The sequence below is a fragment of the Micromonospora sp. NBC_01392 genome, assembly GCF_045040125.1.
Taxonomy (GTDB): Bacteria; Actinomycetota; Actinomycetes; order Mycobacteriales; family Micromonosporaceae; genus Micromonospora.
Window position 1 is genome coordinate 5,812,397 of sequence record NZ_CP109549.1, and the last position, 54,482, is coordinate 5,866,878.

Sequence of the window (54,482 nt, forward strand, 5' to 3'; positions counted from 1 at the left end):
TAGCTTCAGCGCATTTGGCGAAAACTTCTGTCCGTATGAACAAAAGAGTCTTCCGAATCATGAAAACGCCGCCGCCCCGCCCGGTTCGACCGGGCGGGGCGGCGGCGTTCGAGATCAGCGCGGTGCGGGCGCGTTGCGCTTCTTGCGCAGCTTGCGGTCGTCGCGCAGCTCGACGTAGGGCTCCTTGTCCTCGGGGAGGCCGGCGGCGATGGCGCGGCTGCGCTCCAGCTCGGCGTCGAACTCGGCGCCGAGCAGGATGGCCACGTTGCTCAGCCAGAGCCAGACCAGGAAGATGATCACGCCGGCCACCGCGCCGTACGTCTTGTTGTACGAGCCGAAGTTGCTCACGTAGAGCGCGAACAGGCCGGACACCACCAACCAGAGCACCACGGCCAGCACGCCACCGGGGCTGACCCAGCGGAAGCCGCCGTGCCGGGCGTTCGGCGACGCCCAGTAGAGGATCGCGAACATCAGGCTGACCAGGAGCAGCAGCACCGGCCACTTGGCGATGTTCCACACCGTGACCGCGGTCGAGCCGAGCCCGATCGCGTTGCCGGCCTGCTCGGCCAACCCGCCGGTGAACACCACGATCACGGCGCTGATCAGCAGCAGAACGCCGATCACCGCGGTCACGCCGAGCCGGATCGGCAGCGTCTTCCAGATCGGCCGCCCCTCCGGCACGTCGTAGATGCTGTTCGAGGCGCGCATGAACGCGGCGATGTAACCGGAGGCCGACCAGAACGCGGCGATCAGACCGATCACCGCCGCGATGCTCGCCAGCCCGCCGGAGTCACCGGCCTGCGTGATCGCGCTCTCGATGATCTTCCGGATGTTCTCCTCGGGCACCGCCTGGTTGACCGTGTCCTGCACACCCTGGGTGGCCCGGTCGCCGAGCAGGCCGAGCAGCGAGATCAGCACCAGCACGCCCGGGAAGATGGAGAGCACGCCGTAGTAGGTGAGCGCGGCGGCCCAGTCGGTAAGGCTGTCGTCCTGGAACTCCCGGACGGTCCGCTTGAGCGTCGCCACCCAGCCCGGACCCGGCAGCTCGGTCGGGCTGTCCGGACCGTCGTCCGGGCCCACCGGCCCGGTACGCTCGCGCCCCTCGCGGGCGGGAGACTCGTCGCTGGCCATCGCACCTCCCTCGTCGTCGTGTCGTCACTGCACGACTTGCCCCGAGGTCGGGTCGGGTAACCAGCCACCTCCCGGATAACCTGCCGGTACGCCGGAACGGGCGGGGCGCATGAGCGGGGCGGCCGGGCGGGGGTCATCCCCGTCACACCGCCCCGGCTTCGGTCAGCGGGCGGGGAGCCGGTCGACGAACGCGCGCCAGGCGTCGGGCGCGAAGGCCAGCACCGGGCCGGCCGGGTCCTTGGAGTCACGCACCGCGACCCCGCCGGGCCGGGCGTCCGCCACCTCCACGCAGTTGGCACCCTGGCCGTTGCTGCGGCTGCTCTTGCGCCACCGGGCGTTGCTCAGGTCCATGCCCCCGCCACCTCCGTCAGGAATTCGAGGGACTGCTGGTGCGACAGTGCCTCACCGCGGACCGACTCCCACACCTCGACCATCCGCCGCACGTGGTCGGCGCGGTCGATCACCTGCGCGTGGAGCTGCCCGTCCTGGTAGACCACGTCCTCGCCGTGCGGCGGGGTGGCGATCACGAACGGGCCACTCAGGCCAGGGTAGGCCCCGACCGTGAGCGGCACAACGTGGATCCGCACCCGGGGCAGCCCCGAGCCGACCTTCACCAGGTGGCGCACCTGCTCGCGCATCACCTCCGGCCCGCCGACCCGCCGGCGCACCACATGCTCGTCGACGACGAAGGTGAGCAGCGGCGGCCGTTCGCGGGTCAGCAGCGCCTGGCGGTCCAGCCGCATCGTCACCTGCTGCTCCACCTCGTCCGGCGCGAACAGCCCGTCGCCGGAGAGCAGCGCGCGGGCGTAGCCCTCGGTCTGGAGCAGGCCCGGCACGCAGATCGGCTCGAACGAACGCAGTGCGGTGGAGTCCGCCTCGATGCCGGGCCAGTCGCGGAACCACGGCACCACGGCCTCCCGGCCGATCCGCCGCTGGATGCGCTCGAAGCGCCCGTCGGTGCCGAGCACCGTGTCGCAGCGGCGGGCGAAGTCCAGGCTCGGGCGGCGCTCACAGGTCTCCACCTTGGCCACCAGCGCGCCGGAATAGCTAAGCGCCTCGGCCAACGACGTCTGGGACATGCCGTTGGCCGCGCGGGCGAGCCGTAACTCCTCCGCGAAGTGCTCCAGCATGGACGACAGTTCCACGGACAGCCTCCGTACATCCTCGACACACCCGGGAGCCGGCCGGCGGACGCGCTGGTCGTCGCCGTGCCGAACGCCCCACCGTAGTCGCGCCGTCACCAGACTGTCACGCAGCGGAACCGCTCACGGGATCGGACGGCGGGCGGAACCAGGCCGGGGGCGTCGGCGCACGACGAGGTCCGTCGACGCCCCCTCCCACTGCGACGGAGGTACGCCCATGCCCCGGTACCGTCCGCACGTCGCGGCCCGCCCGTCCTGGCGCTGCCGGATCTGCGGCGCGGCCTGGCCGTGCTCCCCCGCCCGGCTGGCGCTGCTCGGTGAGTACCGCGAGGACCGGATCGCGCTGCTGGTGTATCTCGGCACGCTGCTGTGCGAGGCCACCGCCGACCTGGCCGCCGACCGGGACAACGCCACCCCGCAGGGCCTGGCGCAGCGTTTCGTCGGCTGGGCTCGGGCCCGCTGACAACGACACGGGACGGCACAGTCTGATTATCAGATACACTGACGCCATGCGTACCATCTCGGCCACCGAAGCCTCGCGGAGATTCTCCGACCTCCTCGATGCGATCGAGCGCGGCGAGAGCGTCATCGTCACGCGCGGAAACCGCCCGATCGCGGAGATCCATCCAGCCCACCGTCGCACCGGTCGAGACCTTCGAGCCGCGCTGACGGACGTCCCGTCGCCCGATGATCACTTCGAGCGGGACATCGCCGACGCCCTCGGCTACGTGACGAGCGAACGGACGGATCCATGGGCCGACGCCTGATCCTCGACACCAACGTCCTCATCGCCTACGAACGCGGCACACTCGACCGCGACTCCCTCGACCAGGACGAACTCGCGATCGCCGCCGTCACCGTCGCCGAATACCGGGTCGGCATCGAACTGGCCGACACCGTCACACGCGCGGCCGACCGGGCACGAGCCCTGGCGGCGATCGTCAGCGCGGTTGACGTCCTCGACTACACCGAGGCGACAGCCGCTCACCACGCCCGACTCATCGCGCACGTACGCCGCTCCGGGACACCACGCGGCGCCCACGATCTGATCATCGCCGCTCATGCGGCCGAAAGCGGACGGACCGTGCTGAGCCGAGACGCAAAAGCCCGCTTCGGCGACCTGCCCAACGTCTCGGCCGCGGAGGTCTGAGCGGCCAGCACTGACAGCGCCCGTCGTCGCCGGGACCACGCGTACGACGGTTACGGCGTCCAGTCGCTCCGCAGCAGGCCGTAGAGCACCAGGTCCGCGAAGCCGTCGCCGTCGTACGCCCGCTCCCGCTGGGTGCCCTCGTGGACGAAGCCGCACGCCTCGGCGGTCCGCCGCATGGCGGTGTTGCCGGCCAGCGTCTCCAGCTCCAGACGACGGAGGTTCCGGCTGCGGAAGCCGTACCGGCAGAGCAGCCGGACCACCTCGGTCCCGTAGCCCTGGCCACGGGCCTCGGGGACCAGCGAGATGCCGAGGTGGGCGAACCGCTCGAACGCGCTGATACCCCACAGCGTGCACCCACCGAGGAACGTGCCGTCGGCCACGGTCTCAGCCAGGAACGACACCCAGGTGCGGCTGTCTGGCGGCTCGGTGACCTGCTTCTCCAGCCGGGCCCGTTCCTGCCCGACGTGGCGCGGCAGGAACGGCTGGTCGTCGGTGAGCAGATGCAGCTCGGGGTCACCGTGCAGCCGGAACATGCTCGGCGCGTCGTCGGGCGTGGGCGGGCGCAACCGGACCCGTTCGGTGGCGAACATCCCGCGACGCTAACAGCCGATGAGCAACCCGCACGACCGGATAACCGGGGCACCGCGAGGTCGTCCGGCGCGCCTAGGGTGGCGGTGTGTCTGGTGCGGAAAGATACCGCGAGGTGGGGGAGGCCGGCTGGGCCTGGGTAATGAGCCAGGTCCGGAACGACGACGGACCGTGGCTGCCCGAGGTGGTCGGCGACGATCAACCTCGGCCGGCCGAGGACCGCGACTCGCTCTACGCGGGCATCGCCGGGCTGGCTCCCGTGCTCGCGGAGATCGGCCGGCACCGCGAGCACGACGGCGCCGAGACGGCACTGGCGGCGGGCATCGTCGACCGGCTGAGCCGCACGTTGCCCGCGGACCGTTTCGACGCGTCCCTGTACGACGGCCTCGCCGGTCGGGTGACCGCGCTGCGGTTGCTGGCTCCCGGGCGGGAGCGCGTGGCGATGCGGCGGCTGGCCGAGGCGCGCACGCCCGCCGGCTGGGACCCGCCGCCGAGCGTGGCGGCGGAGTCGCACGGCCCGACGACGGACGTCGTCTCCGGCAGCGCCGGAGTGGTCCTGACCGCTGCCTGGGCCGGGGGTGAGGCCGCCGCCGCGGTCATGACGACCGGGGGTGAGGCGATCCTGCGGGTGGCCGAGCCGACCGAGGCAGGCGTGGACTGGCGGATGTGGCCGGGGTATCGGTCAAGCTCTCCGAACTTCTCCCACGGCACCGCCGGGGTGGCCGCGGCGCTGGCCGTGGCCGGCCACGCGCTGGACCGGCCCGACTTCGTCGACGCCGCCCGGCGGGGCGCCGAGCACCTCGTGCGCATCGCCTCGCTCGACGACGGCGGGTTCGTCGTGGAGCACACCATCCCCCGCTCGCAACGCGAGGTGGAGCCCGTGACGTACAACTGGTGCCACGGCCCGTCCGGCACCTCCCAGTTGTTCGCCGCGCTGGCCCGCGCCGGGGTCGAGCGGGTCGGCGGGTTCGAGGTCGGCGAGCTGCGCCGCCGCTGCCTGCACTCGGTCCTCACGTCCGGCGTGCCGGACCGGCTCCGCCCCGGTTTCTGGGACAACGACGGGCGCTGCTGCGGCACGGCGGGCGTCGGGGACATCCTGATCGACGCCGCCCAGGACACCACGGAAGCGCCCTACGCGGCACTACTGCTGCGGGGCGCCGGCATGATGGCCGACGCCCTGGTCGAGCGCGCGATCCGCGACGACGCGGGGGCGCGCTGGCAGTTCGTGGAGCACCGGCAGGATCCGCCGCTGCTGCCGCCGCGTACGGCCTGGATGCAGGGGGCGGCGGGGATCGCCGCCTTCCTGCTGCGGTTCGCCCGCGTCCTGGAGGACGGCCCGACCGCTGCGGTCGTCGACCGCCCCGACCAGTGGTGGACCGTGCCCGAGCGGCTGTGCGTCAGCCGGGCCCGGCGGTGAACCCGGGCGGCCCGGTCAGGACGCCGCCAGCAGTCGGATCTCGCAGCGGACGCCACTGGCCTTGGCGAGCCGACCGTCACCGGTCACGAGTGGGCAGGCCATCAACTCCGCCGCCGCGACGTAGGCCGCGTCGTACGCCGTGACGTTGCCCCGCAACTGCCACATCCGGTCGAGCAGCATCGCGACACCGACCTCGTCGATGACCAGCGACGGCAGAGTGTCGATCGCCTCCTGAGCCCGAGCCTGGGCGAGCTTCCTCCCGAGGACCTTGCCTCTGATCACGGAGATGGCCTCGACCAGAAGATGGCTCGGCGCGGCCCAGTGCGGATCCCCGGTCAGTTCCGCCCGCGCCGCGGCGCCGACCGGTCCGTCATCGACCAGGGCATCGGCCAGAACCGACGCGTCCACGACGATCACGCGGCGCGCCCCCCAGGCCCGCGCTGCTCCCGCTGGTCGTTCAACTCTGCGGCACTCTCTCCCGGCAGGGAACGAGTGCCGTCCGACCGGCCGGCGAAGCGATCAAGGACCGCCGTGTTGCCCAATCGTCGAGCCTGCGTCTCCACCAACTCCAACAGGTACGCCTGGAGTGACTGCCCGCGCGCCCTGGCCTGGGCCGCCAGGGCGTCCCGCACGTATTCCGGCACGTCCCGGATCTGGAGGGCAACCATGCATTCATTATGCATGCAGCATCGCTCGCTCGCGGGAAAACACGCGGACCCGCGCCGGTCGCGGTCAGACGTCGGCGGGCGTGGTGGCGGCGCGGGCCTCGGCCACCAGGCGGCCGGTCTCGGCGACCACCGCCTCGTCGTCGGCCGGCGTTCCCGGGTCGTAGCGGACCGTCCAGGTCAGACCGTCCACGCCGGGCACCCGCCGGGCCGCGATCCGGCCCGCGCCGCCGGGCACCGGGTGGTGCGCGGTGTACGCCACCGAACCGGTGACCCGCGTCCGCACCTGGTGCGGCAGCTCCCCGGGATCGAGCAGCAGGTACGTCTCGGCCGGGGCGTCGGCGACCACCAGGTAGCCGTCCCGCTCGGTGACCGGCTCGGCCGGCGTGACGGTGAGTTCCCGGCCGGACCAGACCGCCTTGAGGACGTCGTGCCAGCCGAGGCGCTCCCCCCGGCCGGGCAGCCAGAGCCCCCGGTTGCTGGCGACCAGCACGCCGTCGCCCTCGCCGTTGCCGGCGGCGGCCCAGGCGAGCACCCGCTCGTCGGCGGCGAGCGGCGGCCGGTCGGCCGGCGGCAGCTTCGAGCGGCGGCGGAAGAGTCCCATCACAGTCCTCCGGCGGCCTGCTCGCGCAGGGCCCGCGCGTGTTGTTCGAGTGAGAGCAGCTCCCCGAACAGGGCGAAGTATTCGTCCTTGTTGCTCACCGGGTTGACCCGCTGGATCTTCGACTTGAGGTCGCGGATCCGGCCGGTGACCGAACTCCACTGCAACCGGGCCATCGTCACCGAGACGTACCTCGGGTCGGGCTCGCCGTCGATGCGCAACGGCTCCACCGCCAGCTCCCCCACCAGGGCCTGGGCGGCCAGGTCGGCGCAGGCGTCGCGGACCCGCTCGATCCAGACCGCACCGCCGGTGGCGCCGGCCGCACCGCCGGCCTCGGCGACGGCGACGCGCACCGCGGCGTGCACCGGATGTTGGTAGTCGGCGGCCTCGACCGCGTCGAACATCGGGCCGGCCAGCACCGGCTCCTGCAACGCCAGCTTCAGCGCCTCCCGCTCCACCATGGAACGGGGACTGTCCACGGCGGGCGTGGCGGGGCCGGGGCGCGTCGGCGCGGGCCGACCGTTGGCCGGCTGCCCGTTGCCGGCGGTCAGCACGGCGCGCTGCACCGGCTCGATCTCCATGCCGAGATCGCCTGCGAGCTTGCGGACGTACTCCGGGCGTTTCTCCCGGTCCTTGATTTTCGCGACCAGCGGCGCGGCGCGGCGCATCGCCTCGACCCGGCCGTCGACGGTGTCGAGGTCGAACCGGTTGATGACGTGCCGGAGCGCGAAGTCGACGAGCGGCTCGCGGCGGGCCACCAGGTCGCGGACGGCCAGGTCGCCCTTGGCCAGCCGCAGGTCGCACGGGTCCATGTTGTCCGGGCTGACCGCGATGAACGTCCGCCCGACGAAGCGTTGGTCGTCCTCGAACGCGCGCAACGCGGCCTTCTGGCCGGCGGCGTCACCGTCGAACGTGAAGATGATCTCCCCGGCCCGCTCGTCGCTGTCGAAGAGCACCCGGCGCAGCACCGAGATGTGGTCGCCGCCGAACGCCGTGCCGCACGTCGCCACCGCGGTCGGGACGTCGGCGAGGTGGCAGGCCATCACGTCGGTGTAGCCCTCGACCACCACCACCTTGCCCTGCTTGGCGATCTCTCGTTTGGCCTGGTCGATGCCGTAGAGGACGTGCGACTTCTTGTAGATCGGCGTCTCGGGGGTGTTGAGGTATTTCGGGCCGTCGTCGTCGTCGAACAGCTTGCGGGCGCCGAAGCCGATCACGTCGCCGGTGATGTCCCGGATGGGCCACATCAGGCGACGGCGGAACCTGTCGATCAGCGAGCCCGACCGGGCCGGGCGGGACAGGCCGCCGGTGACCAGCTCGTCGTGGCTGAAGCCCTGCTGGCGCAGGTGCCTGGTGAGCAGGTCCCACCCGTCGGGGGCGAAGCCGCAGCCGTAGCGCTCGGCGGCGGCCCGGTCGAAGCCCCGCCGGGCCAGGAACTCGCGGGCCGGGCGGGCGCCGGCGGTGGTGAGCTGGGCCCGGTAGAACTCGACGGCGGCGGCGTGCGCGGCCACCAGGCGCTGCCGCTGCCCCTGCTGCGGCCGGGCGCGCGGGGTGGACCGGTCGTCCTCGACGTAGCGAAGCTGGATGCCGGCACGGGCGGCGAGGCTCTCGACCGACTCGATGAAGCCGAGATGCTCGGCGTCCATCAGGAACTTGATCGCGTCACCGCCGACCCCGCAGCCGAAGCAGTAGAACACGTTGCGGGCGGGCGACACGTTGAACGAGGGGCTCTTCTCGTCGTGGAACGGACAGAGCCCCTTGAGGTTGCCACCCCCGGCCGACTTGAGCGTCACCACCTCGGAGATGACGTCCGCGATGGAGGTGCGCTCGCGGACCAGCGCGATGTCCTCGTCCCGGATCCGCCCCGCCATGACCGCCACCTCCTCGGCGTACATCCTGCCCTGCCGGACCGACGATCCGGCGGCCGGGGGGACGGACGTGTGGCGGACGCCGCCCGCCCCGCCGGCCTCACGCCGAGCGGCCGGCCCCGGCCGCGGCGTCGCCGATCCGCGGGAACGGTTCGATGGAGAAGACCACCTCGACCGGCACCTCGAAGTACGCGGCGATGCGCAGCGCCAGGTGCAGGCTGGGCCGGAACTCACCGCGTTCCAGGTAGCCGACGGTCTGGTAGTGCACCCCGAGCGCGTCGGCGAGCTGCCGGCGGGAGACGCCCCGTTCGGCCCGCAGCACCGCGATCCGGTTGTGCACGGTCTCGCTCATCGCCGCCCTCTCATCCGACCCGCTGCATGGCCCGCTCCCGCCGGGCCGCGACCCGCGAGCCGGACTCCCGGCGGGCCATCCGGCGCAGCACCACCGGGGCCAGCACCAGCCCGAGCACCGCCCAGGCGCCGAGCACGCCCAGCGTCTCCAGGTGCCGCCAGGAGCCGCCCAGCTCGACCGCCGCCAGGTCGGCCGGGAGCAGCGCCGAGCGCATGCCCAAGCCTAGCCAGTAGAGCGGGAAGACCTGGGCGACGCCCTGGAGCCAGCCGGGCAGGCCGTTGATCGGGTAGAAGATGCCGGAGAGCGCGATCAGGCCGAAGATCGGCAGGACCACCAGGCCCATGTTGCGCGGGTTCTCGATCACCGAGCCGATCACCGCGCCCAGCGGCAGCGTCGCCACCAGCCCGAGCGGCACCACCCAGGCCAGGGTGAGCCAGGCGCCGGGGTCGCCGAGCCGCAGCCCGTCCAGGAAGAACAGGCCGGGCACGAGCTGGATGACCACGCCGATCAGCGAGATCGCCGAGATCAGCACCAGCTTGCCGACCAGGTAGCCGAGCATGCCGTTGGGGATCGCCTTGGCCCGCAGCAGCGTGCCGTCCTCCCGGTCGACGATGAGCTGCTGGGCCAGCCCGAGCAGGCCGCCGAAGAGCAGGCCCATGCCGAGCGCGCTGGGCAGCGTCCGGGCGCCGAGCGAGAAGTCGGTGCCGGGCACGGTCGAGCCGCGCATGAAGAACATGGCGACCAGCAGCACCGCCGTCGGGAAGAAGTAGTTCCACAGGTCCTGGCCGTTGGTGAACGTGGCGCGCAGCTCGATCAGGCCGCGCCGCAGCCCGGCCCGGAGCGCGGTGGTGGTCGGGGTCATCGCGTCGCCTCCTGCTGCCACACCCGCTCGGCCCGGCCGGTGCGGATGCCGGTCTCCTCCTCGTGCACCAACGCCAGGTACGCGTCCTCCAGGCTGGCCCGGCGCACCTCCAGCTCCCGCACCCGGTCGCCGTGCTCGCGGAGCAGGTCGCGCAGGAACGCGGTGGCGTCGGCGGTGGCGTGCACGTACCGCTCGCCGTCGCGGGTCCAGCGGACCTCGGCGTCGGAGGCGACGCGGCGGGCCAACTGGTCCGGTGACCCCTCGGCGACGATCCGACCGCCGGCCAGGATGAGGATGCGGTCGGCCAGCTTCTCCGCCTCGGCCAGGTCGTGCGTGGTCAGCACGATGGTGGTCTCGTCGAGGTCGGTGAGGCGGTGCACCAGCTCGTGGAACTCGCGCCGGGCCGCCGGGTCGAAGCCGACCGTCGGCTCGTCCAGGAACAGCAGCTCCGGCCGGCCGACGATGCCGACCGCCACGTCGAGGCGGCGGCGCTGCCCGCCGGAGAGCCGGGCCACCCGGCTGTCGGCGTGCGCGGTCAGCCCCACGGTGGCCAGCAGGTCGTCGACCGGCCAGGGACGCGGCGTCCGGTCGGTCGCGTACGGCGCGTAGAAGTCGCCGAGGTGGGTGAGCAGCTCCCGGACCCGCCACTTGCCGTGGTCGCGCCAGGACTGGAGCACCACGCCGAGCCGGGCGCGCCAGCGCTCGTCGCCGCGGGCCGGGTCGACGCCGAGCACCCGGACCGTGCCGGCGGAGGGCAGCCGGAAGCCCTCCAGGATCTCGATGGTGGTGGTCTTGCCGGCGCCGTTGGGCCCGAGCAGCGCGACCACCTCGCCGCGCCGGGCGGTGAGGTCGACGCCGTGCAGCACGTCCACGGTGCCGTACCGCATGCGTAGGTCGCGGACGTCGAGGACCAGATCCTCGTCGGGAGGCCGGGGGGCCGCGACCGCCCCCGGGAGTTCGACCGCAGTCATGCCTCGGAATGTAGCACTCCTACTACATTCCGAGGGAGACACACTCACTCGCGCGGGCGGTGGAGCCACCGCGTCACCGGCGGCGGGTCCTCCTCCTCGTACGAGCGGGCCGCGCGCACCGCGGCGGCCAGGCCGGACCGGCGGGGCCGGGTCCCCGCGCGCAGCACCGGATCGGCGGCCATCTCCCGGACCAGGGCCACCGCCAGGCCCAGCATCACCACCACGAACGGCAGCGCGACCAGGATGGTGGCCTGCTGCAACGCGTCCAGGCCGCCGACCAGCAGCAGCGCCGCCGCGACCGCGCCGATGAGCACGCCCCACAGCACCACCACGCCCCGGTGTGGCCGCAGCGCGCCCCGCGAACTCAACGAACCGAGCACCAGCGACGCCGAGTCGGCGCTGGTCACGAAGTAGAGCGCGATCAGCACCATGGCGAGCACGCTGGTCACCGTGGCCAGCGGCAGCGCGTCCAACAGGCCGAACAGCGCCTGCTCCGAACCGGCGCCCACGTCGGCCACCAGGTCCCGGGTGCCGGTGGCCTGGGTCCGCAGCGCGGTCCCGCCCATCACCGCGAACCAGACCGCGCTGGCGCCGCTGGGCACCAGCAGCACCCCGATCAGGAACTGCCGGACCGTACGCCCGCGCGAGATGCGCGCGATGAACGTGCCCACGAACGGCGCCCAGGAGATCCACCACGCCCAGTAGAAGATCGTCCAGGAGCCCAGCCAGGCCGGATCGGAGAACGCGCCGGTGCGCGTCGACATCCGGACCAGGCCGCTCAGGTAGTCGCCGACCGCGGCCGGCAGCACCTCCAGCGTGTAGACCGTCGGACCGACCACGAACACGAACAGCATCAGCACGACGGCGATCAGCACGTTGGTGGTGGACAGCCACTTGACGCCCCGGTGCAGGCCGGAGAAGGCCGACAGCACGAACGCCAGGGTGAGCGCGCCGATGATCACCAGCTCGACCGTCCGGCTGTCCCGCACGCCGCTGACCAGGTCCAGACCGGCCGCCACCTGGAGCGCGCCGAGCCCGAGGCTGGTGGCCGAGCCGAACACCGTGGCGAACACGGCCAGCAGGTCGATCGCGCGCCCGGCCGGGCCGTACGCCCGGTCGCCGAGCAGCGGCACGAACGCCGACGAGATCCGGTTGCCCCGCCCCCTGCGGAACGTCGAGTACGCCAGCGCCAGCGCCGCGATCGCGTAGATGCCCCACGGGTGCAGCGTCCAGTGGAACAGCGTGTACTGCATGGCCGTGGCGGCGGCGGCGCCGGTCTGCGGCTCGACGCCGGAGGCGGGCGGCGGCGCCGCGTAGTGCTGGATCGGCTCGGCGACGGCGAAGAAGACCAGACCGATGCCCATGCCGGCGCTGAACATCATGGCGATCCAGGCGAGCCCGTTGAACTCCGGCTCGTCGTCGTCGGCGCCCAGCCGGATCCGGCCGAACCGGGAGGCGGCGACCACCACCGCCAGCACCAGGAACGCGTCGGCGGCGACCACGAAGAACCAGCCGAACGTGTCGATCGTCCAGTTCAGCCCCGCCGCGCCGAACGACGCCAGGGAGCCGCGGGCGAACACCCCCCAGAGCACCACGGCCAGCACGCCGGCCACGCCGAGCCCGAGCACCACCCGGTCGGCCGGCTGCGTCGCGGGCCGCTCCCTCACCTGTTCCGCCATGCCCCCATCCTGGGCAGCGCGGACGCCGGGGCGGGACGAAACGCCCCACCCCGAGGGTTAGGCGGGGGTGGGGGTGGGTTCCTCGGCTTCGGCTTCGGCGTTCCAGGTGCGCTTGGTGGCACGCCAACCCTCGTCGTCCAGGCCCAGGCGCCAGTAGCCGGAGATGGACAGGTCGGCCCGGGGCACGCCGCGCTCGACCCGGAGCAGGCGCCGCAGCTCCTTCACCGCGCCGGCCTCGCCGTGCACGAACACGTGCACCCGGCCGGGCGGGAACTCCAACGCCCGGACCGCCTCGACCAGTGCCGCGCCGACCGGACGCCCGGCCCGGTGCAGCCACCGCAGTTCCACCGCGCCGTCGCTGGCCAGCGGCAGCTCGTCGGCCGGCCCCTCGACCTCGACGAAGACCCGGGCCGGCGCGCCGGCCGGCAGCCGTTCCAGCGCGGCGGCGATCGCCGGCAGCGCGCTCTCGTCGCCGGCCAGCAGGTGCCAGTCGGCGGTCGGGTCCGGCGCGTACGCGCCGCCCGGCCCGGTGAACAGCACCCGGTCGCCGGGGCGCAGCGCCGCCGCCCACGGGCCGGCCAGCCCCTCCTCGCCGTGGTGGACCACGTCGACGGTCAGCTCGCCGGCCGCCGCGTCCCAGGCCCGCACCGTGTAGGCCCGCAGCCGGGGCCACTGCGCCGCCGGGAACTCACGTTTGATGGTGGCCAGGTCGGTGGGGTGCGGGTAGGCCACCCCGGCCGGCGGGAAGACGAACTTCACGTAGTGGTCGGTGTACGCGCCCACCGGCAGGCCGGTCAGCTCGTCGCCACCGAGCACGAGCCGGATCAGGTGCGGGGTGGGCCGCGTGGTCCGGACGACCGTGGCGGCGGTGAGCGTCTTCGGGCGATCCGTCATGCAACTGAGGCTACCCTCACTTCCCGGCCGGGCCGGGCGGGCGGTCAGCTCGCCGACACCAGCCGGGCGTGCCAGGCCAGCGCGGCCGGATCGGTGAGCGAGGCGACCTGGTCGATCACCACGCGCAGCCGCGCGGCGTCGTCCGGGGCGTCCCGCCAGAGCGGCGCGAAGACCTCGTCGAGCGCGTCCGGCGCCCGGTCGAGCAACGCGGCGACCAGCTCGGCGAGGAGTTCCCGCTGCCGGTCGTAGCGGCCACTGGCACCCGGCCGGCGCATCACGTACCGCAACGCGATGCCCTTGAGCAGCGCGCACTGCGCCCGGATCCGGCGCGGCACCACCAGGTCGGCCGCGTAGCGGCGGTGCGGGCCGGGGCCGTGACGCGCCTCGGTGGCGGCCACCACGCTCGACACGAACCGGCCGGTGAGCACGCTCGTGGTGGCCTTCAACGCGGCGAGCGCCCGGTGGCTGCCGTCGTACGCGGCGAGCGGGGCGAGCACTGGATCGGCGAGCAGTTCGGCCAGCACCCCGCCCAGGTCCTCCGGGGCCTCGCCGGAGTAGGCCGCCGCCACGTCGGCGCAGAGCGCCCGCCGCTCGTCCTCCTCGGCCAGCAGCGGGCGCAGGTCGACGTAGCCGCCGTGGATGCCGTCCTCGACGTCGTGCACCGAGTACGCCACGTCGTCGGCCCAGTCCATCACCTGCGCCTCCAGGCAGCGCCGGTCGCCGGGCGGGGCGCCGGCGCGCAGCCAGTCGAAGACCGGACGGTCATCGGCGTACACGCCGAACTTGCGCTGGCCGGGGCGGCGCGGCCACGGGTACTTGCCGACCGCGTCGAGCGCGGCCCGGGTCAGGTTCAGCCCGGCGGACCACCCGTCCGGGGTGAGCACCTTCGCCTCCAGCCGGGTGAGCACCCGCAGCGTCTGCGCGTTGCCCTCGAAGCCGCCGCAGGCGGCGGCCAGCGCGTCAAGCGCGTCCTCACCGTTGTGGCCGAACGGCGGGTGACCCAGGTCGTGGGCCAGCCCGGCGGTGTCCACCACGTCCGGGTCGCAGCCGAGCCGGGCGCCCATCTCGCGGGCGATCTGCGCCACCTCCAGCGAATGGGTCAGCCGGGTACGCAGGAAGTCGTCGGTGCCGGCGGCGTGCACCTGGGTCTTCGCGGCGAGCCGGCGGAACGCCGCGCAGTGCAGCACCCGGGCCCGGTCCCGCTCGAACGGCGACCGACCGTACCCGGTGTCCTTCGGCGCCTCGGCGACCAGCCGCGCCGCGTCGTCGGTCAACGTGGGGGAAGGACGCAGAACTCGTTGCCCTCCGGATCGGCGAGCACCGTCCACCCCGCCTCGCCCTGCCCGACGTCGACGTGCCGCGCGCCCATGTCGACGAGCCGTTCCACCTCGGCCTCCAGGTCGGTCGGGCGCAGGTCGACGTGCAGCCGGTTCTTGCCCTGCTTCGGGCCGGAGACCGGGACGAAGACGAGGCCGGGGAGCGTGTCGGGCGTGCGGCGGATCTCCACCTCGTCCGGCTTGTCGGTGATCACCTGGTAGCCGAGCGCCTCGGCCCACCAGCGGGCGAGCCGGGACGGATCCCGGGCGTCGACGGTCAGGTTCTCCCAGACGGCGGTCATACGGCCACCCCTCCTGATCGACACGTGGCGGAAGCTCAGGTTACGCCCGGGTGGCCGGAAAGGCGCGCCGGGCGGGGCCGCCGGTGGTCATCGGCGGCCCCGCCCGGGACGTGCTCAGCGGGAGTCGGAACCGGTGGTGCTGACGGCCGCGCGGCCGGCCTCCAACCGGGCCACCGGCACCCGGAACGGCGAGCAGGAGACGTAGTCCAGTCCCACCTCGTGGAAGAAGTGCACCGAGTCCGGGTCGCCGCCGTGTTCGCCGCAGACGCCGAGCTTCAGCCCGGGCCGGGCCGCCCGGCCCTCCTCGGCGGCGATCCGGACCAGCCGGCCGACGCCGTCTGCGTCGATCGACTCGAACGGGGAGATGCCGAAGATGCCCAGTTCCAGGTAGCGCCAGAAGAACGCGCCCTCCACGTCGTCGCGGGAGAAGCCCCAGGCCATCTGCGTCAGGTCGTTCGTGCCGAAGGAGAAGAACTCGGCCGCCTCGGCGATCTGCCCGGCGGTCAGCGCCGCCCGGGGCACCTCGATCATGGTGCCGATCAGCACCTCGACGCCGCTGTCGCCGACCACCTCGGCGATGATCTTCTCGGCCTCCGCGCGTACCGTCTCCAGCTCCTGGACGGCGCCGACCAGCGGCACCATGATCTCCGGGCAGGCCGTGCCGCCGTCGCGGGTGACCGCGACGGCGGCCTCCGCGATCGCGCGGACCTGCATCGCGAACAGGCCGGGGATGACCAGGCCGAGCCGGACGCCGCGCAGGCCCAGCATCGGGTTCTCCTCGTGCATCCGCCGGACGGCGGAGAGCAGCGCCTCCTCCTTGGCCACGTCCTCGCCGCGCTCCTGGGCGACCGCGACGTTGACCGCGAGCTGCTCCAGCGGGGGCAGGAACTCGTGCAGCGGCGGGTCGATCAGCCGCACCGTGACCGGCAGGCCGTCCATCTCCCGGAAGATCTCCACGAAGTCGGCCCGCTGGAGCGGCAGCAGCGCGGCGAGCGCGTCCTCCCGCTCCCGCTCGCCGGCGGCGAGGATGAGCCGCTCGACCAGCTCCCGACGGTCGCCGAGGAACATGTGCTCGGTGCGGCACAGGCCGATGCCCTCGGCGCCGAAGCGCCGGGCCCGGGCCGCGTCCGCGCCGGTGTCGGCGTTCGTCCGCACGCGCAGCCGCCGCGCCGCGTCGGCGTGCGTCATGATCCGGTGTACGGCGCGGACCAGCGGGTTGTCGATGTGCTCCGGGTCGAGGCTGCCCTCGAAGTACTGCACCACCTCGGACGGCATGACCGGCACCTCGCCGAGGTAGACCTTGCCGGTGGTGCCGTCGATCGAGACCACGTCGCCCTCGCCGACGGTGTGCCCGCCGACGGTGAACTTCTTCGCCGGGACGTTCACCTCCAGCTCGTCGGCGCCGGAGACACAGGTCTTGCCCATGCCCCGGGCCACCACCGCGGCGTGGCTGGTCTTGCCGCCGCGCGAGGTGAGGATGCCCTTGGCGGCGATCATGCCGTTGAGGTCGTCCGGGTTGGTCTCCCGGCGGACCAGGATCACCGACTCCCCCTCGGCGGCCAGCTCGACCGCGCGGGCCGAGGTGAAGACGACCTTGCCGGAGGCGGCGCCCGGGGACGCGCCGATGCCCTTGGCGACCGGCGGGACGTCGTGGTCGAGCTGGAAGCGCGGGAACATCAACTGGGCGAGCTGCGCGCCGTTGACCCGGTGCAGCGCCTCGTCCAGGTCGATCAGGCCCTCGTCGACGAGCTGCCCGGCGATGACGAACGCGGCGGCGGCGGTGCGCTTGCCGACCCGGGTCTGGAGCATCCAGAGCTTGCCGCGCTCGATGGTGAACTCGATGTCGCAGAGGTCCTTGTAGTGCTCCTCCAGCCGGGCCATGATGCCGAGCAGCTCGTCGTAGGAGGACTTGTCGAGCTGCTCCAGCTCCTGCAACGGCACCGTGTTGCGGATGCCGGCCACCACGTCCTCGCCCTGGGCGTTGGCCAGGTAGTCGCCGTAGATGCCCTGCGCGCCGCTGCCCGGGTCGCGGGTGAACGCGACGCCGGTGCCGGAGTCGGGGCCGAGGTTGCCGAACACCATGCTCACCACGTTGACCGCGGTGCCCAGGTCGGCCGGGATGCGCTCCTGGCGGCGGTAGAGGATGGCCCGCTCCGCGTTCCACGAGTCGAAGACCGCCCGGATGGCCAGGTCGAGCTGCTCGCGCGGCTCCTGCGGGAACTCCCGCCCGGTGTGCTTGGCGAAGATCTTCTTGTACGCGTCGACCAGTCCACGCAGGTCGTCGGCGTCCAGGTCGAGGTCGTTCCGCGTGCCCTTGGCGTGCTTGGCCTCGTCCAGCGCGTGCTCGAACTCCTCGCCCGGCACCTCGCAGACGGTCTTGCCGAACATCTGGATCAGCCGGCGGTAGGAGTCCCAGGCGAACCTGTCGTTGCCACCCGCCTGGGTGCTCAGGCCGATGACGCTGCGGTCGTTGAGGCCGACGTTGAGGACGGTCTCCATCATGCCGGGCATGGAGAACTTGGCGCCGGAGCGTACCGAGACCAGCAGCGGGTCGCCCGGGTCGCCGAGGCGGCGGCCCATCTCGCGTTCCAGGGACTCCAGGTGCGCCTCGATCTGGCCGGCCAGCCCGTCCGGCTCACGCCCGGTCGTCAGGTACGCCTGGCAGGCCTCGGTGGTGATGGTGAAGCCGGGTGGGACGGGCAGGCCGAGGTTGGTCATCTCGGCCAGGTTGGCACCCTTGCCACCGAGCAGGTCCTTGAGGTCCCTGTTGCCCTCGGCGAAATCGTAGACGTACTTGTGCTCGACCGTTTCCTGCGTTGCCACCAGAGCCTCCCACGCGCGCCATTGACACTTAACGAAGGTTCAGTTCGGACATACCCCGGGAGCCACCACCGGCAATCCCGGCTCGTCAGCGATCGGTGGGCGAAGGTTAAGCGAACTTCGCAGGACCTGGGACCGTTCGGTGACGATCGGCACAAGAGTCACCACTGCCCACGTCCGTACCGGTTTTTGGGAACGCTTCCACGCGCACGATCACGCAAATTCCGATTCCCCTCGTACCCTTGACGGCACCGGATATCGCCGAACCTGACCTTTGCCATATCCCGCACGAATACACCCCTCGGAGCCGTCGCCGTGTCGACCAACCCCGTAGCCCCCGAGACCGGTCCCCTGCCCGGCGTGTCGCCGGGAACCGCCGAGCTGGCCCGCGTCGCCGCCGAGCGGGCCACCGAGCGGCTCACCCCGCCCGCGCCGGTCCGCCTCGCCGACGTCGTGCCGGCCCCCGAGCGGGCGCACCCCGACCCGGCGGGCGACTTCACCCTGCCGCCGGACGCGGCGCTGCGGGTCAGCCCCGCCGGCCGGGACGTGGCCGAGCAGCTCGCCGGCTGGTTGCGCCCGCCCACCGGCTTCCCGCTCCCGGTGACCGACGTCGCCGATCCCGGGCCGGACGCCCCGCTGACGCTCACCGTCTCGGCGGCCACCGCCACCGCGCCCGCGGGCTCAGCGGCCCCGACCCCGCCGGCCGACCACCCGACCGCCGCCGGGACGGCCAGCGGCGACGCGGGCGGCGACGCGGCGCTCGGGGACGAGGGCTACCGCCTCGACGTCACCGCCATCGGCATCCGGATCACGGCCGACACGCCGGCCGGGCTGTTCCACGGCGCGCAGACGCTGCGGCAACTCCTGCCCCCGGCGATCGAGAGCGCCACAGCGGTCGCCGCACGCTGGGCGGTGCCCGGCGGCACGATCGTCGACCGGCCGCGTTTCCCCTACCGGGGTGCCATGCTCGACGTCGCCCGGCACTTCTTCGGCGTCGAGGACGTGCTGCGGATGGTCGACCACCTGGCCCGCTACAAGCTCAACCACCTGCACCTGCACCTCACCGACGACCAGGGCTGGCGGATCGCCGTCGACTCCTGGCCCCGACTCGCCGAGGTCGGCGGCGCCACCGGGGTCGGTGGCGGCCCGGGCGGCTGGTACACCCCTGACGACTACCGGCGGATCGTCGCGTACGCCGCCCGCCGGCACGTGACCGTGGTACCCGAGATCGACCTGCCGGGGCACACCAACGCGGCGCTTGTCGCGTACCCCGAACTGGCGCCGAGCAAGACCGCGCCGCCGCCGTACACCGGCACCGACGTCGGGTTCAGCTACGTCGACCCCGCCGACGAGCGGACGTACGCCTTCGTCGCCGACGTGTTCGGCGAGGTGGCCGCGCTGACCCCCGGGCCGTGGCTGCACCTCGGCGGCGACGAGGCGTTCAAGGTGCCGGCGGCGAGCTACCGCGCCTTCGTCGAGCGGGCCCAGGCCCTGGTCGCGGCCACCGGCAAGACAGTCGTCGGCTGGCACCAGCTCGCCCCGGCCGGGCACGTCGACGGGCGCGTCCTGCAGTGGTGGGGCACGAACGGCGACGACCCCGAGACGGCCGACGCGGTACGCCGGGGCGCCCGGCTGATCCTCTCCCCCGGCAACCACGCCTACCTGGACATGAAGTACGCCCCGGACACCCCGATCGGGCACGACTGGGCGGGTCTCGTCGACGTGCGGCGCGCGTACGACTGGGACCCCGGCAGCCACGTCCACGGCGTACCGGTCGAGGCCGTGCTGGGCGTGGAGGCCCCGCTGTGGACCGAGTCGGTCACCACCCGCGCCGAGATCGAGTTCATGATGTTCCCCCGCCTGCCCGCCGTCGCCGAGCTGGGGTGGTCGCCCCGCTCGACGCACGACTGGGCCGGGTTCCGGGCCCGGCTCGCCGGCCACGGCCCGCGCTGGGCCACCGCCGGCATCACCTTCCACCCCGCCCCCGAGATCCCCTGGCCGACGACGACGGTGGCACCGCAGCGCCGCTCGGCCGACCGGCCCGACCGCGCGCTGTTGGGGTGAGGTCAGGAGGAGCCTGCCGACGTCAGGTCAGGCACCTCATCCCGGCGATGCCGTTGGCCAGCTCACTGCCCGAACCGCTGAGCACCCGGACCGAGTTGACGTCGCCGGAGTAGGCCACCTCGCCCGCCCGGTCGCAGAGCCGGCGGGCCGGGTCGGCGTCCCCGTCGGCCAGTGTGGTGGCGACCACGACCGTGGTGCACTGCCCCTCCACCGTCACCGCTCGGACCTGATCCGACCGGAGATGCCGGCTGACCGCGTCGGCGACCGCGTCGCACGGGACCTCGGCGGCCGTCGGGCTCGGCGCGGTGGCGTCCGGCGGGATTGCCGTCCGGCTCGGCGCGGCGGCGCCGGGCGGGACGGACGGGTCGTCGGCGTCGGCACAGCCGACCAACGATGCGAACCCGAGCGCGACCACCGAGGTGACGAGCGCGGCGTGCCTGAGCGATGTCATGTGCGGACCGTCCTGACGTGGTGGGGGGATGCCGGATCGGGCGTCATGCCGGGGCCCGTCCGGTGAGCAGCAGGAGCCCGGCGGGCAGCCGGTAGCCGGTCCCGGGCGCACGGAACCGGGCGAGCAGTGCGGCCACCCCGGCCCGCGCCGCCGCCTGTCGCGACGGTCCGGCGGCCCGGTACGCGGCACCGGCCGGGCCGACCTCGATCAGCCAGTCGGCGACGGTGTCCGGGTCATCGGGCGCGGTCAGGGTGACGTCGTGGGCGTCGACGGTGACGTCGTCGAACCCGGCCTCGGCCAGGACCCGGCGGGCCCGCGCCGGGTCGGCGAGCGCGAACGGCCCCGGCTCGTCGCCGACCGGTAGCGGCGGCAGCGCCCCGACGTGCGGGGCGGCGCCGAGCACCGCCGCGGTCAGCCACGGCGTCGTGCGACCGTCCCGGAAGACGGTCGCCGCCAGCCGTCCGCCGGGACGCAGGGCCCGCCGCAGGGTGCGGCATGCGGTGACCGGGTCGGCGAGCAGCATCAGGGCCATCCGGGAGTGGATCGCGTCGAACGGCGCGCCCGGGACGACGTCCAGGGTGTCCAGGTCGGCCACCACGAACCGCAGGTGGGGATGGCGGTCGCCGGGGAAGCGCGCATCGGCGGCGGCCAGCATCTCGGCGGACAGGTCGAGGCCGACGGCCTCCCCGGCCGGCCCGACCGCCGCCGCCAGGTCGGCCGTGGTGCCGCCACAGCCGCAGCCGACGTCGAGGATCCGCTCGCCGGGTCGCGGGTGCAGCCAGTCCAGCGCCACCGCGCCGAGTGGTCGACCGAGTTGGTCCTGGCGGTCGGCGTGGTGCACCCAGCCCGGCGCCGCCCCCGTCCAGAACGTGACGTTGCGTGCCCGCAGGCCGACCAGGTCGGCCATCAGAACGGCATCTCGGTGCCGTCGACCGTCATGGACCGGAAGCCGGCGGCCTTGCTCGCGTCGAAGCCGTCGTCCTGGGCCGCCAGGCCGGCCGCGCGGACGAGTCGCTCGGACTGGAAGCGCCGGAACGCGGCCTCGTCCTGCCAGACGTTGATGATGCGCCAGCCGCCCTCGACCGGTCCGGCAACGTGGGCGAGCAGGCCCGGCGGACGGTCCGGGCCGAGGTGGCGCTCGACCAGCCGGTACTCGTGCTCACTGACGCCGGGCATCTCCTGGACGACACCGAATGGCATGATCATCAACTCTTTCCGATAGAGTAAGCCTCTATCCAATAGATGACTACACTCGCATGGTGGGTGTCAAGAGGAGGTACGAGTCGGCAAGACGCCAGGAGCAGGCCCGACAGACCCGGCGGGCGATCCTCGCCGCGGCCGGCAAGCTGTTCGTCGACCCCGGCTACGCGGCCACTCCGCTGACCACCGTCGCCGCCGAGGCCGGCGTGGCCGTCCAGACCGTGTACGCGATCTTCGGCAGCAAGCGTCAGCTGCTCTCCGCTCTCGTCGACGTGACAATCGCCGGTGACGAGGAACCGACCGCGCTGCCCGACCGCCCGTTCGTCGCGGAGATCCGGGCGCTGCCCGACGCCCGGGCGAAGCTGGGCCGCTACGCCCGGCACCTCAGCGCGACCCAGGCCCGGCAGGTCGACATGATGATCGCCCTCACCGGCGCCGCCAGCGCGGACCCCGACGCGGCCGCCATCTGGCGCAAGAACGTCGAGGAACGCCGGCGGGGCATGGCGATGTTCGCCGCCGAACTCGTCGCCACCGGCTCCGTACGCCCCGACCATGACGTCGACAGCGTCGCCGACGTGCTGTGGCTGGCGATGGACTTCCGCAACTACGACTGGCTGGTACGACAACGCGGCTGGCCGGTCGAGCGGTACGAACGCTGGTACGTCGACACCGTCGCCGCCGTGCTGATCTGAGCCGCCCCGGCGCCGTCAGCTCCGGGCGCGTTCCCGGAGCACGGCGGCGGTCCGCTCGTCGGCCGGGTAGAACGACGCGATGGACAGCTCAGCCACCGTGACGTCCAGCGGCGTGCCGGGTCGTCGGCACCATCCTGCCCTACGTCGATCCGCTGACCGACATCCGCGGCCACGAGCAGATCGCGGCGGCCATCGCCAGCGTCCAGCAGTCCTTCCCGGGCCACGCCCTGCGCCCGCACGGCCCGTCGACGGCCACCACGCCGTGGTCCGGTTCGGCTGGGAACTGGTGCCCGTCACCGGCGGCAATCGCGATCGACCTCGACGCGCGTTCGGTGCTCGGTTTCCCGGACAAGGTCCCCGCCACCACTCCCCCAGACCCCTCAACCCGTTGATCATGAAGTTGGCGGCGACAAAGCGGACCACAATCGCCGTCAACTTCATGATCAACGGGTCGGGCCGGGTGGGATTGGGGAGGTTTGGGGGTTTATTGGGGGGGTGTTCGGTTACGGGGTGGGCGTCGGGATTCGTCGGCCGGTTGAAGATGGCGCGGTGCGCGGACGCGAGGTATGTCCGCCGGGTCCGGGTCGGTCGGCCAGGCCGGTGGGCCCGACCGGAATCCCTCCCCGCCCCCGGACGTTGAACATGGCTCACCCCCGGGGAGCCCGCCGCGGAGCGCCGGCCCCGGAATGCCGGGCCCCGCCCGGTGGTTACACCCCCGAGCCGCCCGAGCAGGTCGCCCACCGCCGACCGCCGGACGGCACAGACCCCCCGCGGCACCCCGCGCCGCACACCCCCGAACCGCAGAGGAGTCGCATCATGCGTACCGATCTGATCCGCAAGACCGCTCTGACCGTCGCCGGGATCGCCGCCACCGCCGGTGGCATCGCCGGCCCCGCCATCGCCGCCCAGGCCACCCCCGCCGAGCGCGCCGCCCAGGTCGTCACCACCGACCGCAAGGGCCACGGCGAGCGGGAGCTGGGCGTGCGCTACGAGGCCCAGCCCAACTTCTACTTCTGCGGCCCGGCCGCGGCCCGCAACGCGCTCAGCGTGCAGGGCAAGAACATCGACGTGGCCGCCATGGCCAAGGAGATGGGCACCACCGAGGCCGGCACCAACTCCATCAACGACATCACCCCGGTGCTGAACAAGGAGACCGGCAAGGACGTCTACAGGTCCACCGAGATCCCGGTCGACAAGGCCGGTGACAAGGTCGACAAGCTGCGCGCCGACGTCGTGCGCGCGGTGGACGACGGCCGGGCCGTGGTGGCCAACATCGCCGGGACCGCCACCGACACCGACGGCACCGTGCACTCCTTCGAGGGTGGCCACTACATCAGCGTGGTGGGCTACCGCGACGGCGGGAAGGTCGTGACGATCGCCGACTCGGCGAACCCGGACCAGGCCTCCTACCGGATGGACGTGGACGCCCTGGCGCACTGGATCGCCAGCCGCGGCTACAGCTCCTGACCGCAGGACATGACGAAGGGCCCGACCCCACCGGGGGTCGGGCCCTTCGGCGTACCGGGATCAGCCGCCGGAGTCGTCCAGCTCGGCGCCCTCCGGCGGGGTGTCGTCGTCGCGGCTGGCCAGCCAGCCGTCGGGCAGGAAGACCTTGCCCGGGGAGTTGGTCCGGCCGCGCGGTTGGCCGAGCGTCTCGACCGGGAAGGGCACCGCCGGGTCGAGCTTGCCGAGCAGGTCGTCGAGCTGGGCCAAGCTCTCGATCATGGCGAGCGAGCGGCGCAGCTCACCGCCGATCGGGAAGCCCTTCAGATACCAGGCCACGTGCTTGCGGAAGTCGGTGCAGCCGTCCCGTTCGCCCCGGGCCGGGTTGCGGGCCCCGGCGACGAACTGCTCCACCAGCAGCTCGGCGTGCCGCCGCATGGTCACCGCGACCTCGCCGAGCGTGGGCAGCCGCCGGTCGGTGCGCCCCTCGAACGCGGCCTCCAGGTCGGCGAAGAGCCACGGCCGGCCCAGACAGCCACGCCCCACCACCACGCCGTCCACGCCGGTGTGGGCCACCATCCGCAACGCGTCGTCGCCCTCCCAGATGTCGCCGTTGCCGAGCACCGGCACGTCCAGCGCCGCCTTGAGCGTGGCGATCGCGTCCCAGTCGGCGGTGCCCGAGTAGCGCTGCGCCGCCGTACGCCCGTGCAGTGCGACCGCCGCGACGCCCGCGTCCTGGGCGGCGAGCCCGGCCTCGACGTACGTCAGGTGGTCGTCGTCGATGCCCTTGCGCATCTTGACCGTGACCGGCACCCCGGCCGGTGACGCGGCGTCCACCGCGGCCTTGACCAGCCGGGCGAAGAGCCGGCGCCGCCACGGCAGGGCCGAGCCGCCGCCCCGGCGGGTGACCTTCGGGACCGGGCAGCCGAAGTTGAGGTCGATGTGGTCGGCGAGGTCCCGCTCGACCACGATCCGCACGGCGGCGGCGGTGATCTCCGGGTCGGTGCCGTAGAGCTGGAGGCTGCGCGGGTGCTCGTCGGCGCCGAAGGCGATCATGCGCAGCGTCTTCGGGTTCCGCTCGACCAGCGCGCGAGTGGTGATCATCTCGCAGACGTAGATGCCGCCGCCCTGCTCGCGGCAGAGGCGCCGGAAGCCGACGTTGGTGATCCCGGCCATCGGCGCGAGCACCACCGGCGGCCACACCGCATACGGCCCGATCTGCAGCTCACTCACCGCCCAAGTGTAAGGACGGGCCCCCTGTTAACGCCTTCTGCATAGGCGGGGCCCCCTCTTAACACGGCGCATATCACAGATCAGGCAGGGCGGCGGGTCCTCCACAAGCGGGGTGGTTGTCCACAGGGCAAGGGGCGGGGGCGGCGCGGACCGCCCCGGTGGATCAGCCTCCGGGCATGGTTGACTTCACTACCGAACTCGCGGAGACGGCGCACCGGCAGCAGCAGATCCTCACCCGCGCCCAGTTGCTCGCCGCCGGCTTCGACGACATGTTCCTCTACCGGCAGACCCGCCGAGGGCTGTGGCAACGTGTGCTGCCGGCCACGTACGCGCTGGTCACCGGCACCTTGACGGACGAGCAGCGGCGGATCTCCGCAGCCCTGTACGCGGGTCCGGAAGCCCAGCTCACCGGGCTGGCGGCGCTGTGCTGGTACGGCTTCCGGTACAGCCCGCGCACCGACGACGTACACCTGGTGGTGCCGCACCAGTCGCGGCGGAAGTCCTCCGGTCACGCGGTGATCGCCCGCGCGCTGGCGGTCGACGACAGGGCCCGGCACACGGCCCTCTACCCGGTCTGCTCGCCCGCCCGGGCCGTGGTCGACGCGGCCCGGGGCCTGCGCCACCTGCGGCCGGTACGCGCCGTCGTGGCCGAGGCCGTGCAGCGCGGGTTCACCGACCTCGCCGCCCTTGACGAGGAGATCCGGCGGGCCCGGCGGAGCCGGACGGCCCTGGTCAGGAAGGCGTTCTCCGAGGTCGTCGCCGGTGCCCGATCCGCGCCCGAGGCCGAGCTGCGGGAGTGCCTGGCCGGCAGCCGGCTGCTCCCGGACCTGCTCTGGAACCCGCGGCTGAGCGTCGGGGACGGGCGGCGGCTCCCCACGCCGGACGGCTACCTGGCGGACGCGGCGGTGGCGCTGGAGGTGGACTCGCAGGAGTTCCACTTCACCCCCGACGACTGGGCGCGCACGCTCGACCGGCACAACGAGCTGAGCCGGCTGGGGGTGCTCGTCCTGCACTTCACGCCGGCGCAGATCCGGCGGAGCCCGACGCTGGTGCGACGGACGGTCGAGGAGGCGTACGAGTCACGGCGGGGTCTGGCCGCCACCCTCGACGTACGCGTCTCCTGAATCAGGTGTGAGAAGGGGCCCCTTCTCGACCGGAAACGTTAAGAAGGGGCCCCTGCTTACACCGTCAGCAGCCGGGGAGGCGCTCGATCAGGTAGCGCTCGACCTGGTCCAGGGCTACTCGCTCCTGGGCCATGGTGTCCCGGTTCCGGACCGTCACCGCGTTGTCGTCGAGCGTGTCGAAGTCGACGGTGACGCAGAACGGCGTGCCGATCTCGTCCTGGCGGCGGTAGCGGCGGCCGATCGCCTGCGAGTCGTCGAACTCGACCACCCAGCGCTTACGCAGGTCGGCGGCGAGTTGCTTGGCCTTCGGCGAGAGCGCCTCGTTGCGGGACAGCGGCAGCACCGCCACCTTGACCGGGGCCAGCCGCGGGTCGAAGCGCATCACGGTGCGCTTGTCCACGCCGCCCTTGGTGTTCGGGGCCTCGTCCTCGTCGTACGCCTCCAGCAGGAACGCCAGCACCGCGCGGGTGAGACCGGCGGCCGGCTCGATCACGTACGGCATCCAGCGTTCCTGCTTCGTCTGGTCGAAGTACGACAGGTCGACGCCGGAGTGCTTGCTGTGCGTGGAGAGGTCGAAGTCGGTGCGGTTGGCGATGCCCTCCAGCTCGGCGAACTCGGTGCCGCCGAAGCGGAACTTGTACTCGATGTCGACGGTGCGCTTCGAGTAGTGGGAGAGCTTGTCCTTGGGGTGCTCGTAGAAGCGCAGGTTCTCCTCGGACAGGCCGAGGTCGAGGTACCAGTTCCAGCGCTCGGAGAGCCAGTATTCGTGCCACTGCTCGTCGGTGCCCGGCTCGACGAAGAACTCCATCTCCATCTGCTCGAACTCGCGGGTGCGGAAGATGAAGTTGCCCGGGGTGATCTCGTTGCGGAACGACTTGCCGGTCTGCGCGATGCCGAACGGCGGCTTCTTGCGGGCGACCGTCTCCACGTTCTTGTAGTTGACGAAGATGCCCTGGGCGGTCTCCGGGCGCAGGTAGTGCATGCCCTCGTCGCTCTCCACCGGGCCCAGGTAGGTCTTCATCAGGCCGTTGAACATCTTCGGCTCGGTGAAGGTGCCCTTGTTGCCGCAGTTGGGGCAGTTCAGCTCCGTCAGCGAGGTCAGCGGCTTGCCGTGCTTGGCCTCGTACGCCTCTTCCAGGTGGTCGGCCCGGAACCGCTTGTGGCAGGACTGGCACTCGGTGAGCGGGTCGACGAACTCGGCGATGTGGCCGCTGGCCTCCCAGACCTTGCGGGCCAGGATGACCGCCGAGTCGAGGCCGACCACGTCGTCGCGCTGCTGGACCATGGTCCGCCACCACTGCCGGCGGACGTTCTCCTTCAGCTCGACGCCGAGCGGACCGTAGTCCCACGCCGACCGGGTGCCCCCGTAGATCTCACTGGAGGGGAAGACGAAGCCCCGGCGCTTGGCGAGGCTGACGACGGCGTCGATACGGTCGGCTGGCATGTTTCCTCCTACGCCGGCTGGCGGTCGGCGCGGTCGAGATGGATGGATCCGGGCTGTTCGGGACCACGGTACGACCGCCGCTGCCCCGAGCCCAGCAGAATACCGGGGGCCGGTCAGCTCACCCCGCAGACCTCCATGCCGCCGGTCTGCCGGTCGGGCGCCAGCGTGACGGTCTGCGCCTCCCGCCGCCCACCGGCCAGCGTCACGTCCACCGGCACGGTCAGCGTGGCGGTGTCGACCTTGCCCACCCGGTAGCCGGAGATCTGCGGCTCGGTGGCGGCCCGCTGCTCGAACTCCGGCCGGGACTCGCGTCGCCGGGCGTCGTCGCAGAGCCGGTCGTACGCCTTGGACCACTCCCGGGCGACAAGCGCCTGGTAGTAGTCGTCGGTGACGGCCCGGCCCTGCTCGCCGACCGCCTGCACGTTGCTCACCGCCAGCCCGACCACGGCCGCGCCGCCCCCACCGCAGCAGAGCACCAGGGCCAGCGCGCCGACGCCGAGGCCGAGCCAGAGCCGGGCCCGCCCGCCCTCGGTGGGCGGGGCGGCGAACGGCGGCGCGACGCCGGGACCGGGCGGCGGCGCGGGCACACCCGGCTCCGCCGGGGCGGCCGGCGGCGTGCCGGGCGGCACGGGTGGCGGGGGCGGCGCGGCCGGTCCGGGAGCGGTCATACGCGCCAGGGTAGTGCCCCGGGACTCAGCGGTACGGGCCTGCGGCACGATCACTGGCGACGACGACGATCTCGCCCTGCGGGGCGGCGTTGGCGAGCGTCTCGTACGCCGACGGCTCGTCCACGGATCGGGCGAGCAGCGGCACGGCGGTGACCTTGACGTCGAACCCGCCCAGCGCCCGCCGGTACGCCCCGACCGACTCCCATTCGGTGAGCAGGCACCAGTGGGCCGGGTCGTCGAGCGCCCGGAGCAGTTCGCCGCGCAGGTAGCCGGGGCGGGCGGCGAGCGCGGCCAGCGCGGCGTGCGCCTCCCGGGTGAACTCGTCAGCCGTTTCGGCGTCCACCACGAACCGGTTGGTGACCAGCACGGCGTTCCTCCTCGTAGAGTTTGTGGCATGCAGCGTACGCAGAGTCCCGTGCTGTCCCGGTTGGCCCGGCTCAACCCGACGACGGTGTTCCTCGCCGCGCTGGTGCTGGTGCTGGTCGGCCTCTTCGCGCCCGGCCCGGCCGGCGGCGTCCTGCTGTTGGTGCTGGCGGCCGGGCTGGTCGGGTTGATGTCGGTCACCTGGCCGGTGCAGCGGCCGGCGACCCGGGTGCTGCGGCTGCTGATGCTCACCCTGTTGATCGCGGTGGCGCTGGCGAAGCTGACGGTCGACTGAGCCGCTCCGGGCCGGGCCGACCCGCGCTGACATGCAAGCATGCGTTTTTGACAATAATTTTCGTTATCGCGGACAGTTGCTCCATGACCGCCCGTGCCACCCCCCGCGTCCTGACCGCCGCCACCGCCGCCCTGCTCGCCCTGGGCGGGCTCAGCGCCTGCTCGGACGGCGGCGACGGCGGCGGCAAGGACCCGGGCCGGGTCGACGTGGTGGCCGCGTTCTACCCGCTCCAGTTCCTGACCGAGCGCGTCGGCGGCGACCGGGTCGTGGTCGGCAACCTGACCAAGCCCGGCGCGGAGCCGCACGACCTGGAGCTGAACCCCCGCCAGGTCGGCCAGGTGGTCGACGCCGAGCTGATCGTCTACCTGACCGGCTTCCAGCCGGCGGTGGACGAGGCGGTCGAGCAGAACGGCGGCGACCGCGCGTTCGACGTGGCCGGTGTCGCCCCGCTGCTCGACGCCGCTGCCGGTGGCCACGAGCACGACCACGAGGGCGAGGCCGGCCACGAGGAGGAGGGCGGCGGCAAGGACCCGCACCTCTGGCTCGACCCGACCCGGCTGGCCACCGTCGGCGACAAGCTCGCCGAGCGCCTCGGCGCGGTCGACCCGGACCACGCCGCCGACTACACCGCCCGGGCCGGCGCGCTGCGCGCCGAGCTGACGACGCTCGACACCGAGTACGCCGAGGGCCTGCGTTCCTGCCAGCGCCGCGAGATCGTGACCAGCCACACCGCCTTCGGTTACCTGGCCGAGCACTACAAGCTGGAGCAGATCGGGCTCACCGGCCTCACCCCGGAGGCCGAACCCTCCCCGCAGCGGCTCGCCGAGGTCGCGCGGGAGGCCCGGGCGCACCAGGCCGGTACGATCTTCTTCGAGACGCTGGTCAGCCCGAAGGTCGCCGAGACGATCGCCCGGGAGGTCGGGGCGAAGACCGCGGTCCTGGACCCGATCGAGGGCCCGCCCGCCGAGGGCGACTACCTGTCGGCCATGCGCGCCAACCTCCAGACCCTGCGAACCGCCCTGGACTGCTCATGACCTCATCACCCGTGATCGACATCGCGCACGCCACCGTCGGCTACGACGGCCGGCCGGTGCTGCGGGACGTCTCGCTGACGCTGACCGCCGGCGAGGTGGTCGCCGTACTCGGCGCCAACGGCTCCGGCAAGTCGACGCTGGTCCGCGCCGCGCTCGGCCTGGTGCCGCTCGGGGCCGGGTCGGTCACCCTGTTCGGCACGCCGCAGCGCCGCTTCCGGCAGTGGCACCGCATCGGGTACGTCCCGCAGCGGCTCGGCGCCGGCGGCGGGGTGCCCGCCACGGTGGCCGAGGTGGTGGCGTCCGGGCGGCTGGCCCGCCGGGGCGTGCTCCGGCCGGCGGGGCGGGCGGACCGGGAGGCGGTGACGGCGGCGCTGCGCGCGGTCGGGCTCGCCGACCGGGCCGGTGACCCGGTCGCCACGCTCTCCGGCGGGCAGCAGCAGCGCGCCCTGATCGCCCGCGCGCTGGCCGGCGGCCCGGAGCTGCTGGTGCTGGACGAGCCGACCGCCGGCGTGGACGCGGCCAGCCAGGAGGCGTTCGCCGGGGCGCTGCGCGGCTTCCGCGACGGCGGCGGCACGGTGCTGCTGGTCGCCCACGAGCTGGGGCCGCTGCGCCCGCTGATCAGCCGGGCCGTGGTGGTGCACCAGGGCGGGATCGCCCACGACGGCGCGGTGCCCGAGCCGGCCGGCCACCACGCCGACCCGGACCACGAGCACGTGCACCCGCACTGCGACGAGGAGCCCGCCGGGCTCTGGAGGAGCATCTGAGATGGACCTCTTCCAGTACGACTTCATGCTCCGTGCCCTGGTCGGCGCGCTGGTCATCGGCCTGGCCGCGCCGGCGCTCGGCATCTACCTGGTGCAGCGCCGGCTGGCGCTGATCGGCGACGGCATCGGGCACGTGGCGCTCACCGGCGTCGGCGCCGGGCTGCTGCTCAACCGCTCCCCGGTGCTGGTGGCGGTGCTCGCCGCCACGCTCGGCGCGGTCGTCATCGAGCTGGTCCGCGCGTACGGGCGCACCTCCGGCGACCTCGCGCTGGCGTTGCTGTTCTACGGCGGCATCGCCGGCGGCGTGATGCTCGTCGGCCTCTCCGACGCCAGCAGCGGGTCGCTCAACGCGTACCTCTTCGGGTCGCTGACCACCACGTCGCAGGGCGACCTGGTCACCATCGGCGTGCTCGGCGCGGTGCTGCTGGTGACCATGCTGGTGCTGCGCCCGGCGCTGTTCGCGGTCTGCCACGACGAGGAGTACGCGCGCGTCTCCGGCCTGCCGGTACGGGCGCTGAACCTGCTCGTCGCGGTGGGCACCGCGGTGACCGTGACCATCGCCATGCGGGCGGTCGGGGTGCTGCTGATCAGCGCGTTGATGGTGGTGCCGGTGGCCACCGCCCAGCAGGTGACCCGCGGTTTCCGGTCCACCATGACGGCGGCCATGGCGTTGGGCCTGTTCGCGGCCGGGGCCGGGGTGTGGGTGGCCGCCACGGCCGACACCGCGCCCGGCGCCTCGGTGGTGCTGGTGGCGATCGGCTCGTTCCTGGTGGTGGCGCTGCTGGCGGCCGGCGGGCGGGCGCTGCGGCGGCGCCGCGGCCGGGCGACGCCGACTCCCGCGCCGGTCGAGCCGGCCGAGCACGAGGTGCTGCTCGGATGAGAGCGCCCCAACCGGCAGTGGTTATCGTTACGGGGTGACCGGGACCAACGGGTACGACGCCTTCGAGGGCGCGGGCGAGCTGCTCCGCGCCCTCTCGGCCCCGATCCGGCTCGCCATCGTCAGCGAGCTGGCCGAGGGTGAGCGCTGCGTGCACGAGCTGGTCGAGACGCTCGGCGCCCCGCAGCCGCTGGTCTCCCAGCACCTGCGCGTGTTGCGCGGCGCCGGGGTGGTGCGCGGCTCGCGACGCGGCCGGGAGATCGCGTACGCGCTCGTCGACGAGCACGTCGCGCACATCGTGGCGGACGCGGTCAGCCACGCCGGGGAGGGACCGGCATGACCACCGGCACGCCGCGTACCACCCGGCAACGCAGCGCGGTGAGCGCGCTGCTGGACGAGGTCGAGGGCTTCCACAGCGCCCAGGACCTGCACGCCATGCTGCGCCGACGGGGCGACCGGATCGGGCTGACCACGGTCTACCGGACGTTGCAGGTGCTCGCCGACGCCGGCGAGATCGACGTGATGCGCCCGCCCGGTGGCGAGCATCTCTACCGACGGTGCAGCGACGACGGGCACCACCACCACCTGGTCTGCCGGGGCTGCGGTCGTACCGTCGAGGTGGCCGGGCCGGCGGTGGAGAAGTGGGCGGACCGCATCTCCGCCGAGCACGGCTTCACCGAGGTCAGCCACACCCTGGAGATCTTCGGGACCTGCCCGGCCTGCGCCGGCCGGTAAATCCGACCGGTGCCGCCGTGGCCGCGCCGTGGCAGGCTGTCCGGCGTGAAGATCTACGCCGACCGTTTTCCGACCGCCCTCCGCCAGCTCCTGACCGACCTGCTCGTGGTCGTCTGGGTGTACGCGGCGATCCGCTTCGCGCTCTGGCTGCACGACCTGGTCGAGAAGCTCGCCGTACCCGGGCAGAAGCTGGAGGGCGCCGGTGCCGGCCTCGCCGACAACCTGGCCGACGCCGGCGGCAAGGTGGGCCGGGTGCCGCTGGTCGGCGACGAGCTGACCGCGCCCTTCACCCGGGCCGCCGACGCCGCGCGCGCGATGGCCGAGGCCGGCCGGGACCAGCAGGAGCTGGTCGGCCAGTTGGCGCTCGCGTTGACCGTCGCGGTGCTGGTGTTCCCGCTCGGCCTGGTGCTGTTCGGCTGGCTGCCGCTGCGGGTGCGCTGGATGCGCCGGGCCGGCGCGGCGAAGGCCATGTCCGCCGCGCCCGCCGGCCGGGACCTGCTGGCGTTGCGCGCGCTCGCCGGTCAGCCGCTGTCGAAGCTCCAGCGGATCGCGCCGGACGTGGCCGAGGCGTGGCGGCGCGGCGACGACGCCACCGTCGACGCGCTCGCCGCGCTGGAGCTGCGCGGACTGGGGTTGCGCACCGGCCGGTAGGGTGTCCCGGTGCTGTACTTCCTGATCGTCGTGGCCGTGCTGCTGCTGGCCTACGCGGGCGTGCTGGTGAGTTTCGTCCGCAAGGGCCGCAAGATCCCGCCGGCGGCCTACCTGGTGCTGGCCGCGCTCAACGGCCTGATCCTTGCCGCGGTGATCGCCTGGGCCATCGCCCGCCGCTGAGCGGGTGTTAAAAGGGGCCCCCTCCTCTGCCGGAGGCGTTAACAGGGGGCCCCTCCTTTCACAGGCGGCGGCGGACGTCGTGGGCGGTGGAGGGGCCTGGGGTCCAGGGGGCCACCCAGGGGAGGTCAGTTGGTGGGGTGATCACGCCGGTCTCTACCGAGGCGTAGCGGCCGGCGACGATCCGCTTCGCGGCGGCCACGTCGACCGAGTCGGTGTTCGACCAGAGGCCGGTGAACAGCTCGTCGACGCGCAGCCGCGCCTGGCGGCAGAACAGGTCGGCCAGCTCGATGTTCTCCGGGTGTTCGAGCCGCTCGGCGTACGCCCGGACGCAGACCGCGGACATCGCGAACAGCTCCGCGCCGATGTCCACCACCCGGCCGAGGAACGCCTGCTTGCGCTCCATCTTCCCCTGCCACCGGGACATCGCGTAGAACGTCGACCGGGCCAGCTTGCGGGAGGTCCGCTCGACGTGCCGCAGGTGCCCGGCCAGCGGCCCGAACTCCTGGTACGCCCCGGGCGCCTGCCCCTTGCCGACCGCGAGCGTGGGCAGCCACTTCGCGTAGAAGGCACCGGCCCGCGCGCCGGCGGCGGCCTTGCGGCCCAGCCCGGCGTCCGGGTCGATGATGTCGCCGGCCACCGAGAGGTGCGCGTCGACCGCCTCGCGGGCGATCAGCAGGTGCATGATCTCGGTGGACCCCTCGAAGATCCGGTTGATCCGCAGGTCCCGCAGGAGCTGCTCGACCGCGGCCGGTCGTTCGCCCCGGGCTTCGAGCGAGTCGGCCGTCTCGTAGCCGCGCCCGCCCCGGATCTGGATCAGCTCGTCGGCGATCCGCCACGCCATCTCGCTGGCGTACAGCTTGACCAGCGCCGCCTCGATCCGGATGTCGTTGCGGTCGTCGTCGGCGAGCAGGCAGGACAGGTCCAGCATGGACTCCATGCCGTACGTGGTGGCGGCGATGAACGACAGCTTCTTCGCCACCGCCTCGTGCTCGCCGACCGGCCGGCCCCACTGGACCCGGTCGGCGGCCCACTCCCGGGCCACGTTCAGCGCCCACTTGCCGGCGCCCACGCACATCGCCGGCAGCGACAGCCGGCCGGTGTTCAGCGTGGTCAGCGCGATCTTCAGGCCCTTGCCCTCGCCGCCGATCACGTTCTCGGCCGGCACCACCACGTCGTGGAACCGGGTGAGGCTGTTCTCCAGGCCGCGCAGCCCGACGAAGGAGTTGCGCCGTTCCACCGTGATGCCCTCGCTGTCGCCCTCCACCACGAACGCGGTGATCCCGCCGCGCCGCCCCTCGGAGGCCGGCACCCGGGCCATCACCACCAGCAGGGTGGCGACCGTGCCGTTGGTGGCCCAGAGCTTCACCCCGTTGAGCCGGTAGCCGGTGCCGTCGGAGGTGGGCTCGGCGGTGGTGGCCAGCCGCGCCGGGTCGGAGCCGACGTCCGGCTCGGTGAGCAGGAACGCGGAGACCTCGCCGGCGGCCAGCCGGGGCAGGAAACGGTCCTTCTGCTCGGGCGTGCCGAACATCTTCAGCGGCTGCGGCACGCCGATCGACTGGTGCGCGGAGAGCAGCGCGCCGATCGCCGGGCTCACCGAACCGGCGAGCATCAACGCCCGGCAGTAGTGCAGGTTGCTGAGCCCGAGCCCGCCGTACTTCCGGTCGATCTTCATGCCGAACGCGCCGAGCCGGGCCATGCCGTGGAACACGTCGTCCGGGATCCGCGCGTCGCGCTCGATCGCCGCGCCGTCCACCTCGGCGCCCAGGTACGCCCCGAACGCGTCGAGGAACTCCGCCGCGCGGGCGATGTCGGCCGGGTCGGACCGGGGCCACGGGTTGATCAGGTCGAGCCGGAACCGGCCGAGGAAGAGTTCCTTGCCGAAACTGGGCCGGTCCCAGGCCGCCTCGCGGGCCGCCTCGGCGACCTGGCGGGCCTCCTTCTCGGAGACCTGGCCCGCCTCGGTGGGGAGCGGCCCCACCCCGTCGGCGTTGTTCTGTGTCGTGGTCACGGCTGCCTCCTGGATGGTCGGTCCGGCTGCGATCGACGCGCTCGACGAAAACGACGCTACCCCCGGGTGTTACCCAGGGGTAGCGTCGCGTGCACGTCCGATTTGGCGGACCGTCAGTCGCCGGCCAGCGTCTGCGGGTCGTCGTCATCGTCGTCGACGTCGTCCTCGCCCCAGTTGCGGCGGGCAAACGGCAGGATCACCCAGAACGTCAGGAACCAGAGCCCGGTGACGGCGCTGAGCACGAACGCGATCGGCCGGGGCAGCACGAAGTCGGTGATCAGCAGCACCGCGCTGACCATCGCGATCAGCATGAAGAACAGGCCGCCGGTGGCCATCCGGTGGGAGAAGCGGACCAGTTCCGGCTTGCGCCCCTGCCGGAACAGCGCCCGGTGGAACGCGACCGGCGAGATGATCATCGCGGTGGCCGCGGCGGCGGCCAGCAACGCCACGATGTAGACGTCACGCTGGAACTCGGTGGTCCGGGTGAACCCGTTGCTGAACGGCAGCGTCAGCAAGAAGGCGAAGAGGATCTGCACGCCGGTCTGCGCGACGCGCAGCTCCTGCAACAGGTCGGCGAAGTTGCGCTGCCAGCGCTGCTTCTCGGATTCCTTGGACACTCGTGAACCTCCGGGGAAGACGGCACGGCCGGCGGGTGAACACCCGCCGGCAGCAGCGCCTGTGCCCGATTCGGGCGCTCGCGAAACCGGCTCACGATCCCCGGCGGATCCGTCCCGCGTACCGGGCTTCCAGGTCGGCGTTGTGCTCGTCGCCGCCGGTGATGTTGGCGGACAGGTAGACCGGCGGCCGCTCCCCCGCCGCCACCAGCCGGGCCACCACCTCGACAGTGATCTGCTGGGCCAGCAGCGCGGCGGTGATCGACGAGACTGCGCCGACCGCGCCGCCGCCGGGCAACGGCAGCGTGGCGTCGCCGTACGGGGCGCCGTTGTCCAGCACCACGTCGGCGAAGTCGGCCAGCTTCCGCCCGGACGGGTGCCGCGAGGTCATCCGCGCCGAGTGCCGTGCGGAGGTGATCGCCACCAGCCCGTGCCCGCGCTGCTTCACGATCGACGCGAACTCGACCATCGCCCCGTTCACGCCCGAGTTGGAGGCGAGCACGAACACGTCCGGCGGCCGGACCGGGGCCAGCTCGTAGAGCCGGTGCGCCACCGCCGGCTCGCGTTCCAGCTTCGGGCCGAGCACGTCGGCCGACTCGCCGCCGTGCAGGACCAGGTCGCGCAGCGCGATGCGGTTGGTGGGCACCAGCCCGCCGGCGCGGCCGGCGATCTCCATGGCGAGCGCCTCGGAGTGCCCGGTGCCGAACGCGTGCACCACCCCGTCGGCACGGAGCGCCGCCACGATCAGATCGGCCGCCTCGGCCACGTTCGCCCGCTGCTCGGTGGCCACCCGCTGCATCGTCGACGTGACCGTCGCCAGGTACGCCTCGGCGCTCACCGTCATGCCTCCTCCGTCCCTCGGACCCGGGCCAGGACCGCCTCGGCCAGCGGACCCGGGGCCTCGTCCGGGATCCAGTGGCTGACGCCGGACAGGGTCACCAACCGGTAGTCGCCGGTGACGTGTCCCGCGCACGCCTCGGCGGCGGTCCGGCCGACCGCCACGTCCTTGTCGCTCCACACGTACGTGGTCGGCACCGCCACCGGGCCGACCGCCTTCATGTCCGACCCGCTCATCGCGCGGTACCAGTTCAGCGCCGCGGTGAGCGCCCCCGGCTCCCGCATCGGGTCGGCGTACCGGGCGACGGTGGCCGCGTCGCCGACGCCGCGCAGCAGCCGGCGCAGCGCGGCGCCGTGCAGCGCCAGCAGCACCTTCTCCGCCTTGCCCGGCATCCGGAACAGCGCCATGTAGGCGGACTTGGCCTTCTGCCGGGGATCGTTGGCGAGCGCGTGGCCCATCGCGGCCGGGTGCGGCACCGACACCGCGGTCAGCGTCCGCACCCGCTCCGGGTGCGCCGCCGCCAGGCCCCAGGCCACGATCGCGCCCCAGTCGTGGCCGACCAGGTGCGCGGCGGTCACCCCGAGCGCGTCCAGCACGGCCGTCGCGTCGGCCACCAGCTCCGGAATCCGGTACGCCTCGACCGCCGCCGGCCGCGCGCCGGGCGAGTAGCCGCGCTGGTCGAGCGCGTACGTGCGCAGCCCGGCGGCGTGCAGCGCGGGCGTCACCGCGTCCCACTCGCCGGCGTGCTGCGGAAAGCCGTGCAGCAGCAGGACGGGGTCGCCGCCCTCGGGGCCGCCGGTGCGTACCTCGAACGTCAGATTTCGCGCCTCGACCTGCATGATCGCCAGCCTACCGACAGTCGCCCTGCTGGGCCCGGCCCCGACGTCGGTGCTAGCGTCTGCGACGAGACAACTTCACATCCGACAGGGGAGCGCACAGCGCTGAGAGTGCGGGCCGGTGCCCGCAGACCCTCGAACCTGATCTGGGTAATGCCAGCGCAGGGAGTTCGGTCGACCTCCAGCCGCGTCGACGTCCGGCATTCCGGGCGCGGCGTGCGTCTTCTCCTGGTTCCTCACCACGAACTGGGAGCCACCATGAACCACACCGACAGCAACCGCTGGCGTACCGTCGACATCGTCGTCGCCTCGGTCATCGCCGTCGCCTTCGGCGTCGTCTTCTGGGCCTGGGGCCTGCTCTGGAGCGCCACCGACGCGGCGTTCGCGTTCTTTCCGCCGGCGCAGGCGGTGCTCTACGGCGTGTGGCTGATCCCGGCGGTGCTCGCCGGCCTGATCATCCGCAAGCCGGGCGCCGCGCTCTACTGCGAGACGGTGGCCGCGATCGTCTCCGCGCTGCTGGGCAGCCAGTGGGCGGGCATCGTGATCCTCCAGGGCCTGATGCAGGGCATCGGCGCGGAGTTGGCGTTCGCCGCGTTCCGCTACCGCTCGTTCAAGCTGCCGGTGGCGGTGCTGGCCGGCGCGCTGACCGGCCTGGGCGCGGCGATCTTCGACTTCGTCTACTGGAACAAGGCGTACGAGCTGACCTCCTACCGCATCCCGTACGCGCTCATCACGATCGTCAGCGCCACGATCGTCGCCGGCTTCGGCGCGTGGGTGCTCACCCGCGCGCTGGCCAACACCGGCGTCCTGGACCGCTTCCCCGCCGGCCGCGACCGAGCCCTGGTCTGAGGGGTCCCGCCGTTGATCAAGGAGTTCGCGTCGGCGGCGGGCGGTTTCCCTGACGCAAACTCCTTGATCAACGAGGCTGGGGAGGGGGTGGCGCGGTGAGCGGGGTGGTTCTGCGGGGGTTCGGGTGGCGGCACGGGGGACGGAGACGCTGGGCGGTGCGCGGGGTTGACCTGCGGGTCGAGAGCGGGGAGCGGGTGCTGCTGCTCGGGGCCTCCGGTGCCGGGAAGAGCACGCTGCTGGCGGCGCTGGCCGGGCTGCTGCCGGAGGACTCCGGCGAGCAGGAGGGCACCGTCGAGATCGACGGGCTGGACCCGCGCAAGGCGCGCGAACGCGTCGGCGTGGTGTTCCAGGACCCGGAGACCCAGCTCGTGATGGCCCGCTCCGGCGACGACGTCGCGTTCGGGCTGGAGAACCGCGGCGTGCCGGCCGAGGAGATCTGGCCCCGGGTCGACGAGGCGCTGCGCCGGGTCGGCTTCCCCTACCACCGGGACCGCCCGACCGCCGCGCTCAGCGGCGGCGAGCAACAGCGGCTGGCCCTCGCCGGGGCGCTCGCGCTGCGGCCGGGGCTGCTGCTGCTCGACGAGCCGACCGCCAACCTCGACCCGGCCGGCGCCGCGCTGATCCGCCGGGCGGTCGCGGACGCGCTCGACCCGGACACCACGCTGATCCTGGTGGAGCACCGGGTCGCCGAGGCGCTGCCGCTCGTCGACCGGGTGGTGGTGCTGGAACCGGGTGGCGGCGTGCGCGCCGACGGTCCGCCCGGCGCGGTCTTCGCCGCGCACGGCGAGGCGCTGGCCGCCGCCGGGGTCTGGGTGCCCGGGCACACCGTGCCGCCGCGACCCGCCACCGCGCCGGCCGGCGACGTGCTGCTCACCGCCGACCGGCTCGGCCTGCCGCCCCGGTTGGCCCCCACCGACCTCCGGGTACGCGCCGGCGAGGCGCTCGCCGTCCTCGGCCCGAACGGCGCCGGCAAGTCCACGCTGGCGCTGCTCCTCGGCGGCCTGCTGCGCCCCGGCACCGGCACGGTCACCGCGGCCACGGAACTGGCCGGGCGGGACGCGCGTACTCCCCCGCACCGCTGGCGGGCGCCGGCGCTGGCCCGCCGGATCGGCTCGGTCTTCCAGGACCCGGAGCACCAGTTCGTCACCGGTACGGTCCGCGACGAACTGGCGCTCGGCCCGCGCCGGACCGGACAGTCCGAGGCGGCGGTCACCGCCACCGTGGACGCGCTGCTGCACCGGCTGCGGCTGGACCGGCTGGCCGGCGCCAACCCGTACACCCTCTCCGGTGGCGAGGCGCGGCGGCTGAGCGTGGCGACCGCCCTGGCCACCGCGCCCCGCCTGCTGATCTGCGACGAGCCCACGTTCGGCCAGGACCGGCGCACCTGGCGGGAACTGGTCGACCTGCTCGCCGAGCTGCGCGACGCCGGACACGGCGTGGTCACGGTGACCCACGACGCGGACTTCGTCGCCGCGCTGGCCGACCGGACGCTCACGCTGGACCGCCCGGCCGGGTCCGACGAGCCGGGCCGTCCCGGTTCGGCGCGGCGTCCGTCACCGCCGGGCCCTCCCGGTTCGGCGCGGCACCCGTCACCGCCGGGCCGAGGGGCGGGTGCGCCGTGATCGACCTGGAGCCGGTGGCGACGCCGGGCGCCCCGCTGGCCCGGCGCAACCCGGTGGCGAAGCTGGCCGCCGCGATGGTGTTCACCATCGTGCTGGTGGCGACGCTGGACCCGGTCGCGCCGGCCATCGCCATCGCGGTCGAGCTGGCCGTGCTGCCGCTGTTCGGGGTCCGCTACCGGGTGCTGGCCCGCCGGGCGTGGCCGCTGCTGGCCGCCGCCGTCGGCATCCTGGTCACGCTGGTGCTCTTCGCCGCCGACCGGTCCGGCCCGGTGCTGGTCGAGGCCGGGCCGGTGCTGGTCACCCAGGGCGTCCTGGTCACCGCGCTCGGGCTGGTGCTACGCATGCTCGCGGTGGCGCTGCCCGGCATCATCGTGTTCGCCACCACGGACCCGACCGAACTGGCCGACGCGCTGATCCAGAACGCGAAGGCGCCGGCCCGGTTCGCCATCGGCGCGCTGGCCGCGTTCCGGCTGGTGCCGCTCCTCGAACAGGAGTGGCGGATGATCAGCATGGCCCGCCGGGCCCGGGGCGTGGACGCCGGCCGCAACCCGGTGGCCAAGCTGCGGCTCTTCGCGTCCACCGCGTTCACGCTGCTGGTCGGCGCGATCCGGCGCGGCACCCGGCTGGCCGTGGCGATGGACGCCCGGGGCTTCGACGCGGGCACCCCGCGTACGGTCGCCCGCCGACAGCGCTTCACCCGCGCGGACGCCCTGCTCGTGCTCGCCGCCGCCCTGCTGGCCGGTGCCGCCCTGACCACGAGCATCCTCCTGGGCACCTTCCGCCCCCTGATCGGCTGACCCCTCCCCCCTCCCCTCCCCCCTCCCCTCCCCCTCCCCGCCCCCGCCCCGTTGATCATGAAGTTGACGGTGACAGATGTCCGATTCGTCACCGCCAACTTCATGATCGACGCCGCTTGGCGCAGATCGTCGACGGGGAGGTGCCGGATCTGCGGCGGTCAGCTGCGCCGGAAGGCGTAGAAGCGGTTCTGGCCGGCTCGCTGGCTACGACCGGCCAGGCGGGGGTCGCGGCCGGTGGGTGGACCGGCCTTCGGCGGCGTCGGACGCGCCGGTGTCGAATCGGCCGACGTCGGAGTGGCCGACGGGGAATCGGCCGACGCCGGAAGGGACACCGCCGGAGCGGGCGACACCGAAGCGGGCGACACCGAAGCGGGTGACACCGAAGCGGGTGACACCGAAGCGGGTGACGGGGAATCAGGCGGCGTCACCGGCGTCGGCGGGGACACGGTGAGCGCGTCGAGATCCGTCGGCGTCAGCCCCAGCGGGGACGACGACGGCTTGCGGGACTTCTTCGGGTTGCGCTTCGCGGGCATCCGCGGGCCTCCTGTCTGTCGGGCGCGCCGACCACGGTCGCGCCGGGGGCGCGTCCTACGGGGACGCGCCGAGCGGGTGCGATCCGGTGCGATCCGACCGCGACAGACACCGCGCACGACGGCGGCGGGACGGGATGCGGACGCCCGGAGCAGGACGGGTCCGCGGCATCTGCGGCGGCGGACCGGCTCGGAGGAAGGGCGTCAGTTGCGCATGCCGACACGCTAACCCGACGCCACCGACATTCGCACCCGAATTACTGACACCATCGTCGGCATGCTTGTCGCGTTCTCCATCACCCCGCTCGGCGTGGGTGAGTCCGTGGGCGACCCGGTCGCCGACGCCGTCCGGGTGGTCCGCGAGTCCGGCCTGCCGAACCGGACCGATGCCATGTTCACCACCGTCGAGGGTGAGTGGGACGAGGTGATGGCGGTGGTGAAGCGGGCCGTCGACACCGTCGCGGCCCAGGCGCCCCGCGTCAGCCTGGTGCTCAAGGCCGATCTGCGCCCCGGCGTGACCGACGCGTTGACCGCGAAGGTGGCGCACATCGAGGCGCGTCTCGCCGAGGGATGAGACGCGCCGCCACCGCCTCCTCACCCGCCGTCGCGGTGTGATCCCCTCACGCCACGACCGCGATACGGTCGCAGGACGGTAACGAGGACGGCCGCGGTCAGCGGCGCGGACGAGAGGTGGCGGTACGCATGGCAGAGCAGGCGACGGCGCAGATCGGGGTCACCGGTCTGGCCGTGATGGGTCGCAACCTGGCCCGGAACCTGGCCCGCAACGGCTTCGCCGTGGCGGTGCACAACCGGTCGCCGGAACGCACCCGCAGCCTGGTCGCCGAGCACGGTGACGAGGGCACGTTCGTGCCGTCCGAGTCGCTCGCCGACTTCGTCGCCTCGCTGGAGCGGCCACGCGCGGTGATCGTGATGGTGAAGGCCGGCGCGCCGACCGACGCCGTGATCGACGAGCTGATCCCGCTGCTGGAGGAGGGGGACATCGTCGTCGACTGCGGCAACGCGCACTTCGCCGACACCCGCCGCCGCGAGGAGGCGCTGCGCACGCACGGGCTGCACTTCGTCGGCACCGGCGTCTCCGGCGGCGAGGAGGGCGCGCTGCGCGGCCCGAGCATCATGCCGGGCGGCTCGGCGGAGTCCTACCAGAAACTCGGGCCGATCTTCGAGAAGATCGCCGCGCAGGTCGAGGGCGCGCCCTGCTGCCGGCACGTCGGCCCGGACGGCGCCGGCCACTTCGTGAAGATGGTGCACAACGGCATCGAGTACGCCGACATGCAGCTCATCGCCGAGGCGTACGACCTGTTGCGGGCCGGCCTGTCGGCGAGCCCGGCGGAGATCGCGGACATCTTCCGGGAGTGGAACGGCGGCGAGCTGGAGTCGTTCCTGATCGAGATCACCGCGGACGTGCTCGGGCACACCGACGCGGCGACCGGCCACGCGTTCGTGGACGTGGTGCTCGACCAGGCCGAGCAGAAGGGCACCGGCCGCTGGACCGTGCAGAGCGCGCTGGACCTGGGCATCCCGATCACCGGCATCGCCGAGGCCACGTTCGCCCGCTCGCTGTCCGGCCACGCGGACCAGCGCGAGGCGGCCCGGCGCGTGTTCGCCGACGCCGGCGAGAAGTGGCAGGTGGAGGACCGGGACACGTTCGTCGAGGACGTGCGCCGCGCGCTGCTGGCCAGCAAGATCGTCGCGTACGCGCAGGGCTTCGACCACATCCGTGCCGGCAGCCGGGAGTACGACTGGAACATCGACCTGGGCGGCACGGCCACCATCTGGCGGGGCGGCTGCATCATCCGGGCCCGCTTCCTGGACCGCATCCGGGAGGCGTACGACGGCGAGCCGGAGCTGGCGACGCTGCTCGTCGCGCCGTGGTTCGCCGACCGGGTCAGCGCCGGTGTCCCGGCCTGGCGGCGGGTGGTGGCCGACGCGGCCCGGGCGGGCGTGCCGACCCCGGCCTTCGCGTCGTCGCTGGCCTACTTCGACGCGCTGCGGGCGCAGCGGCTGCCGGCCGCGCTGATCCAGGGGCTGCGGGACAACTTCGGCGCGCACACCTACCACCGGGTGGACCGGGACGGCGCGTTCCACACCCGCTGGGCCGGCGACCGCTCCGAAGTGGAGGGCTGAGCCCCACCACGCTCACCCGGCCGGCGGCCCGGGTCCACGGCGCGTCATCGGACGCGTCGGGCCGGGGCCGTCGCCGGGTCACCGGGCCCAGTCCGCCGCCGGCTCACCGGCGGCCAGCTCGCCGATCTCGCCGGACCGGACGGTGGGGGTGTGTCCGAGGTCGGCGCACCACCGCTCGGCGACGCCGGCGCACAACTCGGCGACCGCCTCCCGGCGGCTCGGCTCCACCAGGTCGGCGGCGGCCAGGGCGGCCGTCATCTCGTACCCGAGATCGCGCATCTTCCACCCCCGTGGCGGCGCGTCCCGGCGGCGCGCCCTGCGCCGATGGTAAAGCGGAACGCCCCACGGATGCGGGGCGTTCCGCCGATGGCCGGCCGACGCCGGCCGACAGGTCAGAAGAACCGACGCCGCTTGGCCTTCTGCGGCCGCAGCAGGTCCGCGCCCTTGGTCAGCAGGCGGCTCACCCCGGTCGGCCCGCGACGGGCCTCCAGCGTGTGGCTGAGCCGGCGGGCGCCGGCCGCCGCCAGCGGCACGGCGACCGCCATGACCGCCCACTGCCCGATCCGCTTCTGAATCATGTGGTTCACCTCCGCGTTTGCTGTTGTCCCTACCGGTACCCAGCGCGTCGCGTCGGTAAGCGTGAGCTCAGACTCCCGGGGCCACCGGGTTGGGTAGCGCGCCGCCGAAGCGGCGGTCCCGCTGGGCGTACAGCTCGCAGGCGTACCAGAGATGACGGCGGTCGAAGTCGGGCCAGAGCGTGTCCAGGTAGACCAGCTCCGCGTACGCGGTCTGCCAGAGCAGGAAGTTCGAGATGCGCTGCTCGCCGGAGGGACGCAGGAACATGTCCACCTCGGGCACCTCGGGGTGGTAGAGGTAACGCGCCACCGTCTTCTCGGTGACCTTGTCCGGATGCAGCTTGCCGGCGGCGACGTCCCGGGCGATCGCGGCGGCGGCGTCGGCGATCTCCGCCTGGCCGCCGTAGTTGACGCAGAACTGGAGCGTCAGCGTCGAGTTGTCCCGGGACATCTCCTCGGCGGTCTGCAACTCGGAGATGACGCTCTTCCAGAGCCGCCCGGCCCGACCCGACCACACCACCCGGACGCCCAGGTCGACGAGCTGGTCCCGGCGGCGGCGGATGACGTCGCGGTTGAAGCCCATCAGGAAGCGGACCTCGTCCGGCGAGCGACGCCAGTTCTCGGTGGAGAACGCGTACGCGGACAGGTAGGGGATGCCCATCTCGATCGCGCCCTCGACGGTGTCGAACAGGCTGTGCTCGCCCTGCTCGTGCCCCTTGGTGCGGGGCAACCCCCGCTCCTTGGCCCAGCGGCCGTTGCCGTCCATCACGATGGCGACGTGCCGGGGCACCGCGGCGGGCGGCAACGCCGGCGGCCGGGCACCGGACGGGTGCGGGGTCGGCGGCACCGGCTCACGGCGGTGCGCCCTCGTCGATCGGATCACTCGGTCATCTCCCTGTTCACACCAGCGACGGCGGGCCCGGCGCCGGTGCGCGGCGGGACCACACCCGGCCCCGCGCCGCCGGGCGGCGGGACCGCGCCGGGCGCCGGGGCACCCCGGTCGACCAGCGGCAGCGAGCGTAGCGCGCGCTCCAGATGCCACTGGAGGTGCGCCGCGACCAGCCCACTGCACTCCCGGCGTACGCCGTTCTCGGCGGCGTCGGCGTACGCCCAGTCGCCGGTGGTCAGCGCGGACATCAGCACGAACGTGGCCGGCGCGGGATGGGCGGCGCCGGGCGGCCGGCAGTCCGGGCAGACGGCGCCGCCGGCCGGCACCGAGAACGCGCGGTGCGGACCCGGCTCGCCGCAGACCGCGCAGGCGGCCAGCGCCGGCGCCCAGCCGGCGAACGCCATGCCGCGCAGCAGGTACGCGTCGAGCACCAGCGTGGTGGCGTGATCGCCGCGGGCCAGGGACTTCATCGCGCCGAGGGTGAGCTGGAACAGCCGCAGCGACGGCTCCCGCTCGACCGGGGTCAGCCGTTCGGCGGTCTCGGCGATCGCGCTGGCCGCCGTGTAGCGGGGGTAGTCGCCGAGGAACCGCTTGCCGTACAGCTCGATCGCCTCGACCTGGCTCACGGTGTGCAGCGAGCTGCCCTGGTTGCCCTTGGGGTCGCCGGCGAGTTGGAGGTCGACGTGGCCGAACGGCTCCAGCCGGGCGCCGAACCTGCTGGTGGTGCGCCGGACGCCCCGGGCCACCGCGCGCAACCGGCCGTGTCGGCGGGTGAACAGCGTGATGATCCGGTCGGACTCGCCCAGCTTCTGCACGCGCAGCACCACCGCGTCGTCGCGGTAGAGCTGTCGGCGGTACCCGGCCATCGGTCCATTCTCCCTCGGGGTGCGATCTCAGGGTCGGCTCGGGGTGGACCGGCGGGCGATCCCGGATGTGGCGGTCACCCGGCCGGCCCTAGTGTGCTGGCCATGGCTTCGCTCCGAACGGCGTTCCGGCCGCGCGGCACCGCTTCCCGGCCGTACGGCACCGCGTCCCGCCCGCGCGCGGTGGTGGCGGCGACCGCGGCCGCCGCGCTCATCGTGCTCGCCGGGTGTGACACCCTCTCGTTCCGCCGGCTCGACTACGACCAGACCGAACGCGCGAAGATCACCCGGATCACCGTGGACGGCGACGGCGACGGCTCCGGGGACGTGGTGGTGCGCGCCACCGGCCCGGTCGACCAGGTGCAGATCAAGCGCGTGGTCCGCTACCAGGGCGGCGAGCCGGACAGCCGGTACGAGATCAGGGGCGACGAGCTGGTGCTGCCCACCGACTGCGGGCAGCGGTGCAGCATCTCCTGGGAGGTGACCGCGCCGCCCGGCGTGGCGGTCCGGGGCGGCACCGGCTCGGGCAACGTCGACCTCAACGAGGTCGGGGCGGTGGAGTTCACGCTCAGCTCCGGGGACCTGACCGTCAGCGGAGCCAGCGGCGAGGTCCGCGCCTCCACCGCGTCGGGCAACATCCGGCTGACCGAGGTGGCCGGTCCGGTCCGGCTACGGACCGGCTCCGGCGACATCGAGGCCCGCCGGCTCGCCTCCGCGGTCGACGCGGAGGCGGCCCCGGGCAACCTGACCGTCGAGCTGGACCAGCCGGCCCCGGTCCGACTGCACACCACCAGCGGGGACATCGACCTCGCCGTGCCGGCCGGCCGGTACCGGGTGCGGGCCGACGCGAAGTCCGGCGACACCGACGTGCGGGTGTCGAACGACCCCGGTGCGTCCCTGCTGCTCGACGTGACGGCCACCAGCGGCAACGTCACCGTCAGCAGCCGCTGAGCCGGCCGCCGCTGAGTCGGCCGGCGCTCAGTCGGCGGCGCGGACGCTGGACGATCCGGCGGCGCGGCCCGCGGACGACCCGGCGGCCCGGTCCCGGGGCGCGTCGGCGTCGGCGGGCGGCCCGTCGGATCGGCCGGTCGTCGGCCCGGGGGCACGGCGGGGCGCCGGCACCCGGGCCCCGGCGCCGACCAGCCGGCCGGCCGCGCCGGCCGGGGCCGGGCTGGCCGGGGCGTCCGCCGCCCCCGCCGGCACGGTCCGCCGTGGCCGGCCGGGCACCAGTTCCGGGGTACGCCGGGCAGCCACGTCCTCGACCCAGCCGACCAGCAACGTCACCACGCCGACGAGCACGAAGACCAACCCCACCCGCAGCCACAGGCCGACCGGGTCCCGCGGCGACCAGCCGACCACACCGACCAGCGGGGTGAGCGCCACCACGAACGGCATGTGCCAGAGGTAGACGGTGAGCGCCCGCCGGTTCACCACGGTCACCGCCCGGCCGAACACCGGGAACCTGTCGACCCACGCCGCGCCCGTGGGCGCCCGGCCGATCGCCACCAGGATGAACGCGGTCGCCCAGAGCGCGTTGCCCAGCGGGATGTCGTTGATGTCGTAGCCGCGCGGCCCGGGATGGGTGACGATCCACGCCAGGCCGGCCGCGCCGAGCACGCCGGCGACCGGCAGCAGCACCCGGTTGCGCATCCGCCGCAGCAGGCCGTCGTGGTGGGCGAAGCCGAGCAGCCACGCGCCGAAGTAGAGGCCAAACTCGCGCAGCACCGTCGGCGGGTTCAGCAGGATGCCGAACTCGATGGCGGCGAGCAGCGCGTACGGGGCGACCAGCGTGGGCAGCGGCGCGTGGCGGAACAGCCACAGCGCCACCGGCGAGGCGAGCACGAACCAGAGGTAGTCCCGCAGGTACCAGATCGGGCTGAGCGCCAGCCCACCCCAGTAGTTGGCCGGCGGGTCAGTGATCGGGAAGAGCCAGAGCAGCACCTTCGGCTCGAACGTCAGCCCGGTGAGCAGCATCGCCGGCACGAAGACCGCGGCGAGCACCCAGAGCGAGGGCAGCAGCCGACGCAGCCGACGCCCCACGGCGGACACGCCGCTGCGGCCCAGGGACGCGGCCATCAACGACCCGGCCAGGGCGAACATCACCGCCATCGCCGGGAACACCAGCGTGAGCGTGGCGTAGCCGGTGACGTGGTAGGTGACGACGCGCAGGATGGCCAGGAAGCGGAGCAGGTCGAGGTAGCGGTTTCGCATCAGCTCGCAGCGGGGTCCGGGGACAGGGACAGAAGTCCCTACCCTGCTCCCGCCGCCTGTGAAACGTGTAAGAACGCCCACAGAACGTGAGATGCCCCATAAGACTGACTGATCCGGCCCTCAGAAGCCGAGCTTGCGCAACTGCTTCGGGTCGCGCTGCCAGTCCTTCGCCACCCGCACGTGCAGGTCCAGGTAGACCCGGGTGCCCAGCAGCTCCTCGATCTGCCGGCGCGCGGTGGTGCCGACGTGCTTGAGCCGGCTGCCCCGGTGACCGATCACGATCGCCTTCTGGCTGGACCGCTCCACGTAGAGATCCGCGTAGATCTTCGTGAGGTTGCCCTCCGGGATCATCTCCTCCACCACCACGGCGATGGAGTGCGGCAGCTCGTCCCGGACCCCCTCCAGCGCCGCCTCCCGGACCAGCTCGGCGACGAGCACCTGCTCCGGGTCCTCGGTCAGCATGTCGTCCGGGTAGAGCTGGGGCGACTCCGGCAGGTAGCCGGTCATCACGTCGACGAGCGTGTCGACCTGGTGGCCGGAGACCGCGCTCACCGGCACCACGGCCGCGAACTCGCCCAGCTCGCTCACCGCGAGCAGTTGCTCGGCCAGGCGCTTCTTGTCCACCAGGTCGGTCTTGGTGACCACGGCCAGCACGGTCGCCTTGAGGCTGGCCAGCTCGCCGGTGATGAAGCGGTCGCCCCGGCCGACCGGCTCGTTCGCCGGCACGCAGAGCCCGATCACGTCGACCTCGCTCCAGGTCTCCCGGACCAGGTCGTTGAGGCGCTCGCCGAGCAGCGTGCGGGGACGGTGCAGGCCGGGCGTGTCGACCAGCACGAGCTGCGACTCCGGCCGGTGCAGCACCGCCCGGATGATGTGCCGCGTGGTCTGCGGCTTGCTCGACGTGATGGCGATCTTGGTGCCGACGATCGCGTTGGTAAGCGTCGACTTGCCGGCGTTCGGCCGGCCGACGAAACAGGCGAAACCGGCCCGGTACGGGTGGTCCACGGGGGCCGTCACTCGACCACCGTGCCGAGCACCGAGCCGTCCGGCGCGGCCACGTGGATCGGCGCGTCGGCGGAGAGGTCACGCACCGCGGCGTGCCCGGCGCCGTCCAGCGTCGACGCCTCGGTCACCACCACCGCGGCCTCCAGCCGGCTCGCGCCCGCGGCCACCGCCGAGGCGACCGCCAACTGGAGCGCGGTCAGGGTCAGCGACGGCAGCGCCACGCTGGCCGCCGCGTACGTCCGGCCGTCCTGGTCGCGGACCGCCGCGCCCTCCACGGCCCCCACCCGGCCCCGGGCGCCCCGGGCCAGCACGACCAGCTTGCCGTCCTCGGCGCTCAGCTCGGCCGGATCGGCGGGGGTGGGCCGGGCGGCCGGCACGGCGGGTGACTCAGGCATCGGCGGGTTGCCTCTCCTCGGAACGGTTGTGGTTGCCACGGGACTCGGTCGGATCGGGCCGCCCCGCGCCGTCCGGCGCGGAACCCGGCTCGGACCGGCTCACCAGCACGGTGTCGATCCGGTTTCGTCGGCCGGTGGTGCCCTCGGCGATCAGCCGCAGGCCGGCCACCTCGGCCTCGGCGCCCGGGATGGGCACCCGGCCGAGCGCCTGGGCGAGCAAGCCACCGACCGTCTCCACCTCGTCGGTGGGCAGGTCGGTGTCGAACAGCTCGCCCAGATTCTCCACCGGCAGCCGGGCGGTCACCCGCACGGCCCCGTCCGGCAGATGCTCCACCGGTGGGCGCTCGACATCGTACTCGTCGGTGATCTCACCGACGATCTCCTCCAGAATGTCCTCGATGGTGACCAGCCCGCCGGTGCCGCCGTACTCGTCGACCACGATTACCAGGTGGTTCCGAGCCGCCTGCATCTCGGAGAGCAGGTCGTCCACCGGCTTGGACTCCGGCACGAACGTCGCCGGGCGCATCAGCTCGGCCACCGGCATCTGCCGCGCTCCCCGGTCACCCTGGGTCCGCCGGATCAGATCCTTGAGGTAGAGCACGCCGAGCACGTCGTCGACGTTCTCACCGATCACCGGGATGCGGGAGAACCCGGACCGCAGGAAGAGCGCCAACGCCTGCGCGAGCGTCTTACGCTCCTCTATCCACACCATCTCGGTACGCGGCACCATCACCTCACGGGCGATCGTGTCGCCGAGCGCGAAGACCGAGTGGATCATCTGACGCTCGCCGTGCTCCACCACGCCGCGCTGCTCGGCCAGGTCGACCAGCTCACGCAGCTCCACCTGGGTGGCGAACGGCCCCTCGCGGAAGCCCTTGCCCGGGGTCACCGCGTTGCCGATCAGGATCAGCAGCGACGCCAGCGGGTTGAGCGCCCGCCCCAACCAGCGCACCAACGGCGCGACCGCCCGGCCGACCGCGTAGGCGTGCTGCCGGCCCAGCGTGCGCGGCGCGACACCGACCACCACGAAGCTGACCACCGTCATCGCCCCGGCGGTGACCAGGGCCGCCCGCCAGCCGGCGCCGAACGTGTCCACCGCCACCAGCGCGACGAGCGTGGTGGCGGTCAACTCGGCCAGCAGGCGGAGCAGGAGCAGCAGGTTGAGATGGCGGACCACGTCGCCGGCGACCGCCTGGAGGGCACGCGCGCCGCGCGCCCCGTCGCGGGCCAGCTCGGCGGCGCGCGCCGGGGAGACCGCCGCCAGCGCCGCCTCGGTCATCGCGATCAGGCCGGCGAGCACCACCAGCCCGGCCCCGAAGAACAGGAGCTGAAGATCGGGCAGGCCGGCCGGGGCCGCCGCCGCGAGAGTGACCATCACCGGGACCGGGTCGACCGCCAGCTGGCCAGCAGCCGGGCCTGGAGACCGAACATCTCCCGCTCCTCCTCGGGCTCGGCGTGGTCGTAGCCGAGCAGGTGCAGCACGCCGTGCACGGTGAGCAGGTGCAGCTCGTCGGCGGCGGAGTGCCCGGCGGTGGCCGCCTGCTTGGCGGCCACCTCCGGGCAGAGCACGATGTCGCCGAGCAGGGCCGGCTCGCCGCCGGCCGGGCTGCTCTCGCCCGGGCCGTGGTCGACGCTCCCCTCGTCCATCGGGAACGCGAGCACGTCGGTCGGGCCGTCACCGCCCATCCAGCGGTGGTTCAGCTCCGACATGTATTCGATGTCGACCAGCAGCACGGACAGCTCGGCGAGCGGGTTGACCCCCATCTCGTCGAGGGCGTGCCGGGCGACGGCGAGCACAGCGTCGGTGTCGACGACGACACCGGACTCGTTGGCGATCTCGATGGACAACTGTCTTCCTCTGGTGGTTAGCGGCGCCGACCGGCCCGGCCGCCCTGGGCGGTCCGCCCCGGCACGGCGTGCACGCTCTGCGCCTGCTGGTTCTCCCGCTCGGCGTCCCAGCGGGCGTACGCGTCGACGATCTCACCGACCAGCTTGTGGCGGACCACGTCGGAGCTGGAGAGCTGGGCGAAGTGCACGTCCTCGACGTTGTTCAGGATCTCCCGGACCACCCGCAGGCCGCTGCTCGTCCCGCCGGGAAGGTCCACCTGGGTGATGTCGCCGGTGACCACGATCTTGGAGTTGAAGCCGAGTCGGGTGAGGAACATCTTCATCTGCTCGGGCGTGGTGTTCTGCGCCTCGTCGAGGATGATGAACGCGTCGTTGAGCGTGTTGTGGGTGACCAGGAAGTCGTCGGTGACGTAGAGCGAGTCCTCCGCCGCGACCTGGATGCACATCGTCTCCCGCACCCCGGCCGGGATGATCGAGTCGATGAACCGCATCGGCCGGCCACCGCCGTGCTCGTCGTACAGCCGGCGCTTGCGCGACAGGCGGAACGGCGCGACACCGGCCGGAAGACGGATCTCCACGGCATAGGCGTCGGAACGGTAGGGAACCGGGCGGCCGTTCGCCAGGCCGGGCTTGCGGCCCTCGGCCGGACGGACCCGCGCCGTGGCCACCCCGCCGAGCGACTCGACCAGGTGGACCACATCGTCCGCCAACTGGGCGGACGTGGTCGTGTACTGCACCCGGCAGGTGCGCCCGGACTGGACTACCGCCCCGCCGTCGGTGTCCAGCAGCCCCTGGAGCACCGCCAGCCGGACGCCGACGCTGTTGTTCAGGTAGACCTCGGGGACGAACTTCGTGCCCGAGGTGGCCCCGGCCAGCCCCAGCTCGCGGACAGCCGCCGTCACCGGGTTGACCACGATGACGCCGCCGCGATGCCCGTTGACGTGCCGGAGGACGTAGTCGTAGTCGTTCTTGCGGACCAGCTCGATGTCGACCAGCGCCTCCTCCAGCGCGACCGCCAACTCCGCGTCGGCGGTGGAGAAGGCCGGCGTGGTGCGGCACGAGATCGAGCCGTCACCCAACAGCAGGCCGAGCGCGTACGGGTCGAGCGGAACCGCACGCGGCGCCATCTGCACCGGGTCGACGAGCGGCAGCTCGTAGCGGCGGGTGTGACCCCGCCACTCCTTGCCGATCATCTCCTGCGTCTCGATCGTGCGCCGCCGGCCGCGACGCTTGTCGTCCGGCGTGGCCACGGTCCAGAGGTGCTCGCCGCAGCAGAGCGTGGACGCGCCGTCCTGGGTGGTGACCCGGTAGACCTGCTTCGGGCCCTGCGGGTAGATGCCGATCACCGGCGTGGGCGTCCCGTTCGAGCCGATGACCAGGTCACCGACCTGGAGCGAGCCGAACGGCCGGAAGCCCTCCGGGGTCAGCACCCGGGCGTCGTACGGCTGCGCCCGGCCCCTCATGTATGCCAGCGGCGCGACCTCGATCGTGCCGGCGGCCATCAGCTTCGGGATGGACTCCGGGTCGAGCATGTCGTGCAGCGCGTCGTAGAGCGGGCGCAGGTAGGGGTCGATCTTCTCGTTCAGCGTGCCGGGCAGGAAACCCAGCCGCTCGCCCGCCTCGACCGCCGGCCGGGTCAGGATGATCCGGTTGACCTGCTTGGCCTGGAGCGACTGGACGGCCTTCGCCATGGCCAGGTAGGTCTTGCCGGTGCCGGCCGGGCCGATGCCGAACACGATGGTGTGCGAGTCGATCGCGTCGACGTAGCGCTTCTGCCCGAGCGTCTTGGGACGGATGGTGCGACCGCGCCGGGAGAGGATGTTGAGCGTCAGGACCTCGGCGGGCCGCTCGGCGCCGCCCTGCTCGAGCATGCCGACGGTACGCCGAACGGCGTCTGTGGTCAGGGTCTCGCCTTTCTCGATCAGTTCGAGGAGCTCACTGAAGAGACGCTCGGCGAGGGCGTTGTCGGCGGGCGCACCGGTGATGGTGATCTCGTTGCCGCGCACATGGACGTCGCTGCTGACCGAGCGTTCGACGAGACGCAGGATCTCGTCGCCCGCGCCGAGCAGGTTCACCATGATCTTCTGGTCGGGGACCGTGATCCTGGTCTGCACCCGGGGCGGGTCGGGAGGTGGGGTGCCGGTCATAGGTCGGGCCCGTCGGGCCCTGCGCCACCTGCTCTCCGATCTCGGCGCCGGGCCCTGCTGGCGCGGCGTACGGTGGCTTCCATCGTATCGGGTCGGCACCGTACGCACCGCGCCCATTTCCGGTGCCCGGCGGTCAGCCGCCGGCGCGGAAGTCGTACCCGTCGAACGCCTCCTGCCGCCGGGTGAAACGGTAGGTCGCCCAGTGCATCCGGACCACCGCGCCCCGCTCGTCCCGGGTGAGCCGGAGCAGCTCACCCGCCTCCCGCCCGGAGACCGTGCGGAACACGTCCGGCCGGTCCGGCAGCGGCGCGAACACCGACGGCGGCTTGCCGGCCGGGTCGTCCGCGCCCCGGGCCCGCAGCGCGCCGTCGTGCCAGGAGAAGACGGACTCGAACCCCTCGCCCCACCAGCGGCCCAGCAAGCCGCGCAGGTGTTCCGGGGCGGGTGGACCGGGACGCCACGGCTCGATCTCCGCCGGGTCGTGCTCGGCGGCGGCGGCGAGCAGCTCGTGCGTCAGGTCGAGCACCTCGACACCGGTGCCGGACGAGCCGAGCACCGCGCAGCCCATCGCCCCGGCCGTGCCCTCGCCACCACGACGACCGTAGACGGCGGCCAGGAAGCCCGGCATCGCGCCGTCGTGCCCGACGTGGGTCACCCGGCCCGGTCGGGGCACCAGGATCAGCCCGAGCCCGAAACCGGCCGTCCAGAGCGACTCGTCGGTGGTGGTGAGCGGCCAGCGCATCTCCTCGACGGTGGTCGGGGCGAGCACCGCGCCGGCCGGGTCCAGCGCCTCCGGGTCGGCCAGGAACGCCGCCCAGCGGGCCATGTCCGGCGCGGTGCTCCAGAGCTGGGCGGCCGGCGCCACCGCGCCGAAGTCGACGGGCGGCTCCGGGTGCGCCTCGTCGGAGTACGCGTCCACCAGGAAACCGGTGACGGCCCGCTCCCCCGGCGTGACGCCGGTGGCGGTCAGCCCCAGCGGGGCGAGCACCCGCTCGGCGAGCACCTCGGCCCAGGTGCCGCCGCGCCGCCGGGCGACCGCCTCCCCCAGCAGCGCCAGGCCGAGGTTGGAGTAGTGGAAGCGACGGCCGGTGGGCAGCACCCGCTCCACCCGGGCCAGGTCGGCCAGCAGCTCGTCGACGGCCGGGGCACGCAGCGTGTCCCACACGTCGCCGTACGGCTCGCGTTGCAGGCCGGCGGTGTGCGACAGCAGCCGACGGACGGTCAGCTCGCCGTACGCGGGCAGGTCCAGGTGCCGCCCGATCGGGTCGTCCAGGTCGAGCAGCCCGTCGTCGCGGCACTGCATGACCAGCACCGCGGTGAACGTCTTGGTGACC

At 73.3% G+C, this 54,482-nt stretch carries 59 protein-coding genes, 3 pseudogenes and 1 riboswitch (1 of these 63 cut by a window edge); of the genes and pseudogenes, 22 read left to right on the forward strand and 40 right to left on the reverse strand.

The window, feature by feature from the left end:
- Positions 1–114: 114 nt before the first annotated feature.
- The 3 genes from OG767_RS25055 to OG767_RS25065 form a co-directional block, all read right to left on the reverse strand.
- On the reverse strand, positions 115–1,131 hold the full coding sequence (locus tag OG767_RS25055) for a YihY/virulence factor BrkB family protein (protein ID WP_405090775.1): 1,017 nt from the start codon (positions 1,129–1,131) through the stop codon (positions 115–117).
- A 162-nt stretch (positions 1,132–1,293) separates the two neighbouring features.
- Complete coding sequence (locus tag OG767_RS25060; RefSeq protein WP_405090776.1) at positions 1,294–1,482, reverse strand: DUF397 domain-containing protein; 189 nt, start codon at positions 1,480–1,482, stop codon at positions 1,294–1,296.
- Positions 1,473–2,276, reverse strand: coding sequence for a Scr1 family TA system antitoxin-like transcriptional regulator (locus OG767_RS25065; RefSeq protein ID WP_405090777.1), 804 nt, complete (start codon positions 2,274–2,276; stop codon positions 1,473–1,475). Before OG767_RS25065 ends, OG767_RS25060 begins: the two co-directional genes overlap by 10 nt.
- Positions 2,277–2,490: 214 nt before the next feature.
- Between OG767_RS25065 and OG767_RS25070 the strand changes: the two genes are divergently transcribed.
- Genes OG767_RS25070 through OG767_RS25080 form a run of 3 tightly spaced genes read left to right on the forward strand, consistent with a single transcriptional unit; the run spans position 2,491 to position 3,423 of the window.
- Positions 2,491–2,736 (forward strand): flavin reductase, encoded by a 246-nt coding sequence (locus OG767_RS25070; protein ID WP_405090778.1) that lies wholly within the window; start codon positions 2,491–2,493, stop codon positions 2,734–2,736.
- Positions 2,737–2,782: 46 nt separating this feature from the next.
- Positions 2,783–3,040 carry a type II toxin-antitoxin system Phd/YefM family antitoxin gene (locus OG767_RS25075; protein ID WP_396775730.1) on the forward strand — a complete coding sequence of 86 codons (258 nt, stop codon included), beginning with the start codon at positions 2,783–2,785 and terminating at the stop codon, positions 3,038–3,040.
- Positions 3,025–3,423 carry a PIN domain-containing protein gene (locus OG767_RS25080; protein WP_396775732.1) on the forward strand — a complete coding sequence of 133 codons (399 nt, stop codon included), beginning with the start codon at positions 3,025–3,027 and terminating at the stop codon, positions 3,421–3,423. Before OG767_RS25075 ends, OG767_RS25080 begins: the two co-directional genes overlap by 16 nt.
- A 50-nt stretch (positions 3,424–3,473) precedes the next feature.
- On the opposite strand, the gene OG767_RS25085 is transcribed toward OG767_RS25080, so the two are convergent.
- On the reverse strand, positions 3,474–4,013 hold the full coding sequence (locus OG767_RS25085) for a GNAT family N-acetyltransferase (protein WP_405090779.1): 540 nt from the start codon (positions 4,011–4,013) through the stop codon (positions 3,474–3,476).
- Between the two features lie 86 nt (positions 4,014–4,099).
- Between OG767_RS25085 and OG767_RS25090 the strand changes: the two genes are divergently transcribed.
- On the forward strand, positions 4,100–5,428 hold the full coding sequence (locus OG767_RS25090; RefSeq protein WP_405090780.1) for a lanthionine synthetase LanC family protein: 1,329 nt from the start codon (positions 4,100–4,102) through the stop codon (positions 5,426–5,428).
- 15 nt (positions 5,429–5,443) lie between these two features.
- On the opposite strand, the gene OG767_RS25095 is transcribed toward OG767_RS25090, so the two are convergent.
- The 12 genes from OG767_RS25095 to ppdK form a co-directional block, all read right to left on the reverse strand.
- Complete coding sequence (locus OG767_RS25095; RefSeq protein ID WP_405090781.1) at positions 5,444–5,845, reverse strand: type II toxin-antitoxin system VapC family toxin; 402 nt, start codon at positions 5,843–5,845, stop codon at positions 5,444–5,446.
- Entirely contained in the window at positions 5,842–6,096 is a 255-nt protein-coding gene (locus OG767_RS25100; RefSeq protein ID WP_405090782.1) for a FitA-like ribbon-helix-helix domain-containing protein, read from the reverse strand. The genes OG767_RS25095 and OG767_RS25100 overlap by 4 nt, the downstream gene beginning before the upstream one ends.
- Positions 6,097–6,160: 64 nt before the next feature.
- Positions 6,161–6,697 (reverse strand): hypothetical protein, encoded by a 537-nt coding sequence (locus OG767_RS25105; protein WP_405090783.1) that lies wholly within the window; start codon positions 6,695–6,697, stop codon positions 6,161–6,163.
- Positions 6,697–8,589, reverse strand: coding sequence for a DNA primase (dnaG, locus tag OG767_RS25110; RefSeq protein ID WP_405090784.1), 1,893 nt, complete (start codon positions 8,587–8,589; stop codon positions 6,697–6,699). The genes OG767_RS25105 and dnaG overlap by 1 nt, the downstream gene beginning before the upstream one ends.
- A 73-nt stretch (positions 8,590–8,662) precedes the next feature.
- The gene (locus tag OG767_RS25115) at positions 8,663–8,914 is read right to left on the reverse strand and encodes a helix-turn-helix transcriptional regulator (protein ID WP_091071236.1); all 252 of its coding nucleotides are present in this window, start codon (positions 8,912–8,914) and stop codon (positions 8,663–8,665) included.
- 10 nt (positions 8,915–8,924) lie between these two features.
- Positions 8,925–9,776, reverse strand: coding sequence for an ABC transporter permease (locus OG767_RS25120; protein ID WP_107155748.1), 852 nt, complete (start codon positions 9,774–9,776; stop codon positions 8,925–8,927).
- The gene (locus OG767_RS25125) at positions 9,773–10,747 is read right to left on the reverse strand and encodes an ABC transporter ATP-binding protein (RefSeq protein WP_405090785.1); all 975 of its coding nucleotides are present in this window, start codon (positions 10,745–10,747) and stop codon (positions 9,773–9,775) included. Before OG767_RS25125 ends, OG767_RS25120 begins: the two co-directional genes overlap by 4 nt.
- 44 nt (positions 10,748–10,791) lie before the next feature.
- Positions 10,792–12,426 (reverse strand): BCCT family transporter, encoded by a 1,635-nt coding sequence (locus tag OG767_RS25130; RefSeq protein ID WP_405090786.1) that lies wholly within the window; start codon positions 12,424–12,426, stop codon positions 10,792–10,794.
- A 57-nt stretch (positions 12,427–12,483) separates the two neighbouring features.
- A complete protein-coding gene (locus OG767_RS25135; RefSeq protein WP_405090787.1) occupies positions 12,484–13,320 on the reverse strand; it encodes a siderophore-interacting protein in 837 nt (278 codons plus the stop codon).
- A 44-nt stretch (positions 13,321–13,364) separates the two neighbouring features.
- The gene (locus OG767_RS25140; RefSeq protein WP_405090788.1) at positions 13,365–14,594 is read right to left on the reverse strand and encodes a deoxyguanosinetriphosphate triphosphohydrolase; all 1,230 of its coding nucleotides are present in this window, start codon (positions 14,592–14,594) and stop codon (positions 13,365–13,367) included.
- Positions 14,591–14,938 carry a VOC family protein gene (locus OG767_RS25145; RefSeq protein WP_107155743.1) on the reverse strand — a complete coding sequence of 116 codons (348 nt, stop codon included), beginning with the start codon at positions 14,936–14,938 and terminating at the stop codon, positions 14,591–14,593. The genes OG767_RS25140 and OG767_RS25145 overlap by 4 nt, the downstream gene beginning before the upstream one ends.
- 114 nt (positions 14,939–15,052) lie before the next feature.
- Positions 15,053–17,761 carry a pyruvate, phosphate dikinase gene (gene ppdK / locus OG767_RS25150; RefSeq protein ID WP_405090789.1) on the reverse strand — a complete coding sequence of 903 codons (2,709 nt, stop codon included), beginning with the start codon at positions 17,759–17,761 and terminating at the stop codon, positions 15,053–15,055.
- A gap of 252 nt (positions 17,762–18,013) precedes the next feature.
- On the opposite strand from ppdK, the gene OG767_RS25155 reads away from it, so the two are divergent.
- The gene (locus OG767_RS25155; protein WP_405094305.1) at positions 18,014–19,822 is read left to right on the forward strand and encodes a beta-N-acetylhexosaminidase; all 1,809 of its coding nucleotides are present in this window, start codon (positions 18,014–18,016) and stop codon (positions 19,820–19,822) included.
- Positions 19,823–19,844: 22 nt separating this feature from the next.
- Here OG767_RS25155 and OG767_RS25160 read toward each other — a convergent pair whose 3' ends face one another.
- The 3 genes from OG767_RS25160 to OG767_RS25170 are packed head-to-tail and all read right to left on the reverse strand — an operon-like array spanning position 19,845 to position 21,473.
- Positions 19,845–20,273, reverse strand: coding sequence for a hypothetical protein (locus OG767_RS25160; protein WP_405090790.1), 429 nt, complete (start codon positions 20,271–20,273; stop codon positions 19,845–19,847).
- A 43-nt stretch (positions 20,274–20,316) separates the two neighbouring features.
- Positions 20,317–21,180, reverse strand: coding sequence for a methyltransferase domain-containing protein (locus OG767_RS25165; protein ID WP_405090791.1), 864 nt, complete (start codon positions 21,178–21,180; stop codon positions 20,317–20,319).
- Positions 21,180–21,473, reverse strand: a complete 294-nt coding sequence (locus OG767_RS25170; protein WP_405090792.1) for a hypothetical protein — start codon at positions 21,471–21,473, stop codon at positions 21,180–21,182. Before OG767_RS25170 ends, OG767_RS25165 begins: the two co-directional genes overlap by 1 nt.
- Positions 21,474–21,529: 56 nt before the next feature.
- On the opposite strand from OG767_RS25170, the gene OG767_RS25175 reads away from it, so the two are divergent.
- Together OG767_RS25175 and OG767_RS25180 are read left to right on the forward strand one after the other, a co-directional pair.
- The gene (locus tag OG767_RS25175; protein WP_405090793.1) at positions 21,530–22,165 is read left to right on the forward strand and encodes a TetR/AcrR family transcriptional regulator; all 636 of its coding nucleotides are present in this window, start codon (positions 21,530–21,532) and stop codon (positions 22,163–22,165) included.
- An 816-nt stretch (positions 22,166–22,981) separates the two neighbouring features.
- Positions 22,982–23,632 (forward strand): C39 family peptidase, encoded by a 651-nt coding sequence (locus OG767_RS25180; protein WP_405090794.1) that lies wholly within the window; start codon positions 22,982–22,984, stop codon positions 23,630–23,632.
- 60 nt (positions 23,633–23,692) lie between these two features.
- Here OG767_RS25180 and dusB read toward each other — a convergent pair whose 3' ends face one another.
- A complete protein-coding gene (gene dusB, locus OG767_RS25185) occupies positions 23,693–24,841 on the reverse strand; it encodes a tRNA dihydrouridine synthase DusB (protein WP_405090795.1) in 1,149 nt (382 codons plus the stop codon).
- A gap of 176 nt (positions 24,842–25,017) precedes the next feature.
- Here dusB and OG767_RS25190 point away from each other — a divergent pair, with 176 nt between their 5' ends.
- A complete protein-coding gene (locus OG767_RS25190; RefSeq protein ID WP_405090796.1) occupies positions 25,018–25,965 on the forward strand; it encodes a type IV toxin-antitoxin system AbiEi family antitoxin domain-containing protein in 948 nt (315 codons plus the stop codon).
- Between the two features lie 64 nt (positions 25,966–26,029).
- Here the strand turns inward: OG767_RS25190 and OG767_RS25195 are convergent, their stop codons facing one another.
- The 3 genes from OG767_RS25195 to OG767_RS25205 form a co-directional block, all read right to left on the reverse strand.
- Positions 26,030–27,409, reverse strand: a complete 1,380-nt coding sequence (locus tag OG767_RS25195) for a glycine--tRNA ligase (protein WP_405090797.1) — start codon at positions 27,407–27,409, stop codon at positions 26,030–26,032.
- Between the two features lie 113 nt (positions 27,410–27,522).
- Entirely contained in the window at positions 27,523–27,996 is a 474-nt protein-coding gene (locus OG767_RS25200) for a hypothetical protein (RefSeq protein ID WP_405094306.1), read from the reverse strand.
- A 106-nt stretch (positions 27,997–28,102) separates the two neighbouring features.
- Positions 28,103–28,444 carry an antibiotic biosynthesis monooxygenase gene (locus tag OG767_RS25205; protein WP_107155735.1) on the reverse strand — a complete coding sequence of 114 codons (342 nt, stop codon included), beginning with the start codon at positions 28,442–28,444 and terminating at the stop codon, positions 28,103–28,105.
- A gap of 27 nt (positions 28,445–28,471) precedes the next feature.
- Between OG767_RS25205 and OG767_RS25210 the strand changes: the two genes are divergently transcribed.
- The 8 genes from OG767_RS25210 (at position 28,472) to OG767_RS25245 (ending at position 32,976) form a co-directional block, all read left to right on the forward strand.
- On the forward strand, positions 28,472–28,735 hold the full coding sequence (locus OG767_RS25210; RefSeq protein ID WP_405090798.1) for a DUF6703 family protein: 264 nt from the start codon (positions 28,472–28,474) through the stop codon (positions 28,733–28,735).
- A gap of 83 nt (positions 28,736–28,818) precedes the next feature.
- A complete protein-coding gene (locus tag OG767_RS25215) occupies positions 28,819–29,769 on the forward strand; it encodes a metal ABC transporter substrate-binding protein (protein WP_405090799.1) in 951 nt (316 codons plus the stop codon).
- Complete coding sequence (locus OG767_RS25220; RefSeq protein WP_396775754.1) at positions 29,766–30,533, forward strand: metal ABC transporter ATP-binding protein; 768 nt, start codon at positions 29,766–29,768, stop codon at positions 30,531–30,533. The genes OG767_RS25215 and OG767_RS25220 overlap by 4 nt, the downstream gene beginning before the upstream one ends.
- A 1-nt stretch (position 30,534) precedes the next feature.
- Positions 30,535–31,413 (forward strand): metal ABC transporter permease, encoded by an 879-nt coding sequence (locus OG767_RS25225; protein WP_405090800.1) that lies wholly within the window; start codon positions 30,535–30,537, stop codon positions 31,411–31,413.
- 34 nt (positions 31,414–31,447) lie between these two features.
- Positions 31,448–31,750 carry a metalloregulator ArsR/SmtB family transcription factor gene (locus OG767_RS25230; RefSeq protein ID WP_107155730.1) on the forward strand — a complete coding sequence of 101 codons (303 nt, stop codon included), beginning with the start codon at positions 31,448–31,450 and terminating at the stop codon, positions 31,748–31,750.
- Positions 31,747–32,145, forward strand: a complete 399-nt coding sequence (locus tag OG767_RS25235; RefSeq protein WP_281937165.1) for a Fur family transcriptional regulator — start codon at positions 31,747–31,749, stop codon at positions 32,143–32,145. Before OG767_RS25230 ends, OG767_RS25235 begins: the two co-directional genes overlap by 4 nt.
- Before the next feature lie 45 nt (positions 32,146–32,190).
- Entirely contained in the window at positions 32,191–32,796 is a 606-nt protein-coding gene (locus OG767_RS25240; protein WP_405090801.1) for a hypothetical protein, read from the forward strand.
- A gap of 9 nt (positions 32,797–32,805) precedes the next feature.
- The gene (locus OG767_RS25245) at positions 32,806–32,976 is read left to right on the forward strand and encodes a hypothetical protein (protein ID WP_199199561.1); all 171 of its coding nucleotides are present in this window, start codon (positions 32,806–32,808) and stop codon (positions 32,974–32,976) included.
- A gap of 58 nt (positions 32,977–33,034) precedes the next feature.
- Here the strand turns inward: OG767_RS25245 and OG767_RS25250 are convergent, their stop codons facing one another.
- The 4 genes from OG767_RS25250 to OG767_RS25265 all read right to left on the reverse strand — a co-directional run bounded on the left by OG767_RS25250 (position 33,035) and on the right by OG767_RS25265 (position 37,275).
- Positions 33,035–34,984, reverse strand: coding sequence for an acyl-CoA dehydrogenase family protein (locus OG767_RS25250; RefSeq protein WP_405090802.1), 1,950 nt, complete (start codon positions 34,982–34,984; stop codon positions 33,035–33,037).
- A 113-nt stretch (positions 34,985–35,097) separates the two neighbouring features.
- On the reverse strand, positions 35,098–35,601 hold the full coding sequence (locus tag OG767_RS25255) for a DUF6328 family protein (protein WP_405090803.1): 504 nt from the start codon (positions 35,599–35,601) through the stop codon (positions 35,098–35,100).
- A gap of 91 nt (positions 35,602–35,692) precedes the next feature.
- Complete coding sequence (locus OG767_RS25260; protein ID WP_405090804.1) at positions 35,693–36,442, reverse strand: sugar isomerase domain-containing protein; 750 nt, start codon at positions 36,440–36,442, stop codon at positions 35,693–35,695.
- The gene (locus OG767_RS25265) at positions 36,439–37,275 is read right to left on the reverse strand and encodes an alpha/beta fold hydrolase (RefSeq protein WP_405090805.1); all 837 of its coding nucleotides are present in this window, start codon (positions 37,273–37,275) and stop codon (positions 36,439–36,441) included. The genes OG767_RS25260 and OG767_RS25265 overlap by 4 nt, the downstream gene beginning before the upstream one ends.
- A 76-nt stretch (positions 37,276–37,351) precedes the next feature.
- Positions 37,352–37,458, forward strand: a riboswitch (TPP riboswitch).
- A 72-nt stretch (positions 37,459–37,530) separates the two neighbouring features.
- Between OG767_RS25265 and OG767_RS25270 the strand changes: the two genes are divergently transcribed.
- From OG767_RS25270 to gndA, 5 genes are all read left to right on the forward strand, one after another.
- A complete protein-coding gene (locus OG767_RS25270) occupies positions 37,531–38,121 on the forward strand; it encodes an ECF transporter S component (protein ID WP_405090806.1) in 591 nt (196 codons plus the stop codon).
- A 95-nt stretch (positions 38,122–38,216) separates the two neighbouring features.
- Entirely contained in the window at positions 38,217–39,743 is a 1,527-nt protein-coding gene (locus OG767_RS25275; RefSeq protein WP_405090807.1) for an ABC transporter ATP-binding protein, read from the forward strand.
- Entirely contained in the window at positions 39,740–40,540 is an 801-nt protein-coding gene (locus OG767_RS25280; protein ID WP_107155722.1) for an energy-coupling factor transporter transmembrane protein EcfT, read from the forward strand. Before OG767_RS25275 ends, OG767_RS25280 begins: the two co-directional genes overlap by 4 nt.
- Before the next feature lie 807 nt (positions 40,541–41,347).
- On the forward strand, positions 41,348–41,644 hold the full coding sequence (locus tag OG767_RS25285) for an MTH1187 family thiamine-binding protein (protein WP_107155720.1): 297 nt from the start codon (positions 41,348–41,350) through the stop codon (positions 41,642–41,644).
- A gap of 128 nt (positions 41,645–41,772) precedes the next feature.
- Positions 41,773–43,215 (forward strand): NADP-dependent phosphogluconate dehydrogenase, encoded by a 1,443-nt coding sequence (gene gndA, locus OG767_RS25290; RefSeq protein WP_405090808.1) that lies wholly within the window; start codon positions 41,773–41,775, stop codon positions 43,213–43,215.
- Between the two features lie 78 nt (positions 43,216–43,293).
- On the opposite strand, the gene OG767_RS25295 is transcribed toward gndA, so the two are convergent.
- The 4 genes from OG767_RS25295 to recO form a co-directional block, all read right to left on the reverse strand.
- Positions 43,294–43,494 (reverse strand): thioredoxin reductase, encoded by a 201-nt coding sequence (locus OG767_RS25295; protein ID WP_405090809.1) that lies wholly within the window; start codon positions 43,492–43,494, stop codon positions 43,294–43,296.
- 113 nt (positions 43,495–43,607) lie between these two features.
- Positions 43,608–43,793, reverse strand: coding sequence for a hypothetical protein (locus tag OG767_RS25300; protein ID WP_107155717.1), 186 nt, complete (start codon positions 43,791–43,793; stop codon positions 43,608–43,610).
- Between the two features lie 67 nt (positions 43,794–43,860).
- Positions 43,861–44,637 (reverse strand): isoprenyl transferase, encoded by a 777-nt coding sequence (locus OG767_RS25305; protein WP_281938541.1) that lies wholly within the window; start codon positions 44,635–44,637, stop codon positions 43,861–43,863.
- A gap of 32 nt (positions 44,638–44,669) precedes the next feature.
- Complete coding sequence (recO, locus tag OG767_RS25310; protein ID WP_107155715.1) at positions 44,670–45,545, reverse strand: DNA repair protein RecO; 876 nt, start codon at positions 45,543–45,545, stop codon at positions 44,670–44,672.
- Between the two features lie 102 nt (positions 45,546–45,647).
- Between recO and OG767_RS25315 the strand changes: the two genes are divergently transcribed.
- Complete coding sequence (locus tag OG767_RS25315; RefSeq protein ID WP_405090810.1) at positions 45,648–46,493, forward strand: DUF4097 family beta strand repeat-containing protein; 846 nt, start codon at positions 45,648–45,650, stop codon at positions 46,491–46,493.
- A 27-nt stretch (positions 46,494–46,520) separates the two neighbouring features.
- Here the strand turns inward: OG767_RS25315 and OG767_RS25320 are convergent, their stop codons facing one another.
- From OG767_RS25320 to OG767_RS25360, 9 genes and pseudogenes are all read right to left on the reverse strand, one after another.
- Positions 46,521–47,753 (reverse strand): acyltransferase, encoded by a 1,233-nt coding sequence (locus tag OG767_RS25320; protein WP_405090811.1) that lies wholly within the window; start codon positions 47,751–47,753, stop codon positions 46,521–46,523.
- 120 nt (positions 47,754–47,873) lie between these two features.
- A complete protein-coding gene (gene era, locus OG767_RS25325; RefSeq protein ID WP_405090812.1) occupies positions 47,874–48,770 on the reverse strand; it encodes a GTPase Era in 897 nt (298 codons plus the stop codon).
- A complete protein-coding gene (locus tag OG767_RS25330) occupies positions 48,767–49,153 on the reverse strand; it encodes a cytidine deaminase (protein ID WP_281937199.1) in 387 nt (128 codons plus the stop codon). The genes era and OG767_RS25330 overlap by 4 nt, the downstream gene beginning before the upstream one ends.
- On the reverse strand, positions 49,146–50,552 hold the full coding sequence (locus OG767_RS25335) for a hemolysin family protein (protein ID WP_199199575.1): 1,407 nt from the start codon (positions 50,550–50,552) through the stop codon (positions 49,146–49,148). The genes OG767_RS25330 and OG767_RS25335 overlap by 8 nt, the downstream gene beginning before the upstream one ends.
- Positions 50,528–51,001: an rRNA maturation RNase YbeY gene (gene ybeY, locus OG767_RS25340; RefSeq protein WP_405090813.1), complete on the reverse strand. Its 474-nt coding sequence runs from the start codon at positions 50,999–51,001 to the stop codon at positions 50,528–50,530. The genes OG767_RS25335 and ybeY overlap by 25 nt, the downstream gene beginning before the upstream one ends.
- Positions 51,002–51,018: 17 nt before the next feature.
- Positions 51,019–51,381, reverse strand: a pseudogene (locus OG767_RS25345) (PhoH family protein); the annotation flags it as partial.
- Positions 51,382–51,693: 312 nt separating this feature from the next.
- Positions 51,694–52,464, reverse strand: a pseudogene (locus OG767_RS25350) (LAGLIDADG family homing endonuclease); the annotation flags it as partial.
- A pseudogene (locus OG767_RS25355) lies at positions 52,453–53,148 on the reverse strand (PhoH family protein); the annotation flags it as partial. The pseudogenes OG767_RS25350 and OG767_RS25355, both read right to left, overlap by 12 nt.
- A 133-nt stretch (positions 53,149–53,281) precedes the next feature.
- Positions 53,282–54,482, reverse strand: the 3' portion of a protein-coding gene (locus OG767_RS25360; protein ID WP_405090814.1) for a serine hydrolase domain-containing protein. The gene runs 176 nt beyond the window's last position; the window shows 1,201 of its 1,377 coding nt (coding positions 177–1,377); its start codon lies beyond the right edge, outside the window; it ends in the stop codon at positions 53,282–53,284.

Bases quoted from the DNA above. Each gene is read 5' to 3' on its own strand.
- OG767_RS25055 (WP_405090775.1), bottom strand. From the start codon at position 1,131: ATGGCCAGCGACGAGTCTCCCGCCCGCGAGGGGCGCGAGCGTACCGGG.
- OG767_RS25060 (WP_405090776.1), bottom strand. From the start codon at position 1,482: ATGGACCTGAGCAACGCCCGGTGGCGCAAGAGCAGCCGCAGCAACGGC.
- OG767_RS25070 (WP_405090778.1), top strand. From the start codon at position 2,491: ATGCCCCGGTACCGTCCGCACGTCGCGGCCCGCCCGTCCTGGCGCTGC.
- OG767_RS25075 (WP_396775730.1), top strand. From the start codon at position 2,783: ATGCGTACCATCTCGGCCACCGAAGCCTCGCGGAGATTCTCCGACCTC.
- OG767_RS25080 (WP_396775732.1), top strand. From the start codon at position 3,025: ATGGGCCGACGCCTGATCCTCGACACCAACGTCCTCATCGCCTACGAA.
- OG767_RS25085 (WP_405090779.1), bottom strand. From the start codon at position 4,013: ATGTTCGCCACCGAACGGGTCCGGTTGCGCCCGCCCACGCCCGACGAC.
- OG767_RS25100 (WP_405090782.1), bottom strand. From the start codon at position 6,096: ATGGTTGCCCTCCAGATCCGGGACGTGCCGGAATACGTGCGGGACGCC.
- OG767_RS25105 (WP_405090783.1), bottom strand. From the start codon at position 6,697: ATGGGACTCTTCCGCCGCCGCTCGAAGCTGCCGCCGGCCGACCGGCCG.
- dnaG (WP_405090784.1), bottom strand. From the start codon at position 8,589: ATGTACGCCGAGGAGGTGGCGGTCATGGCGGGGCGGATCCGGGACGAG.
- OG767_RS25115 (WP_091071236.1), bottom strand. From the start codon at position 8,914: ATGAGCGAGACCGTGCACAACCGGATCGCGGTGCTGCGGGCCGAACGG.
- OG767_RS25120 (WP_107155748.1), bottom strand. From the start codon at position 9,776: ATGACCCCGACCACCACCGCGCTCCGGGCCGGGCTGCGGCGCGGCCTG.
- OG767_RS25125 (WP_405090785.1), bottom strand. From the start codon at position 10,747: ATGACTGCGGTCGAACTCCCGGGGGCGGTCGCGGCCCCCCGGCCTCCC.
- OG767_RS25130 (WP_405090786.1), bottom strand. From the start codon at position 12,426: ATGGCGGAACAGGTGAGGGAGCGGCCCGCGACGCAGCCGGCCGACCGG.
- OG767_RS25135 (WP_405090787.1), bottom strand. From the start codon at position 13,320: ATGACGGATCGCCCGAAGACGCTCACCGCCGCCACGGTCGTCCGGACC.
- OG767_RS25145 (WP_107155743.1), bottom strand. From the start codon at position 14,938: ATGACCGCCGTCTGGGAGAACCTGACCGTCGACGCCCGGGATCCGTCC.
- OG767_RS25160 (WP_405090790.1), bottom strand. From the start codon at position 20,273: ATGACATCGCTCAGGCACGCCGCGCTCGTCACCTCGGTGGTCGCGCTC.
- OG767_RS25165 (WP_405090791.1), bottom strand. From the start codon at position 21,180: ATGGCCGACCTGGTCGGCCTGCGGGCACGCAACGTCACGTTCTGGACG.
- OG767_RS25170 (WP_405090792.1), bottom strand. From the start codon at position 21,473: ATGCCATTCGGTGTCGTCCAGGAGATGCCCGGCGTCAGTGAGCACGAG.
- OG767_RS25175 (WP_405090793.1), top strand. From the start codon at position 21,530: ATGGTGGGTGTCAAGAGGAGGTACGAGTCGGCAAGACGCCAGGAGCAG.
- OG767_RS25180 (WP_405090794.1), top strand. From the start codon at position 22,982: ATGCGTACCGATCTGATCCGCAAGACCGCTCTGACCGTCGCCGGGATC.
- OG767_RS25190 (WP_405090796.1), top strand. From the start codon at position 25,018: ATGGTTGACTTCACTACCGAACTCGCGGAGACGGCGCACCGGCAGCAG.
- OG767_RS25195 (WP_405090797.1), bottom strand. From the start codon at position 27,409: ATGCCAGCCGACCGTATCGACGCCGTCGTCAGCCTCGCCAAGCGCCGG.
- OG767_RS25210 (WP_405090798.1), top strand. From the start codon at position 28,472: ATGCAGCGTACGCAGAGTCCCGTGCTGTCCCGGTTGGCCCGGCTCAAC.
- OG767_RS25215 (WP_405090799.1), top strand. From the start codon at position 28,819: ATGACCGCCCGTGCCACCCCCCGCGTCCTGACCGCCGCCACCGCCGCC.
- OG767_RS25220 (WP_396775754.1), top strand. From the start codon at position 29,766: ATGACCTCATCACCCGTGATCGACATCGCGCACGCCACCGTCGGCTAC.
- OG767_RS25225 (WP_405090800.1), top strand. From the start codon at position 30,535: ATGGACCTCTTCCAGTACGACTTCATGCTCCGTGCCCTGGTCGGCGCG.
- OG767_RS25235 (WP_281937165.1), top strand. From the start codon at position 31,747: ATGACCACCGGCACGCCGCGTACCACCCGGCAACGCAGCGCGGTGAGC.
- OG767_RS25260 (WP_405090804.1), bottom strand. From the start codon at position 36,442: ATGACGGTGAGCGCCGAGGCGTACCTGGCGACGGTCACGTCGACGATG.
- OG767_RS25265 (WP_405090805.1), bottom strand. From the start codon at position 37,275: ATGCAGGTCGAGGCGCGAAATCTGACGTTCGAGGTACGCACCGGCGGC.
- OG767_RS25270 (WP_405090806.1), top strand. From the start codon at position 37,531: ATGAACCACACCGACAGCAACCGCTGGCGTACCGTCGACATCGTCGTC.
- OG767_RS25285 (WP_107155720.1), top strand. From the start codon at position 41,348: ATGCTTGTCGCGTTCTCCATCACCCCGCTCGGCGTGGGTGAGTCCGTG.
- gndA (WP_405090808.1), top strand. From the start codon at position 41,773: ATGGCAGAGCAGGCGACGGCGCAGATCGGGGTCACCGGTCTGGCCGTG.
- OG767_RS25295 (WP_405090809.1), bottom strand. From the start codon at position 43,494: ATGCGCGATCTCGGGTACGAGATGACGGCCGCCCTGGCCGCCGCCGAC.
- OG767_RS25300 (WP_107155717.1), bottom strand. From the start codon at position 43,793: ATGATTCAGAAGCGGATCGGGCAGTGGGCGGTCATGGCGGTCGCCGTG.
- recO (WP_107155715.1), bottom strand. From the start codon at position 45,545: ATGGCCGGGTACCGCCGACAGCTCTACCGCGACGACGCGGTGGTGCTG.
- OG767_RS25315 (WP_405090810.1), top strand. From the start codon at position 45,648: ATGGCTTCGCTCCGAACGGCGTTCCGGCCGCGCGGCACCGCTTCCCGG.
- OG767_RS25320 (WP_405090811.1), bottom strand. From the start codon at position 47,753: ATGCGAAACCGCTACCTCGACCTGCTCCGCTTCCTGGCCATCCTGCGC.
- OG767_RS25330 (WP_281937199.1), bottom strand. From the start codon at position 49,153: ATGCCTGAGTCACCCGCCGTGCCGGCCGCCCGGCCCACCCCCGCCGAT.